The organism is Rhizobium lusitanum (assembly GCF_014189535.1).
GTDB classification, from domain to species: domain Bacteria; phylum Pseudomonadota; class Alphaproteobacteria; order Rhizobiales; family Rhizobiaceae; genus Rhizobium; species Rhizobium lusitanum_C.
This window is the reverse complement of the sequence record NZ_CP050308.1, coordinates 3,787,260-3,842,835: the sequence shown is the minus strand read 5'-3', so window position 1 is coordinate 3,842,835 and position 55,576 is coordinate 3,787,260. Positions and strand designations below refer to the sequence as shown.

Here is a 55,576-nt window from a genome sequence, read left to right as displayed (position 1 = left end):
CTCAAAGCGCGTTGCCGCGGCCGATCATCCATCTCGCCAGCGCGAGCACGCAGAAGGAAAGGACGAACAGCAGCAGGCCGAGCGCAATCAGGCTCGACAATTGCAGACCGTCGGCATCGCCGAAATTGTTCGCGATCTGGGCGGAAATGGTGGTGGACGGCGAGATGATCGACGATTGCAGACGGCTCACCGAGCCTATGACGAACGTGACGGCCATGGTTTCGCCAAGCGCGCGGCCGAGGCCGAGCATGATGCCGCCGACGAGGCCGCGACGTGTATAGGGGATCAAGATGTGGCGAGCCACTTCCCATGTGGTCATGCCCGTGCCGTAAGCGGATTCACGCAGCATCGGCGGCACGGTGCTGAACACGTCGCGGGAGATCGCGGTGATAAAAGGCAGGATCATGATGGCCAGCACGAGGCTTGCCGTCAACAGGCCGACACCAGGCGCCGGCGCTTGGAACAGCAGGCCGATCAACGGCACCTGGCCGATCGTCATCATAAGGAAGGGCAGGATATAGGTCTGCATCAGCGGCACGAGAATGAACAGGCCGACGATGCCGTAGATAATGGAGGGAATACCAGCCAGAAGCTCGATGGCCGTACTGATCGGACGTCGCAGGCTACCGGGGCAAAGTTCCGTGAGGAAAATGGCGATGCCGATGCCCAGGGGAACGGCGATCAGCATGGCGATGAACGAACTCACCAGCGTACCGACCACGGCAGGCACAGCGCCATAGATATCAGCAGGAGCGCTCCACTTCGTGCCCCAGAGGAACGAAAACCCAAAGGCCTGGAAGGTTGGCAAGGCATCGATGATAAGAACCACGATGATTGCCAGCAGCAGAAGCACGACAAGAGTAGCCGAGCCAAGCGTCATTAAATAGAAAATTCGATCCTGTATCCGGAATTTTCTGGTGACGGCGCTGGTATCCAGTGCCTGGAAGCCAGCCGTCTGAGTCGCATCAGCCATCGATTTCCCCTTGTCCTGTCACGAAAGGCGGACAGGGCCATGCCCTGTCCGCCGTAACTTCTCAGCTAGCACAAATTACTTCGCGCCAAAGTCCTTCGTCCAGGACTTCTCGACAACCGCAGCAACACTCTCCGGGATCGCAAGGTAAGACAGGGCGGTCGCGTCCTTCTGGCCATGCTCATAGGACCACTTGAAGAACTTCAGCGCCTCTTCGTTGAGAGCAGGATCGGCCGGCTTCTTGTAGAGCAGAACCCAGGTCGAAGCTGCAATCGGCCAGCTCTGATCGCCCGGCTGGTTGGTGATGATCAGGTTGAAGTTCTTGGCATTGGCCCAATCGGCGTTGGAGGCAGCAGCCTTGAATGTGTCGAGGCTCGGCTCGATAACCTTGCCGGCAGCATTCTTCATCTTCGCGAAACCGATGTGGTTGGCGATGACGTAGGAATATTCAACGTAGGAGATCGAACCAGCCGTCTGGTTGACCGTGGTGGAAACGCCTTCCGAACCCTTGGCGCCGAAGCCGACCGGCCATTCAACCGCCGTGTTCGAACCAACCTTTTCCTTCCACTCCGGCGAAACCTTCGCCAGGTAGTCGGTGAAGTTGAAGGTCGTGCCCGAGCTGTCGGCGCGATAAACGACGGAGATCGGCGTGGAAGGCAGCTTTACGTCGGGGTTGAGGGTCTTGATGGCCGCATCGTCCCACTTGGCAATCTTGCCGAGGAAGATGTCAGCCAGCGTCTTGCCGTCGAGAACGAGTTCGCCCGGCTTTACGCCTTCAACGTTATAGGAAACGACGATGCCGCCGGAGATCATCGGGAACTGGGCAATGCCGTTCTTCTCGAGGTCAGCGTCGCTCATTGGCTTGTCCGAAGCGCCGAATACGATGGTCTTGTCGAGGAGCTGCTTGATGCCGGCGCCCGAACCGACCGACTGGTAGTTGACGACATTGTTCGTCGCGGCCTTGTAGCCTTCAGCCCACTTCGACAGAACCGGAGCGATGAAGCTCGAGCCGGCGCCCGTGATGTCGGCAGCCGAGGCCGAAACGGACATAGCCGCGATGAAGCCTGCGGTCAGGCAAAGCGAACGAAATTTCTGGTTCAGCATATTAGACTCACTTCCTCAAGTGATGAAAGGATGGCGAGCAGGAGTCTGGCGCGGGGTGTCCCATCGGTTGGTAACCCCCACCTCTATCTCCTGGCGACAGTGATGCGTCTAAAGGCGCAGTGTTTCAGTTTGATGACAGTTTGGTGAAAGCCCGGTGACACAACCTCTGGCAATGGAAACGGCCATCGCGCGGACGGCACGACAAAGACCGGCGCGCATCGAAGCGGCAGCGGTCTTCATGTTTTGATTCAACTGGCTTTGCGACGGAATCCAAGGCGCCGTCAGAGGCGGATCACATAGTCCTTGCGAGTCGTTTCAATGACTTCCCAGGTCCCCTTGAAGCCAGGCCTTAGGATCATCCGGTCGCCGGCGCGCAGGTGAAAAGTCTCGCCATTCTCGGCAGTTACCACCGAATGACCGGAGAGGATGTGGAAATATTCCCACTCGTCATAGACGATCTTCCATTTGCCCGGCGTCGCCTCCCAGATGCCCGCATAGAGCCCGCCATCGGCTTCCTCGGCATTCCAGTTGCGGAATTCCGGTGTTCCGGAAATGAGGCGATCCTCGGCCGGGGCACCCGTTTCCGGCTCGATGCCGTCGGTGTCCAATCGTAAATATGTTGTCATAAACCCCTCATGACGATCTGGAAACACTCGATCGCAGTGCACCGCATTTTGGTCGGCTTCGCGACATTCAAGAACACCAGGACCTGAATATCCGGTTATCGCCCGCCTCTTGCAAGCCCGTGTTCAATCAGCCGGTCGACGAGCGCCGGATAGGAGATCCCGGTCGCCTCCATGGCCTTCGGATACATGCTGATATTGGTGAATCCCGGCATCGTGTTGACCTCGTTGACCACCATGCTCATGTCCGGCCTCACGAAGAAATCGACGCGCGCGAGACTTTCGCAGCCCAATGCACGAAACGCATCCAGCGAGAGCTCGCGCAGACGCTGGGTGAGATCGGCGGGCAATTGCGCCGGAACGCTGACTACTGCACCATCCTCATCGAGATATTTCGCTTCATAGCTATAGAAGCTGTGAGCCTGGCCGGTGACGATCTCGCCCGGCAGGGAAACGAACAGCGTCCCGTCGGTCTGCTCGAGGACAGCGCATTCAATTTCGCGTGCCTTAACAAACTCCTCGATCAGAACCTTGTCGTCATGCTTGAACGCCTCGATGAGTGCTGCGCGAAATTCCTCGGCGTTGGCCGCCTTGCTGACACCAACGGAAGAGCCCTGTCGCACCGGCTTGACGAAGACCGGCGCCCCCAAGGCGCTCGCCGCCTCTTCGAACGACAGAGTATCGCCAGATCTCACCGTGATCGAACGAGCGACCGGCAGGCCGGCGTCGCGCAGCAGACGCTTAGCGATGTCCTTGTCGATGGCGGTTGCCGACCCCAGGATGCCGCAGCCGACCAGAGGAACCCCGACCATTCGAGCGAGACCCTGGATGGAACCGTCCTCGCCATAGAGACCGTGCAGGACCGGAAACAGGATATCTATTGCCGGTAACTCGCCAGATCCAGCGGGATCGCCGACAACGAGAAGCCGGCCCTTGCCGCCCGGCAACAGGCAGACTTCCTGACCGGCATAAGGGACCGGGTCAGGCAGAGCCCCCTCCTCCAGATCGATCAACAACCACCGTCCGTCGCGGCTTATGACGATCGGCGCGATCTCATATTTTTCGATATCGATTGCTTTTATGACGTTGCGGGCGGACAGGAGGGAAACATCGTGTTCAGAGGACTGTCCGCCAAAGAGGACCGCTACGCGCAATCTTGAGATCATGGTTTTCTGGAGCTCACCGTTTCAATTCGTCGCTAAAGTTGTAGCGGACCAATTGTAACGAAATTGAGATTTCCACGAGCCGTAAACCGAGAAAGTAGTGCAGCCGTCAATGTGGTTCATCACATACATCCATAATCTGCACCTCGGAAATCATTGCATTTCTTGTTGATCAGAATCGGATACCTATTTCACATTCGTCGCATACGTATCGCTACCATAGACCTCCAGCGGCCCAGGAAGTTCTGATGGCTTCGAAAAAAGATCACCTCGGACTGAGTCTTGCAGATGACATAGTAGTATCCCTGCTACACGCGTATTTCGGAAAAGCGGCTTCAGACCGAATGATCGACGACGTCTTGTACGATGTCGTTCCCTCAGGCGCTTCAGAGCGCAACTACACTGTCAGGCTATTTCTAAAGCCTTCCGCTCTGACGCTTCCCGCGCTCATGCTGAAGGCGAAGGGCCCAGATTATCTTTCCGCACACTCAGTCAATAACATTGCTGAGATGCTGCGAAAATTCGTCTATCGCAGCTATCCGATAATCTGGCGTGAAACGAAAAAGGAAGACTTTGATGGACCACTGTTCGATCTGGTTTCGGCAGGTTGCAGATCGACACTCGTGAAGGCGTTGGAAAAATCCTCGATTTTCCGCCCCCGCATAGACTGTAACGCGTTTCCAATCACCCCCATTGTCGTAAAGGCGGATTTCGATTGCAGTGACTTTTCGTTGATTGATGTCAATTCCATCACCACCGGAAACGCTGACTGGATTCGCGAGAAATATCTCCGGGGTGAAGAAGTCGGCGGATGGTTGGTTGTGAAAGCCGAGTCTGTTGAAGTGGCCAAGAAGAACCGACGCTTGATTCTCGGCGCTCTGGCTCTATCCCTCGATCAACAGCATCGCCACGGCTTTACCCTCCGAAAGGTTGCCACAGGTTTTTTGCGGTTTCCAGGTCCCCGGACAATCAGCGTGTCCTCAAGCGGGGGCCACACACCGCCTATCGGCAGTCCTCTCACGATAATAGAGTCCGATCATCAGTGGCTGAACATGCTACCTGCTATCCTCTCCAGATCCTCATCGCTCACCAAACGTCATGGGAAAGCGCTCGAGTATTACTACAGGGCATGGTTCATGGATGAGTCTGACCGCTGCTTTCTCCTGTTCATGGCCCTCAACGCAATCTTCGGGCAAGGCAAAGGCGGTTTTGCCGTAGGCATGAAGACAGGGGTCAAGGAAACGCTGTCAGAAGACCTCCCGGAGAAACGCCTCGATGCCCTCCTTGGAATTCGCAACACAATGCTGCACGGCGGTGCTCCTGACCTATTCGCTTCGTCCAACTACTTAGAGTACGCCCAGAACTACTCGACCGATCCCTCCACCGACATCCAGCTTCTTGTCGCAAAATGTCTCCGAAAGCATATTTTTGGCGATCAGTTTCGCCCTCAAGATAACCCTGACGCTGAGATTATGCAGTTCGCTCAAGCGGAAGGTTTGCTCCCCCTCCGAGAAGGACGGCTGCTCAATCATGCAGGAGTGGCCGTAGGGCGAGACCTACCCGATTTCTTGCATCAAACCTTCGCCAGGGCTTGCTCCAGATCGGCAATGATGTCCTTCACATCCTCGATGCCGATCGATAGGCGCACGACATCGGAACCGGCGCCGGCGTCGGTCCTCTGCTCATCGGTGAGCTGCTTATGCGTCGTCGAAGCGGGGTGGATAACCAGCGAGCGCGTGTCGCCGATATTGGCGAGATGAGAGAACAGCTCGAGACCCTCTACCAAGCCCTTGCCCGCCTCATAACCGCCCTTCAGGCCGAAGGTGAAGACGGAGCCTGCCCCCTTCGGGGAATAGCGCTGTTGCAGCGCGTGGTTCGGGTGATCCTCGAGGCCGGCATAGTGCACCCAAGCCACCTTGTCCTGCCCCTTCAGCCACCGCGCGACCGCGATCGCATTGTCGGAATGTCGCTGCATGCGCAGTGGCAGCGTCTCAATGCCGGTCAGAATCAGGAAGGCGTTGAAGGGTGAAATGGCGGGGCCGAGATCGCGAAGGCCAAGGACGCGGCAGGCGATTGCGAAGGCGAAATTGCCGAAGGCCGCATGCAGCACGATACCGTTATATTCCGGCCGCGGCGTCGACAGCGTCGGATAGTTGCCCGAGGCCGACCAATCGAAGGTTCCGCCGTCGATGATGATGCCGCCCATGGAATTGCCATGGCCGCCGATGAATTTGGTCAGGGAATGCACGACGATGTCGGCGCCATGCTCCAGCGGCCGAATGAGATAGGGGCTGGCCAAAGTGTTGTCGACGATCAGCGGCAGGCCATGCTTGCGGGCGACGGCGGCGATCGCCGCGATATCGACAAAGGTGCCGCCGGGATTGGCGAGGCTTTCGATAAAGATGGCGCGGGTGCGTCCGTCGATCTGCGCCTCGAACGTGGCGGGATCATCGGAATCGGCCCAGCGCACATGCCAGTCGAAATTCTGGAAAGAGTTGCCAAACTGATTGATCGAGCCGCCATAAAGGCGCTTCGCCGCGACGAAATTATCGCCCGGCTTCAGGATGGTGTGGAAGATGAGCAACTGAGCGGCATGGCCGGAGGCAACCGCCAGGGCGGCCGTGCCGCCTTCGAGAGCCGCCACCCTCTCCTCCAGCACCGCCTGGGTCGGGTTCATGATACGGGTATAGATATTGCCAAACTGCTGCAGTCCGAAGAGTGCTGCGGCGTGATCCGCATCCTGAAAGACGAAGGAGGTCGTCTGGTAGATCGGCGTCGTGCGGGCACCCGTCGTCGGGTCCGGCTGCGCGCCCGCATGGATCGCCAGTGTGTCGAAACCCGGATTGTTCGTTGCCATACTTTTTCCTCCCGTCAACATTATTATCGTGATGACAGGATCATAGCGCCTTGGATCTGAAAGGTAACCGCGAAGATTTCCAAGCTCTTCCTCTTACAGGAAAAACTTGCTCTCTTTCAGCGATACTGCGCGACAAACGGCCGGCGCTCGCGGATGAGCGCTATGCCCGCGTCAGGCGACCAGTCGCGGATATTCGATGGCCGGGCAGCGGTCCATGATGACCTTGACGCCGGCCGCTTCCGCCCTCGCCGCAGCTGCGTCGTCACGCACGCCGAGCTGGCCCCAGATAACGGGCGGGCGCGGCTCGATCATGATCGTCTCCTCGACCACCGTTCGCAGATATTCCGGCGCGCGAAAGACATCGACCATGTCCACCGGCTCCGGGATATCGGACAGATGGCCAAAGACCCACTGGCCGAGGATCTCCTTGCCCGCCTGTCCGGGATTGACGGGAATGACGCGATAGCCCCGCGCCATCAGATAGGCCATGACGCCGTTGCTCGGGCGCTCGGGATTAGGCGATGCGCCGACGAGCGCAATGGTCCGTACGGATAGAAGAATATCGGCGATATAGGAATCGTCATAACGGTCGTGGTTCATCACGAAGCCTCCCAATTCGATCACACTTGTGTTTTGTCACAAATCCAGAAGCCAAAGCTTCGGTTTTGGATGTATATATAAGAATTATAACAGTTTCAGGGAGGGTTGCCTCGATGAAAAAAATCATCCTGCTGGGCCTGCTGATCGCCTCGGCCGCCACCCCGGCATTGGCGATATCGCGCTACAATGCAATGTCTTTCACTTGCGCCGAGGCCAGGGCAATCATCAGCCGCGAACGGGCCGTCATCATGCGCTATCCGTCCACGAGACAGCGCAACATGACGCTTTACGATCGCTACGTATCCGACAGCAACGCCTGCGATGTCGGCCACTATGCCGCTCAGGATTATCTGCCGACCAAGGACCGGGCCAATTGCCCCGTCTATACCTGCAAGCCGACAAGCGACCTCGACGACGACGATATTCTCTTTCGGCGCTGATAAGGTTTTCGTCGTCACCGGATTGGTCAAGGTCCGAGAAGCATCTGAGCGCTCCGGACCTTCTCTATTTCTGATTCTGCGCGCCGATTCTGAATCAGATCGGCCGCCATCGACGCGCCCTCAACTATCGCTATTGCAACGCAAAATAGTTTCTGGTGCATAGGATTTCGCGGATATCGCCAAAGCGCTTTCAATCACACCCTCCTCGACCGGCGGGTTGTGTTCTCATGAAATGCGATTTTTGTTCACTTTCTATTCAGAGGCTAATTAGCGAAGCCTTATAATAAGTTATCGAATAAGAACAGAATGTGAACGGAGATATATGCCAAAACATAGATTTATGTGAGAAAAGGATGCGGTTAAAAAACCCTTCATTCCACAATAAATATTACTTATTATTGTTTCATGCCGGAATGATAGTCGATTTCACCAGAAAAAGCCAGAGTCGCACGGATAGGTTATTGCTCCTGCAGTTTTCCGATATCCTGATCCATTTGTCGTCTTTTATGCCGACGCATACTCGCCGCGCCCGTTCAACCGACGATCGAACCGGCCGATTCTTCAAATTGGTTAACCCTATTTCTCTGAGAGAGATTCAAAGCGCTTTGGGAATTTATCGACAAGAGCCGTCATAATGCGTTCACTCCACATCCAATTTTTGTTCTTGCTTCATACCCACATGCATTAGAAACGTCTTATAGTTGCATATCGGAAATAGAACAAATGGGAAACAAGATGAGCGATGCTTTTCCTGAGAAGCAGGGACACGGTGGTACGCCATGCTGTTCCACAAACGCTTGGTCTGTTGCTTTTTGACGCATTGAGGATCAAATGGCGGCGAGATAACCACAAATTATCAAAATTTTTCCGGCCATCGCCTATTTTCCCGAGGTTTCCGTGTCTCTTGACGTCATCGCCCTTGTCCTTTTCGGGGCTCTGCTGCACGCGACCTGGAACGCGATCATCAAGGCCGGTACGGACAAGTCGCTGGATGCGGCTTTGGTTTCGGCAGGCGGCGCGGTCACCGCCCTGCCCTTTCTGGCATTTCTGCCGCTGCCAGCCTCGGCCGCGTGGCCCTTCATCGGCGCGTCGGCGATCCTGCAGTTCGCCTATTTCCAGTTGGTGGCCGCAGCCTATCGCGCCGGTGATATCGGCCTCGTCTACCCCCTGATGCGTGGTGTTGCACCGATGATCATCGCGGCGACCAGCGGCTTCATCCTCAAGGAGAGCCTGTCGGGCGGGGCTGTGCTTGGCATCATGACCATCTGCGCGGGCATCATGACGCTGGCCTTCGAAGCGCGGAAGGGCGGCCGGACAGCCATTAAGCTCGCGCTTTCCAATTCCGTGGTGATCGCTACCTATACCTATGTCGACGGCATCGGCGCGCGGCTATCGGGCAACTCCATATCCTATACGCTGTGGATGTCGCTGCTGCCACCGGTGCTGCTGTTCACCTGGGCGATCTCGCAGCGCGGCGTGAACGCCGTGGCCGCCCATGTCCACTACAACTGGTGGCGCGGCCTGATCGGCGGCGCCGGCTCCATCGCATCCTACGGCCTGGCGCTATGGGCCATGACAAAGGCGCCCGTCGCCACCGTCGCGGCATTGCGCGAAACCTCGATCCTGTTCGCGCTGGTGATTTCCGTGGTCATTCTAAAGGAACGCTCAAGCATCTGGCGCTATATTGCCGGCGCGATCATTGCCGCGGGCGTATTGATCCTAAAGCTGGTTTGAGGTCAGAAACTATGTGGTATATAGATACCACGCAATCAACATACTGATTCTACTCGTTAATTTTTATAGCCGTCAAAATCCGTCATATTGACCTTCCCGCACATTCCCTCTATAAGCCGCCCCAGATTACAGCCTTTCCGGGCTGTTTTCTTTTTGGCGTGCGTTTCGCTCGCCAAACCAAGCAACAAGAAACGCCCTGATGCCTTCGGGTTCCGGGGTCCTAAAAGAGAGTATACAACATGGCAACCTTCTCCCAGAAGCCTGCAGAGGTGGAGAAGAAGTGGATTCTCATCGACGCCGAAGGGCTTGTCGTTGGTCGTCTCGCTTCTATCATCGCTATGCGTCTGCGTGGCAAGCATAAGGCTACCTTTACGCCGCACGTCGACGACGGCGACAACGTCATCGTCATCAATGCCGACAAGATCGTTTTCACCGGCAAGAAGTACGAAGACAAGGTTTACTACTGGCACACCGGTTATGCCGGCGGCATCAAGGAGCGTACCGCTCGTCAGATCATCGAAGGCCGCTTCCCGGAGCGCGTCGTCGAGAAGGCTGTCGAACGCATGGTTCCCCGCGGCCCGCTCGGCCGTCGCCAGATGAAGAACCTGCGCGTCTACACCGGCTCGAACCATCCCCATGAAGCCCAGCAGCCCGTCGTTCTCGACGTCGCCAAGCTGAACAAGAAGAACGTAAGGAGCGCCTGATAATGGCTGATCTCTCTTCCCTGAAGGATCTCGGCACGGTATCGGAAGCAGCTGCTCCCGTTCACGTCCGCAAGGTTGACTCGCTTGGTCGCTCCTACGCGACCGGCAAGCGCAAGGACGCAGTTGCCCGCGTATGGCTCAAGGCCGGCTCTGGCAAAATCATCGTCAATGGCAAGGACTACACGGCTTATTTCGCCCGTCCGGTTCTGCAGATGATCCTGCGTCAGCCGATCTTCGCTGCTGCCCGTGATGGCCAGTTCGACATCATTGCCACCGTTGCCGGTGGCGGTCTCTCCGGCCAGGCCGGTGCCGTTCGTCACGGCCTGTCCAAGGCTCTGACCTACTTTGAGCCGGGCCTGCGCCCGGTCCTGAAGAAGGGCGGCTTCCTGACCCGCGACAGCCGCGTTGTCGAACGCAAGAAGTACGGCCGTGCGAAGGCACGTCGTTCGTTCCAGTTCTCCAAGCGTTAGTCGCTTATCCGAGATCGGATTTTGGAAAGGCCGGGTTTTCGCCCGGCCTTTTTGTTTTTCCTGTTCTTTTTGACGGATGCAATATCGCCATGCAGGCAAAGCGCGCATTTTATGGCAAACTCCCGCATCACTCATGGAGGAGCTTTAGGATGACACGGACGATAGCCGCATTGATCCTGCCATTTTTGCTTTTGATATCGGGCATCTCGCCTGCCTTTTCGGCAGACGCTCCGCAACCGGCGACGGAAGAGCAGGCACGGATGGAAAGCATGAAGGAATTCATACAGACCAATCCGGATTGCAAGGAGTTCACCGATCAATGCTCGATCTGCACACTTGCCGACGGAAAAGCCGAATGCTCCACGCCGCAAATCGCTTGTGTCAAGCAGGCATATCAATGCACGGCTCCAGCCAAAAAATAGCAAAGACGGGAAAACCCTCCATTTGAAGCCCTGCAGGCATGGACGCTTGTGTGCGTCGAGATAGACTGTGCTTTCAGCGTAACCGAAGGAAAAGTCAGTGCCGAGCACGTCGATCGATCATGCCTTTACAGCAACCAGCCTGACATCCGCGGCCAGCGACCCGACTTTTGCCGGCGCGCTCTCCTTCATGCGCCGCCGCTTCACCAAATCGCTGGAAGGCGTCGATGCCGTCGTCTGGGGCATCCCCTTTGACGCAGCGACATCCAACCGGCCGGGAACACGCTTCGGGCCGCAGGCGATCCGCCGCGCCTCGGCGATCTTCGACAACGACCCGCAATACCCCTTCAATCGCGACCTCTTTGCCGAGATGTCCGTCATCGACTATGGCGACTGCCTGCTCGATTACGGCAACCACCAGGAAACGCCGGCGGCGATCGAGCGCCAGGCGAACACCATTCTCGACACCGGCGCCTTCCTGCTGACGCTCGGCGGCGATCATTTCGTCACATGGCCGTTGCTCAAAGCGCATGCCGCCAAGCACGGGCCTTTGGCGCTGGTACAATTCGACGCGCATCAGGACACCTGGTTCGACGATGGCCGGCGCATCGACCATGGCTCCTTCGTCGCCCGTGCCGCCCGCGACGGCCTGATCGATCCCGACCGTTCCATCCAGATCGGCATCCGCACGCATGCGCCGGAGGATTACGGCATCCGGGTTCTTTATAGCCACGAGGTCGAGGATATGAGTGCAGCCGATATCGCCTCTACCATCATCACCCATACCAGGGGCGCGCCCACTTACCTGACCTTCGATATCGATTGCCTCGACCCAGCCTATGCGCCGGGCACGGGAACGCCGGTCGCGGGCGGTCCGTCGAGCGCGAAAATCCTCTCGACGCTGCAGCGCCTGCATCAACTCGATATCAAGGGCGCCGATGTCGTTGAGGTATCACCGGCCTATGACCATGCCGACATCACCGCCATTGCAGGGGCGACGGTGGCGATGTATATGCTCGGTCTCCACGCTGAAAGGCGTGCGGCTGGACGTTAGGGCATGATCCCGAAAAGTGCGAAGCGGTTTTCGGATAAGGTCATGACTGGACCAAAGCAGCTGTTATCATTTTGAATCAACTTCATGGCAAACTGAGTCCGGAAACATTCTGAACCTATTGAAAGAACAGGAATAAAGAACATGGCACCGAAGATCTTCATCGATGGCGAACACGGAACCACGGGCTTGCAGATCCGCACGCGCATGGCCGACCGCCGCGACGTCGAGCTTCTGTCCATTCCGGAAGCAGAACGGCGTAATGCCGCCATCCGCGAAGACATGCTGAACAGCGCCGATATCGCCATTCTCTGCCTGCCCGACGATGCGTCGAAGGAAGCAGTCAAGATGGTTTCGGCCAACAACAATGTCCGCGTCATCGACACGTCGACCGCATTCCGCGTACATCCGGACTGGGCCTATGGCTTTGCCGAAATGGACAAGGAACAGGGCGGCAAGATCACGAGCGCGCGTTTCGTCGCGAATCCGGGCTGCTATCCGACCGGCGCCATCGCTCTCATCCGCCCACTGCGTGTTGCCGGCATCCTGCCGGACGGCTATCCCGTGACCGTTAATGCCGTTTCCGGCTATACCGGCGGCGGCAAGCAGATGATCGCGCAGATGGAAAATGCCGAGCATCCGGATGCGATCACCTCCCCGCATTTCCTCTATGGCCTGCCGCTGACTCACAAGCACGTACCGGAAATGATGACGCATGGGCTGCTCGACCGCGCGCCGATCTTCTCCCCCTCGGTCGGCAAGTTCCCGCAGGGCATGATCGTGCAGGTGCCGTTGTATCTCGACGACCTTGCCGAAGGCGCGACGATGGAAAGCATCCATGCCGCGCTTGCCGCCCATTTTGCCGGCCAGGACATCGTACAGGTCGTCCCCCTCGCCGATAGCCGCGCCTTGCCGCGCGTCAATGCGGTCGAGCTAGCCGGACAAGACACGATGAAGCTGTTCGTGTTCGGCACGCCGGGCACCACGCAGGTCAATCTCGTCGCCTTGCTCGACAATCTCGGCAAGGGTGCCTCGGGCGCTGCGGTCCAGAATATGGACCTGATGCTCTCCGCCTGAGATTTTTCAGCGGCATTTCCAATCTTCGGCGCTCGGGATTTCATTCCGGCCGCCGAATGCATTTGACGAATGCTTTACCGACAAGGTGAGCCGACCGGCCCATACAGCGAATTCACCGCTCAACGAAAAATTGATTGCGTGTGATAATTACGCCACATTCACTCCCTACGGCCTGCATCAGCCGCTCCGGGACGTAGCGGCTATGGGCAATGCTCGTCAGGCAATTTTCAAGATCGCGCCAGCGTAAAGGAATTGGTTACCATAATTCGGCATGCTTTCCGATAACCGGCAAAGTGACGGCCGGACGCAGGTTTTGCGTCCCGGCATGGGCCCTTTGTGAGCCGGCGTGGTGCGTATTTAGTTTGGATAACGAGTATCATGGCGTTTGCGACCGAGACGTTCGGTAACTTCAATCCCCGTTCCGGGTCCGCTCTGCGCCGGAAAAAATCCTCCGGGATCAGTCCCGGCACAGTTATCACCGGCGTTTCCGTCGCGGCCTTCGCATGGGTGGCCGCGACCCTGATCACCACGCAATCGATGGTTCTGTCCTTGCCTGGCGCGAATATGTCGGCGATTGATTCGTTCACGCCGAGGGCATCCGCCTTTATCGTACCGCAGAGCCATCTGACGCGCCCTGCCCGCGTGGCGAGCCAGACCTTGCCGGTGAACCAGCAAAGTCACGCGAGCCGCGTGCCGGCCGACGCACCGATCGGCGGGGCCGGATATACGGCGACTAGGGACGTCGTCGTTCAGCCCAAGGCAACCGCTGCCGATGCGATGCGTGCACAGCTTGCAAGCGCTCTTGCGCAGCAAGCCTCCGAGTTTCGACAGGCGCAAGTTTCTGCATCAAGCATGAAAGGCGGCCGTCCGGTCATGGAGGCGTCGCCCGCCGCGATCGACCATCTGCGCAAGGTGATCGCCCTCAACTTCGCCAACACCGTTCTACCGCTGATGCAGGCCAGATATGCCGCCGCATCCTTGCCGACGGTAGCCTCAGTGAATGCCGCCCCGCAGCCGATTGAGATTGCCTCCGCTGCTCCCCTTGCCAGCGTGCCGGCAGTAATTGACGCTGTGCCGCTTCCTGCAAATGACGCCGACCTGCCCGTCGCGGAGACTTTGCCGGTCGCCGAAAACCTGCCGAGCGTAATACCGCTCGCCCGCCCGGAGCATGTCGTGGAAAGGGCGCCCGTTGTCGCCTCCGCTGCGCCAGCCAGGTCCCGCAGCGACGACACGGTTGTCGTGGCGCCGCCCGCGCGTTTGATGGCCTATGCCAAGACGGACGACGACGAAACCCGGCCGAAACCCTTCCTCAACCCCTTCGCGGCTATCAGCCCGCGCGGCGGCAACGGCACTGCCATCTACGATATCTCGGCCGGAACCGTCTATCTGCCGAGCGGCGAACGCCTCGAAGCGCATTCCGGTCTCGGCCACATGCGTGACAATCCCCGCTATGTCGACCGCAAAAATACCGGCCCGACGCCGCCTGAAACTTATAACCTGACATATAGGGAAAGTCTGTTCCATGGCGTGCAGGCGCTGCGTCTGACACCCGCGAACGGCGCCCGCGTCTATGGCCGTGACGGCTTGCTCACTCACTCGTACATGCTCAGAGGAGGCCGCGGCGAATCGAATGGCTGCGTGGTCTTTAAGGATTACGGCCGCTTCCTGGCTGCCTTCAAGCGCGGCGAATTCAAGCGTATACAGGTGGTGACGCGTCTATCGTCGGCGCCTAGCAATATTGCGTCGCGCTGAAGCTTTGCGAAACAAGAGAGCGAGGCGATCATCCGCCTCAGCCCCTCACCGCAATGACCGTCTGGCGCGGATATTCACCATAGAAACCGCGCCAGTTGGCAATGGCAAAGCCAAATACGATCAGCGCGCCGGCCTGATGGGCCAGCGCCAGATGCAGCGGCACCTGCAAGAGCAGCGTCGTGATGCCGAGGATAGCCTGGATCAGCACCAGCACGAATAACACCACTGAGCGGCGGGCATGCGTCGTCTGTGCCGCAGCACGCAACGAGATGATCATATTGATCGCGACGACGGCAAAAAGCGCATAGGCGCCAAGACGATGGACATATTGCACCATCTTCGGGTTCTCGAAGAAATTGATCCAGCCCGGCGACTGCACGAACAGCCCACCCGGCACCACCGCGCCATCCATCAGCGGCCAGGTATTGTAGGACATGCCCGCGTCAAGACCGGCAACCAACGCGCCGAGATAGATCTGGAATAGCGCCATGAAGGCGATGAGGCCGGCGAGTTTCGCCGAATAGCGCGTCGGCGCCGGTTCGTTCGAATGCGGCGACAGCGCGCGCATGAACCACATGCAGGCGGCAAAGATCAGACAGGCGGTGACAAGGTGGGTGGCCAGGCGATACTGGCTGACGTCGGTACGCGCTTGCAGACCGGACGACACCATCCACCAGCCGATCGCTCCTTGCAGCCCGCCGAGCAGGAAAATACCGCCAAGCGGCAGCCATAGCTTGCGCTCGACGCGGCCGGTCAGCACGAAGAACAGCAGCGGTACGCCGAAGATGACGCCCATGGCGCGGGCAAGGAAGCGATGCGCCCACTCCCACCAGAAGATGCCCTTGAACTCGTCGACCGTCATATCCTTGTTCAGTAGCTGGAACTGTGGAATGCGCTTGTAGAGATCGAACTCCTCCTGCCATTCCTGTGCATTGAGCGGCGGGACGACGCCATGGATCGGTTGCCACTCTGTGATCGACAGGCCGGATTCGGTGAGGCGCGTCGCGCCGCCCACCAGCACGAGGGCAAAAAGCGCCAGAAGCACACAACCGAGCCAGATGCGGATAGCACGGCGATTGTGGTCCTGACGGGCCACTTCGTTCAAAACAGCCTGTTCCGACGTCAAATTAGCGACAGCCATGGAGTCTCCCTTCAATCCGCCTGTTGATTTGCCTGATGGGGGCGTGCAAAACAAGTCCCGGGAGTTTGCGGCATGCCGTCGCGGTATGCCGTCGTAAGAGGAGAAACCAACCCGTGCCCCTTCGCCTGCGCAAATTTGTCGGCATGATCCTGCTCGTCCTATTGGTGGTGATCTATGCAATCGTGGCGATGATCGTGGCAGTGCGCACGCTGGCCGATCAACCCGGCTGGATGCATTTCCTCTATTTCTTCATCAGCGGCATCATCTGGGTGCTGCCGGCGATGGGGATCATCAAGTGGATGGCCGGACCCCGCGCCCGATAAACATCGGTTCAATCCATCGCGGATTAACGCGGGGATAACCGTGATAAGCGGGAAATCCGCCGTATGACCTCACCTTAAATCAAAAATAAGCTGCCTCAGCGAAGACTGTGCCCGAATGCCGTCCGATCGGAGACATCAGGTGCAGAGGCAGAAGCTCGATATCGCTGACATGCCCGCTACGAATGCGGTGCGCTGGGATATTGCGTCCGCTGCCGTGCCATCGGCAGCGAATGGTAGCATCAACATCGAAGTCTTCGACAATATGGCGCCGTTGGAAGCCGAATGGCGAGCGTTGGAGCAGGACGATCTCGCCTCGCTTCACCAGAGCTATGACTGGTGCGCGGCCTGGGTCGAAACCTCTGGGCATCGACTGGCAATCGTCAGCGGCTCTTTCAACGGGCGCACCGCATTCATCCTGCCGCTAGAGATCGTCCGCACCAAAGGCGTGCGCCGTGCCGAATTCATCGGCGCACGTCATAGCAATATTAATACCGGTTTGTTCTCCGCGGAATTTCTGGAGACCGCAGCCGATGGCATCACGGTCTCACTACAGGCCGAGATCGTGCAGGCGCTGCGCAGCAAGGCCGACCTGATGTTGCTGCGCAATGTGCCGCTCGCATGGCGCGGCCGCAAAAGCCCCCTCGCCTCGCTGCCAGCGGTCGAAAACCAGAACCACGCCTTTCAACTGCCTTTCCTCGGCTCCTTCGAAGCAACCCTGAAACAGGTGAATGCGAAGCGGCGGCGCAAGAAATTCAAACACCAAAGCCGCATCCTCGATGACAAGGGTGGCTATGAGCATGTGATCGCGGGGCCTGATCAACAGGATGCGCTACTCGACCTGTTCTTCCAGCAGAAGGCAGTTCGCTTCAAGGCGGCGGGCTTGCCGGACGTGTTCCGGGATGCATCGACACAATCCGCCCTGCACCGGCTGTTAGCGCACCGGGACGTGGCAGGATCCAATACCACGCTCGAGATGCATGCGCTGCGGCTGAAAGGTGAGCATGAGGGCCACATCCCGGCGGTTGCCGCGTTATCGCGCAAGGGCGATCACGTCATCTGCCAGTTCGCCTCGATCGACGAGACGCTGGTTCCTGAGGCGAGCCCCGGCGAACTGCTATTCTGGCTGATGATCGAGCGGCTGCATCGCGAGGGCGTCGCCCTTTTCGACTTCGGCATTGGCGATCAGGGGTACAAGCGCTCCTGGTGCCCGGTGGAGACCGTGCAGCACGATCTGATCCTGCCGACTTCAGCGGTCGGCCATGTCGCGGCTTTCGCACAGAGAGGCATGACCCGCGCCAAGACGGCCATCAAGGCCAGTCCGTGGCTCTATGGCCTGATTCAGCGACAGCGGGCACGGCAAGGTGGCGGTTCCGCTTCAACGGAAGAGATCGACAAGGACTGATCAGGCCGCGTGCTGGCGAGCGTCGGAGCCACGCTCGGCGCGCCAGCCGGACATCAGGATGATGTGCTCATAGCCCGCCTTCTGGAATTCCGTCATCGCCGTCATGAACTGGTCTTCGTCGGGCTCCGGCATGGAAAGCAGGATTTCCGTATCCTTGCTACGCGTCAGTTTGGCGACGCCGGAGACGTCGGCGGCACCGCATTCGACCAGAACGATGTCATAGGCCGAACCGAGCGCATCGAGGATGAGCGACAGACGGTCGGCGCCGCGCATCGCGCGACTGACGTCGCTGGTGCCCTGCGGCACGAGATGGGCGTCGGATAGCCGATCGGGGTGAATGGTATCGGCAAAGGCGGCCTCCCCGCAGAGAAGGTCCGTCACGCCTGAAAGATCGTCGGATTCGGCCATCAGCCGCGACGGGCAGCCGGTTCCCGTCATATCGACAAGCACGATGCGGCATCCGGCATCGGCAATGGTGCGCGCCAGCATCACGGTTGCCGTCGAGCCATTGTCACCGGTCGGCGATATGGCAATGGCGAGGCGGGAGCCACGGTCGATCAGATAGTCGGCGACCGACTGTATGGAGAAATCCTCCTCGTCTTCCATCTCTTCAGCTGCCTCGTGGGGCAAATGTCCGAAATCGATCTTCTCTTCCATCTCGCGCGCCAATGCCTGATCGGCAGCGACGGAGAGCATGCTTGCCGGCACAGCACCCTGTTGTGCATTGGCAGCGGTTATCGGACGAGCAGCGCTTTCTTTCTGAACCAAAGCCTCGCGCTCCGCCGGGCCAACGGGTCGCAGGGCGCGGCCGCTGAAGAGCTCGATCAGCATGATGACAATGCAGGTCAGGATGAAGGATGCGAGCGCGGCGACGACGACGATCGGCCCGACTTTGGGGAAATAGGGATCGACCGGCTCGACGGCCTGGGAGACGACGCGGGCATCCGCCGGGCTCGAATTCTTGTTGACGCGGGAAGCGGCCTCCCGATAGCGGGCGAGATAGGTTTCCAGCAACTGCCGTTGCGCGGTCGCTTCACGTACCAGCGCATTGAGGCCGACTTCATCCTGCCCTGCCCGCGCGCTGTCAGCCTTCAGCGTGTTCGATTGCCCCACAAGCTGCTGTTCACGCAACTGCGCGACCTTGGCTTCGCTCTCGATGCTGGCGAGAATCTTCTGCGTCTCGCGGTCGATCTGCTGTCGGATATCGGTCAGCTGGGCGCGCAGGCTCTTCAGCCGGGGATGTCCCTCCATCAGGCTCGTGGACAGATCTGAGATCTGCGATTCCAGACCGGATTGCGTTGCCTTCAGCCGCTGGATGGTTTGCGAGCCCGAGACGTCGGTGAGGGTATCGATGGAACGGCCGGAGGCAAGTGCGCCACGCACGGCCTGGGCGCGTGCTTCGGCATTGGCCCTTTCACCGCGCACCTGCGCCAGCTGACCGGAAATATCGGCAAGCTGCTGTGTCGCGAAGGTATTGGTGTCGCTGGTCTGCAGAAGGCCATTGGCGGAGCGGTAGTCGGCGACCTTCTTTTCGGCTTCGCTGACCTTCTCGCGCAGATTGGCGATCTCCGGCTCCAGCCAGCGTGTCGCCTCGCTATTGGAATCGAGCTTGGCGCCGCTCTGCATCGACAGATAGACCTGCGCCATGGCGTTCGGAACGCTGGCGGCTAAATCCGGGTCGCGGGACGTGAAGCTGACGCCGATGACGCGGGAACTGTTGATCTGATAGACCTGCAGCCGGTTGGTGAAGGCATCGAGCATCCGCTCTTCCGGCGCTTTATCGAGCGAGCTCTTCTTCAGGTGCAGCATGACCAGAATATCGGAAAAGGCGGAGTTTCTGGTCGCCGCGTCGAATTCCGGATGCTCATAAAGCTTCAGATTGGTAATCACCTGCTTGACGAGATCGGCCGATTGCAGGATCTGCACCTGGCTGGCGATATTGAGCTCGTCCAGCAAGGGAGCCGAGCCCGCATCGCTATTCTGCGTCGTCGTCGCAAATGCCGGCGCGCGCTGCTCGATCAGAATGCGGGTTTCGCTGCGATATTCCGGGGAGATGACCTTGGCGACGGCAAACGCCAGACAAGCGCCGACAAGCGTAATGGCGATGACCTGCAGCCGTCGCTGCCATACGGCGCGAAAGAGCAGCGCGAGATCAATATCAACATCCTGCTGGCTGTTGTTGATGCCGGGCATATACAAGAACTCCATAATATAAAGCCAAATTTAATCGTAAACGACTATAGTAACCCAAGCGTTAATAGTATTTTCGAGTATTGTTTTCGACATCGCTAATGAATGACATGGAATTTTGTTCGCTCTTTACCGACCGTTAACCCTAACGGATCGATAACGACGACAGTGATTTTCCTCACCCGTGAGCGCGAAATGCCCTTCGCAAAGCCAAAGATTGTCCTGGCACTCGGCATGGCTGCCGTAAGCGCCGCGCTCAGCGGCTGCAACACCTATCAGCCTGCGCCAAAAGCCTTCAGTGAAGCGACGATCCAGCCCTATATGCTGGATAGCGGCGATCGCCTACGCGTGACCGTCTTCGATCAGGAAGGCCTGACCAACACCTATACGGTCGACCAGGCCGGTTACATCTCCTTCCCGCTGATCGGCCAGGTCCCTGCCCGCGGCCGCACGCTGCAGCAGCTCTCCGGCCAGATCGCGCAGAAACTTCGCCAGGGTTACATCCGCGACCCCGATGTCACCATCGATATCGACCGCTACCGCTCGGTCTACATCATGGGCGAAGTCGGCCAACCTGGCCAATATTCCTACGTGCCCGGCATGACGATCCAGAACGCCATCGCGGTTGCCGGCGGCTTCAGCAGCCGCGCCAACCAGGCCAATGCCGACGTGACCCGCAAGATCAACGGTCATGTCATGACCGGTCGGGTCGGTATCTCGGATCCAGTGCTGGCGGGCGATACGATCTATGTCCGCGAACGGCTTTTCTGACCGTTCCCGATCATGACAAAACCGCTCCGCATCCTCCATTGCTTCAGATCACCGGTCGGCGGAGTCTTCCGCCACGTCCGCGATCTGGCGGAGGAACAGAGCAAGGCAGGACATCAGGTCGGCATTCTCTGCGACAGCTTGACCGGCGGGGAGCATGAGGACCGGCTGTTCGACGATGTCAGGCCCTTCCTTGCGCTCGGCGTGACGCGCATGCCGATCCGGCGTCATATCAGCCTGTCCGATATGACGACGCTCTGGAAAAGCTACAAGACAATCAAAAGTTTGCGGCCGGATGTGCTGCATGGGCATGGCGCCAAGGGCGGCCTGCTTGCACGCATCATCGGCTCAGTCCTGCGGGTGAAGAAGTATCGCGTAGCCCGCCTCTACACAGCGCATGGCGGCAGCCTGCATTTCTCACGTACCTCGCCGCAGGGCATTCTGGTCCATAGCCTCGAGCGGATACTGGAATTCCTGACCGACGGGCTGATCTTCATCTGCGATTTCGAACGGCGAAGTTACGAACGCAAGATCGGCAAGCCGCGCACGCGCACCGCTTTGATCTATAATGGCATCAGCGATAGCGACTTCAGGACCGCCCCCACACGATCGGACGCGGTCCATTTCGTCTATATCGGCATGCTGCGGGACCTCAAAGGTCCCGATCTGTTTGTCGAGGCCTTCGCCAAGACGGAGCGGCGGATTGGACGTCCCCTCTCCGCGCTGATGATCGGCGATGGACCGGACAGGGACAAATACCGGACGATGATGATCGAGCGTGGCCTCGGCCAGCGCATCGGCCTGTTGCCCGCCATGCGCGTGCATGACGCCTTCGCCATGTCGCAGACCGTCGTCGTCCCCTCACGCGCGGAAGCCATGCCCTATATCGTACTCGAGGCACTTGCGGCGGAAAAAGCAGTGATCGCCTCGCGCGTCGGGGGTATTCCGGAAGCGCTTGGCGAGAACAGTGCGGCGCTTGTGGTTCCCGACGATACAGACGATCTTTCGCGCGTGATGGCCGAGGCCATTACCGAGCCTGATTGGGCTCGTCGCGTCATGCCCGATATCGGGACAATCCGCTCGGCCTTTTCAGCTTCGATCATGGCAAGGGATACTGTCAACCTATATTACAATATACTTGAGCCAGGTGCCGAACGTTAGAATACAAACAACTCTTGTAAGCGTTTCTTAGCTCATACCTGCTAGGCGATATCCGGTAACGATCGGATGAATTGCCATGAACCCCATCGAGAAGTCCAAGCAGTTTGACTTGGACCATATTCGCAAGCAGGTTTCGGAAATCCGCGCCCGCGGCACAGAGGAACGAGGCGTAGATGACCGGTCAGGCGACATCAACGCCTATGCCCGCCAAATCGCCGAGCAGTTTCGCGAAGGCAACCAGACGCCGGCAATCATCATCGGCCAATACCGGCTCTTCGAATTCCTGTGGCTGCTCGTCGTCGGCCTTGCGGTTCTCTTCTTCCTGACAGCACCGGGCGATCATTCCTTCCTGGCGAGGGCAACGGTAACGATCTCGCTCAGCGCACTCACCATCATCTTTCTGCAGGTGGCCGACGCCTATCAAATCCCGATGCTGCGCATGCCGCACCGCTTCCTGCAGCGCATCCTGCTGCCATGGGTGGCGGCGTTCGCGGTGGTCGCCATTGCCCTCGTGCTGTTCCACATCGATGGCGTCTATTCTGCCCACCTTCTCACCACCTGGTTTGTCGCCGGTGCGGTTTTCCTTGTTGCCGCACGCCTGATATTCGCCTTTGGCATCCGTCATTGGGCCCGCAACGGCATCATGGAGCGCCGCGCTGTCATCGTCGGCGGCGGCGAGCCGGCCAAGGAACTGATCCGAGCGCTCGAGCATCAACCCGACAATGATATCCGCATCTGCGGGATCTTCGACGATCGCGGCGAGAAGCGCTCTCCGGTCATGATCGCAGGCTATCCGAAACTCGGTACCGTTCCGGAGCTGGTCGAATTCGCCCGGCTCACCCGGGTCGACATGCTGATCATCGCGCTGCCGATGAGCGCCGAAGACCGTATTCTGCAGCTTTTGAAGATGCTCTGGGTGCTGCCTGCCGATATCCGCCTCGCGGCGCATGCCAACAAGCTGCGCTTTCGCCCGCGCGCCTATTCGCATGTCGGCGCCGTGCCGATGCTCGACATTTTCAACAAGCCGATCCGCGATTGGGATGGCGTTGCCAAGCGCATCTTCGATGTCTTCTTCAGCCTGCTCGCGCTGTTCCTGCTCTGGCCGGTCATGCTTGCCGCCGCGATCGCGGTTAAGACGACCTCGAAGGGGCCGGTCTTCTTCATGCAGAAGCGTCACGGCTTCAACAACGAGATCATCAAGGTCCTCAAGTTCCGCTCGATGTACACGCATATGAGCGACCCGACGGCCCGCAACGCCGTCACCAAGAACGACCCCCGCGTCACGCCGGTCGGCCGCTTCATCCGCAAGACCTCGGTCGACGAGCTGCCACAGCTCTTCAACGTGCTGCTCGGCAACCTGTCGCTCGTCGGCCCACGCCCGCATGCCGTGCTGGCGGCGAGCCACAACCGCACCTATGCCGACGTGGTCGAGGGATATTTCGCCCGCCATCGCGTCAAGCCCGGTGTCACCGGCTGGGCGCAGATCAACGGCTGGCGTGGCGAGATCGACAGCGACGACAAGATCAAGTTCCGCACGGCCTATGACCTCTATTACATCGAGAACTGGTCGCTGCTTTTCGATCTGAAGATCCTGTTCCTGACGCCCTTCCGTCTTCTGAACACGGAAAACGCCTATTGACCGCGATCGACCTCCCATACCAGCGCGTCGACCGGCCGCAGCTTGCCACGTTCCGGCTGATCGGCACGGCTTGCGTCGCCTTCGGGGTGTTCCTGTCGGGCTTCGTCATTGCCGAGCCCGCACCCTATGAACTGTGGCTCGCTTTTCTCATCGGCGTCTGGTTCCTCCTCGGGCTGAAGATCTCGCGCAGCACCGCGCCGCTGCTGGCTCTGTTCCTCGCCTTCAATGTCGGTGGCATGCTGTCGCTGACCCAGATGCGCGATCTCGGTGCCAGCGATCATCTCGACGGGCCGGTCTATATCGCCGTTTCCACCTTCCTGGCGCTCAGTGCCGTCTTCTATGCCGCGATCATCGAGGACAGCGAAAAACGGCTGAAGCTGATCTTCAACACCTGGGTCGTGGCCGCGCTGATCACGGCAAGCCTCGGCATCCTCGGTTATTTCCACGCCGTTCCGGGTTTCGGGATTTTCACGCGCTACGACCGTGCCATGGGCGCCTTCCAGGACCCGAATGTCTTTGGTCCCTACCTGGTGACACCGACCATTTTCCTCATGCATGGCATATTGATCGGCGACCTCAAGAAGGCGCCGATCAAGGCACTGTGCCTCATCGTTCTGGCCTTCGGCATCTTTCTCTCCTTCTCGCGTGCCGCCTGGGCGCTGTTCGGCTTCGCTTCCATGATGCTGATCTTCTGCATGCTGCTGAAGCACCGCAGCAATGCCTTTCGGCTGCGCATCCTCGTGATGTCGCTGACGGCGATCGTTCTCATGGTCGCCGTGCTGATCGTCGCGCTGCAATTCCACCAGGTCAGCGATCTGTTCTCGACGCGCACCCAGCTCGTGCAGGATTACGACGGCGGGCATCTCGGCCGCTTCGAGCGCCATCGCCTCGGCTTCATGATGTCGATGGAAAGGCCGCTCGGCATCGGGCCGCTGGTGTTCTCCACCCTCTTTCGCGAGGACGAGCACAATATCTGGCTGAAGACACTGACCACCTATGGCTGGCTCGGCTTCTTCTGCTGGGTCAGCATGATCTGCTGGACGATCTATATCGGCTTCCGCAACCTTTTGAAGGAGCGGCCCTGGCAGCCTTACGTGATGATCGCCTGGATCGTCATTCTCGGCCATGTCGGCATCGGCAATGTCATCGATACCGACCATTGGCGCCATCTCTACATGCTGATCGGTATCGTCTGGGGCTGCGGGGCGCTCGAACACCATCATCAGCGTGGCTTGACCCGAAGGGAAGCGGCACCGTGAACATCAATGTCGCCATAAAGCGCCTGTCGCTGCTGCAAGTCCTCGAACCGAGCGGCGGTGGCTCCGGGCGACACTTCCTCGATCTCTGCCGCGCCATGCAGCGCCGGGGCCATTCCGTGACGGCGGTCTATTCCCCGCTGCGCGCCGAAGCGGCCTTCGTCGCGGAACTGGAGAGCATGGGCCTCGACAGCGTCATTCCGCTCGCCATGCGACGCGCGCCGGGGCCGTGGGATATCATCGCGTGGTGGAACATGCGCCGGATCGTCGCGCAACACGGACCATTCCATCTGATCCATGGCCACAGCTCCAAGGCGGGTGCGCTGACGCGCCTGCGGCTGCCGGGGCCGCATGTCCCGGTCATCTATACGCCGCACGCCTTCCGTACCATGGACCCGACATTGGGGTCCAAGGGCCGGACGATCTATGGCGGCATCGAGCGGCTGCTTGGCAGTCGGTTGTCCGACCGTCTGATCTGCGTGTCCCGCGATGAGTATAATCACGCGCGGTCGCTGGGCATTCCGGAGGACCGCCTGCGCATCGTCGTCAACGGCGTCAGCACGCCGCCAGCCGGACAACGCGCCGCCCTCCGTGCGCGCTACGACATACCGCAAGACGCCCTGCTCTTTGGCTTCGTCGGCCGGCTGACGCGACAGAAGGCACCGGAGCGGCTTGTCGAGGCGTTTGCCCGCATTGCCCGGGAGTTGCCGCGAGCGCATCTGCTGATGATCGGGGTCGGCGAACTGGCCGACACGGTCAAGGCCATGATCAAGGCCGCCGGCCTTGAGGGACGCGCCCATCTCGATAATGCGATCCCCGGTGCCGCCGCCATCGATGCCTTCGACGTCGTCGTCATGCCGAGCCGCTACGAGGCCATGTCCTATGTCATGCTGGAGGCTGCGGCCGGCGGCAAGCCGCTGCTTTTGACCGACGTCGGCGGCGCGCGCACGGTGATCGAGCCTGGCCGCAACGGCTATATCGTCGCCAACACGGACGATCCTTCGGAACTGGCGATGGCGATGCGACGCTTCGCCGACCCGAAATTGCTGCGGAACTTCACCACGGAGGCCCGGCAGCGTAAGGACGGTTATACGCTCACCGGCATGGCCGACGCGACGGAAGAAATCTATTTCGAACTGCTCGGCTATCGCGCACCCGCACAATTGAGAAAGCCGGAAAAACTCATGCTGCGCAGCGCCTCCTGAAGGAGGCACGAAAAACACCACCGGATTTCAGTTTCCAGGTGAATTCCATCCGAAATCAGTTCCGATTTTCGGGCTTTTGCGCTAAATTTCAACCATGATCACATCAGCGCAACTACGCGGCGCACGCGCCATGCTCGGCCTCACACCGGAGGCGCTTGCCGCCGAAAGCAAACTGCCCCTGGCGACGATCAAAACGCTGGAAACGGATGTCAGTTCGGCGGACGCCAAGGCGCTTATCGCCGTGCGCTCGGTTCTCGAAGCCCGTGGCGTCCTTTTCCTCGCCAATGGCAGCGATGGAAACGGCGGTGCCGGCATCCGCTTCAAGCACTGGGCGGACAATGGCGGCACTCGGCCGGAAAACCTGAATGCCACCAACGACGACTGACCCTTACGCCAGGCCCCAACTCTGAACGAGTTGCTCCGGCGCGGAGATGGCTGCGGACAGGATGAAACGCTCGGTATCGTTGGCCGGCTCCCTGCCCGCGACGATCGAGCGGATCGGCAGGCCGTGGCCAAAATCATTCAGAGTTACCAGGGACACCACCACGTCACCGTGATCGCCGCGCCATTCGCGCCGCTCGCCGCCTTCAAATAGGCGCAACCGGCCCTTCGTCTGCGGGCGCTCGTGCACAGCCAGCCACTGTGCCACCGACGCCTCGGCATTGGCATATGAGACGGTGGCGTCGTCTGATCCATGCCAGATGGAGACCGACGGAAAACGGACGGCATCCGGCGAGACTTCGCGGACGAGTTCGGCCCATTTGTCGGCCGGGCGCGCAGAGCCCCGTCTCATCACATCGAGCGCCGACATGGCATCGCGGGCCGCGCCAAATGGCAGGCCACCAATGATGGCGCCGGCGGCGAACAGTTCCGGATAGGTGGCGAGCAGTGCCGACGCCATGGCGCCACCGGCCGAGAGGCCCATGACGAAAATTCTCTTATCGTCGATTTTGTGCAGCCGACAGCTGAAATCGATCATCTCGCGAATCGAACCCAGTTCGCCACGGTCGCGCGTCACCGAGCTCGGGCGAAACCAGTTGAAACAGAGATTGGGATTGTTGAAGGACTTCTGCTCGGCATAAAGCACCGCGAAGCCATGCTTGCGCGCCAAGGCTGTCCAGCCGCTGGCACGATCGAAATCCTCGACATTCTGCTGACAGCCGTGCAGGACGATAACGAGCGGCATCGGCCCCTCGACACCCGGCGGCACATATTCCAGCATGCGCAGGTCACCCGGATTGCGCCCGAACCACAAGACCTCCGTCAGGCTCTGCGGCACGAGCTGCGTGGATACGCGCTGGCGCGCCGGCTGCGAGCGCGGCCGCGTTACGGGAAACTTGAGCTGTGGCAACTCGACGGAATCGACGAGCAAACGGCGGAGCCGGCTCGGAACCTTGAAATTCATCCTAGACCTTTCAATCATCCGCGCCCGTCGTTGTTGATCTTGTTTGGCGGGCAGCGACCGCACTTCGTCCCAGGCGGGCCGACATCGAGAAACTCGACTCTATTTGTGCGATGCAGCAACTATAGGGCGGAGTACAGGATTCGAACAGGCACAATGCATCATTGCTGCTATGTGAAATCAGCTTAAATCGATTAGATTATCATCGACAAAAATACCTGGATGTCAGAGATAAGCTCGTGCCAGCGCGATAAGCTTCGCGTCGTCCTTCACACCCTGACGATAGAGCTGGATGATCAGTGCCCCGAGACGCTCGGCTTCCGGGCCGCGATGATCGATACCGCGATCCTTGCAGACGGCATCCAGCACCTTTTCCAGACGATCCAGATCGTCCGAAAACAGGGGTAAATCCTGGGGATAAATGGAGGTTTCCAACATCGCGCTGCCTCGTCCGTCGAGCGGAAGCACGCCAACACGCTCGCCGGAGCCCGCTTTATAACCGACGATACCGAAAATAATTATGCGCCCTGCCCGGGGGCTTGGCAAGGAAGGTTTTGTAAATCAGACGTGCCGGTTACCGCCGATGCAACCCTTGCAATACTACAATTTTAAGCGACACAATCATCAAGTCTTGACGTGCATCTGACATAAGAAACCAAGAAAACGGAGGCCTCCTGATGAATAACCGCATGATCTCGGCGACGCTTTGCATGCTCTTGCTTGGCGCGGCTACGCCGGCCTCTTCACAATCTCTCTCGGCATTACCGCTCCGCAACCCGCGTCAGATTCCCGATGGCTATATTTCCGTGCAATCGGGGATATCGTTTTCCATCCCGATCACGGACGATAATGACGAGCGGCAACGTCAGGATACGATGAAATCCTTTTACCGCATTGCCGCCAGCAACTGCGCCATGCTGCTCGACACCATCGCCGACGAATGCCAGATCAGCAATCTTTCCAGCAACACCGACGTCACCAACATCGATGCCCGAGGGCCGAAGTTGGCGGTGCGCGGCCAGATCACCATGACGGTCAAGTTGAAGCCCGCTGCCCTCCCCGCAAAATGAAGAACGATCCGCGCACGACGAAAACGACCGGAAGCCAACGGATCGGTAAGAAATCGCGGCGATAATCCCCTCGCAATCGAGGGATGATTCCATGGCAAAAGCGAAACGGCGCACGCGGCGCAAGCCACAGTCCAAAGCGGGCAATTCGATGTGGCTATGGGGCATGGTGGGTCTCGCCGCCGTGGCCGGCATCTTCGCCTATGAGCACCGGCGGGAAATGCCGGCACTGCTGGCCGACGCCAGCGCTACCGGCGCCCGGCATGTATCGCAGGTGACAGAGGTGGTAGAGGCAGCGCCGACGCCGGCGGCAAGACCGAAGGTCAAGACGGCGGTCGTCGTTCCCGAGCGCCCGGATTCGGCAATGCCTGTCCCGCCCAATGCCATTCCCGTCTCCTTGCCAGTGGAGCGCTCCGCTCCGGTTCTGGCCACCGCCCCTGCTCGCGAAAGCGGCGGCCGATTCAGCCTCTGCGGCGGGACGACCGGGGTCAACTGCGTCATCGATGGCAGTACTTTCTGGCAGAATGGGGTTAGAATCCGCCTGGCGGACATTGATGTGCCTGACACCGCCCTCTCGCACTGCGCCGGCGAACAGCAAAAGGGCGCGGCTGCAAAGCTGCGACTGCAAGCCCTGCTCAATGACGGCACGTTCGCGCTCTCTGGCAGTGCCCGCGGCGAGGACCAACATGGCGGCAAATTCCGCATCGCCATGCGCGCGGGCCGCTCTATTGGCGACCAACTGGTGGCTGAGGGGCTTGCTCGCCGCTGGACAGGACAATCCGTGTCCTGGTGCAGCTAAATCAATGGAAATTTGATTGGGAGTTCAAGGAGATAATTGGTCGGGGCGACAGGATTTGAACCTGCGACCCCTTGACCCCCAGTCAAGTGCGCTACCGGGCTGCGCTACGCCCCGACCTGCCTAAAAAGGCTTGATTGCATTAGTCCGTCAGCCATGGCAGCGCAAGGGGTAAAATCGCAGCTCGGTAGAAAAATGGTGGCATGAGCGAGAAAATTCCGCGCGCTTCAGCTCACCTGCATTCCCGGCGCGGTCCGTGGTTGGGCTGGTAAGTGTTGTCCGACGCCCGGTAGGATTGGTAGCGGTTGGCGCAGGCGCGCGCGTGGCCGTTATAATAGCGTTCCGCATGCTGCCTGTAGAACAGAGTGCCGGTCACGAAGGACTTGAACAGCACGCCGCTATCCGAGTGATCGTCATAATAGCTGTCGGAGCCGTGGCGCTTGTGGCCGCCGCGCCAATGGTTGTGGCTATGCCAGTGGCCGTGCCCATGGTCGCGGACCTGGATAATGTCGGGCTGCTGCTCCGGCACAGAAAGCGCGGGCATGGTGATGGCGTTGGCGGGCAAGACCGCGCCGGCAGCCAGCAACAGGCCAAAACCTGCGACAGCCATCGACCTGGTGATCATTCGCATGGATAGCTCCTTCCAAGTCCGACAGCGGCGGATCCAAGCACATCTGCGTGAGGAACCTTGCCACTGATCGCTCCGACATTACCTTTATATAGTATGTTCGAACCAAGCTCACAGGTGCCTTTCCGTCTTTCTTCCCGACGGATCGTCATTGAGTAGGAAGTCATTGGAAAGTTACACCATGAAGCCCTTGATTGCCCTTCTGCTATGCGCGCCGCTGCTTGCCGCATGCACGACGACCGAACAATCCGTTCAACCGATCCCCGGCAGCATCACTTATCGCGGCCAGCCGGAGATGAAGCTGACAAAATCACCTCCGGGTACGCGTCTGCCGCATCGCTTCACCAATCAATGGGGTGAGGATGTCTATGAAACCTACATCATCCAGCCGGATCACAGTCTGAAGCTGGTTAGCCGCCAAGTGATGACGCGGCCGCTATAAGCTCTATGCAAACTTGCCAACAAAAAACTCCGCCGACGCAACGTCGGCGGAGTTTTTGTTTCTTCGGGTAAATCGGCGTCCGGCTTACCAGCAGCGATAGCAGCGGCGGTAATAGGGACGGCCATAGTAGCCGCGATGATGATTGTCGCTGACCGCAGCACCGACAAGAACACCGCCGATGACACCGGCGGCAATGCCTGCCGCAGCCTGATTTTCGGCCTGCTGCGCCTGCGAGCGATTGGCCTGATAGGTGGCGCCGACACAGCGGCTGTAGCGCTGCGTGCCCGGACGCAAGCCCTGGGATTGGCAGGTCATTTCAGCACTCGTGGCGGATTGCTCCGGCGTCTGGCAGCCCGTCAAAATAGTCGATATGGCAAAAAGACCGAGCGCCATGGTAGCTCGTATACGCATATTCCCCTCCAGCAATTTAAAGTGTTGTCCCTAAATATGGAAATACAGCCAAAGGTAAGTTAGCGCAAGCCGCACATTACCAATTAGTTAACAAGAAGGCACCGCGGGCTCAACCCGCCCTCCCGCGCCAATCGGGCACTCTTTTTCCCAAGAATGCCATCAAGGCGGCGCTAAAAAACAAAGGGTCCGGCACAACGGCCGGACCCTCTCTCTTTCCTCGAAAATCGGGCGGAACGGCTCAGAAATTCCGCTCGAAACGCAGAATGCCGGCAACTGTGTCATCATTGATGAAGTCATAGTGCATGTAGGTCAGTTCCGGCTCGATGAGCAGGTCCTTGACCGGGTTGAACTTCAGGTTCGTCGTCGCTTCGAAAATCTTCGATTGAGTATAGGCAAGCTGCAGGTTCCACTTCAGCTTGTCGTTGACCGGTACGCCAACACCACCCCAGACGGCCCAGTCACCCCAGCCGCATTTTGCCCCATGGACGACACCGTCGGAGGTCGTGCAGGCAGATTGGTCCTGATAGGAACCGGCATACTGGTTGAGCTTGTTGCCGTCCGTGTTCCAGCCGCCCATCAGGAAAGCTTCCACGCCGCCGAACTTGGCATCGACGCGGGCCTTGATGGCGCCTTCCTCGACGATGGAGTCATAACCACCGACGACCTTGAAGCCGAGCGTTCCGGTCGTGTAGCCCAGACCGGCAACGACGTTGGGCGCGTACTGATCGGCCTTCGAGGTAACCCAGGCGCCGCCATAGCTGTCCGAGTCCGACCCTGAGTTGCTATCTTCGAGCGAGATGACTCCGGAGAAACCGGTGCCGGTATCGTATTTGTACGTCAGCTGATTGAGTTCGTACGGGCCATCATAGATCGCATCATCGTTGATGACGTCGCCGGCATAACCGGCATAAAGGTTGTACTGCGAATCGAGCTTGCCGACGGTGAAGCCGGCGAGGCTGATATTCGCGAACAGCAGCTTGTCGGCTGTGGCGCCCCCGTCGTTCCATTCCCAACGCAGGATCATGTTGGTCTTCAGGGGACCGTATTCCGTGTCCGTCGCCGTATCGACATTGAGTTCAACGCGCTCGTGCCAGAGCGTGCCTACCTTGTTCGTCGGATTATAGGCATCGTACCATTCGCCCTCGGTGCGAACCTTGCCGCCAATCTTCAGGCAGGTCTCGGTGCCCGGAATGAAGAAATAGCCGGTGCCATAGGCATCGCAGATGCGGACATATTCCAGTGGTTCCGGTTCGGCCGCAACGATGGCATCGGCCGCGTGGGCGCCGCTCACCGTTGCCAATGCGGCGACGGAGCCGAGAAGAAGGCTCTTGATGTTCATGGTGTCTCCATTCGAAAATCCATCAGGGGATGGAGCTCCGCGGTAGACAAATTCATACCGCCCCATAGCCTGATTTGGCATCTCCCCATGACGGGGCGAAGCAATAACGCTTCGTTAACAAAACTGAACCTGGGACGGAGAGCTTGCAAGCCAATAAGTATAGCAAGCTAATTGTCACATTGGCGTGGCCTGCCGTTCGTGACAAAAATATCACTGCCTTTGATCCGGGCAAGACGGCGCTCACACAAATAGAGCATCCAAAAGATGCCAATCATCACCTCGCCCAAACGCGGTAGCTGTATTGAAGGGCGGCGATAAATTAATGCAATCGATTACCGGGATCAGGAGGCAGGCGCGATCAAACGCGATGCCCGCGAGGTCTATATACGGACGAAACGGATCCGAATCCCTGCTGTATGCTGCCGCGCGCGTGGCAGACGAGCTTTTGAAGGAGAAGGCTCGCCTATCGCACCTGGTCGAGCAACCGCTTGCATTCCAAAAGGTCGTAGAGCGTTTCCTGAAGCAGCGCCCTATCTTCCTTGCCGACGCTCGACTTGCCGAGGGAAACATCCGGCGTATCGTCTTCGCCGCTGACGAAGTTGAAAAATCGGCGGCTGATCGGCGCCTTGGCTCGGCCGACGATCTGGTCCTCGTCGGGATGCCCGGATCCAACACGCGGTTCGGCTGGGGCCGGTTCCTGTGCGGCGGCGGCAAGCGCCTCGACACTGGCCAGGTCGCCATGGCCGACGGCGATGACAAATTTGTTGCCATTGGTTTTGAGGAGCTTCTGGACGCCCTTGATCGTGTAGCCGTGATCGTAAAGCAGATGGCGGATGCCGTTCAGCAGATCGACGTCATCAGGTCGGTAGTAGCGTCGGCCACCGCCGCGCTTCATCGGCTTGATCTGCGGGAAACGGGTTTCCCAGAAGCGCAGGACATGCTGCGGCAGATCAAGGTCTTCCGCGACTTCGCTGATCGTGCGAAATGCATCCGGGCTCTTGTCCATCGTCATACTCCCACAGCATGTATCCAACGCCACGCGGGCCGAACCATGCAAAACCGGATATCCGCACCGCAGCTCGTCGCGATACGACTCACCATATTTCAACGGTTTGCCGGGAGAAATTCAAGTCATCTCTTCGGCTGTTTCACAAGCAAGCCGAAAAACAACCAAGAAAGGCCGGGAAAACGGCGCGACGGCGCAAGTGCCAGGCCACGCCGACAGCCGTTTCAAATGGATCAGGAAGCAGGATTTGCCGGCCGCGCCTTCGCCTTGCGGCTGGCATGCGCCTTCAGGATACGCGTTTTCAGGACATTGGACGCCTTGAAAGTCATGACGCGACGCGGAGAGATCGGCACCTCTTCGCCGGTCTTCGGATTCCGGCCGATGCGCTCATTCTTATCGCGCACCTGAAATGTCGCGAAAGAAGAGAGTTTGACAGTTTCGCCACGCACGATGGCGTTGCAAATCTCATCGATCACCGTCTCGACGAGTTCTGCCGATTCGGTTCGGGAGAGACCAACTTTACGGAATACCGACTCCGCCAAGTCTGCGCGCGTCACTGTCTTGCCCGTCATGGTTCCCCGCCCAAAATTGCTGCGTAATATTATCCAAGATGCAAGACTATTGCCCTTGCACCAAACGGTCAAGCTCTTGTTCGGAATCGGGTTTTAGAGACAGGGCCTACCAGCGCAGCAGGACCGCGCCCCAGGTGAAACCGCCGCCCATGGCCTCCAACATCACCAGATCGCCGCGCTTGATTCGGCCGTCACCGGCCGCGACCGCAAGCGCCAATGGGATCGATGCGGCCGAAGTATTGCCGTGCAAATCCACCGTCACCACAACCTTTTCGGGAGCGATGCCAAGCTTCTTGGCCGAGCCGTCGATAATGCGGCGATTGGCCTGGTGCGGCACCAGCCAGTCGAGATCGTCGGCCGTCACGTCGGCCGCCTTGAACGTCGCCTCGATGACATCGGTGATCATGCCGACGGCATGCTTGAACACCTCGCGGCCCGCCATATGCAGCACGCCGACCGTTCCCGTCGAGGACGGTCCGCCGTCGACATAGAGCTTGTCCTTGTGCGCGCCGTCGGAGCGCAGACTTGCCGTCAGCACACCGCGATCCGTGTTGGTGCCGGCGCCCTCGCCCGCTTCGAGGATCAGCGCGCCTGCGCCGTCGCCGAAGAGAACGCAGGTCGTGCGATCGGTCCAGTCGAGAATGCGAGAGAACGTTTCAGCACCGATGACGAGCACCCGCTTGGCGACGCCACCACGAATATAGGCATCGGCGGTGGTCACAGCGTAGACGAAGCCCGAGCAGACGGCCTGAACATCGAAGGCGAAGCCATGATGCATGCCGAGACGGTTCTGAATGTTCACCGCCGTCGCGGGAAAAGTATTGTCCGGCGTGGAGGTGGCGACGATGATCATGTCGAGATCGTCCGCCGTTAACCCGGCATTGGCAAGTGCTGCCCGTGCCGCCTGCTCGCCGAGTGAGGCCGTGGTTTCGCCTTCGCCGGCGATGTAGCGTTGACGAATACCGGTGCGCTGGACGATCCAGTCATCAGTGGTGTCTACGACTTGCTCCATATCGCGGTTGGTCATCACGCGCTTAGGAAGCGCCGACCCGAATCCGCGAACAACTGAACGAATCATTCCTGTCATACCCCGTCACTCATGCCGCTTCAGGTCCGATCGGCGGCTGCCGCCTGGCATGATATCTTTTCAGATCATTTTCTATTTTTTGTGTCAGGCCATTCTTGGCCATGTCGTAGCCGACATCGATGGCGGCCGCGAAGGCCTCTGCATTGGCGCCGCCATGGCTCTTGATGACGATGCCGTTGAGGCCGAGGAAGACGCCGCCATTGACCTTGCTGGGATCGAGTTTCTCGCGCAGCAGGTCGAAGGCGCCCTTGGCGAAGAGGTAGCCGATGCGGGCAAGCAGCGTGCGCGTCATCGCGGCGCGCAGATAAGCGCCGATCTGCTTTGCCGTACCCTCGGCGGCCTTCAGCGCGATATTGCCAGAAAAGCCTTCCGTCACCACCACGTCGACTGTGCCCTTGCCGATATCGTCACCCTCGACGAAACCGAAATATTCGAGCGATTCAAGGTTGGCTTCGCGGATCAGGCGTCCGGCTTCCTTGACGTCCTCCTGGCCTTTGATTTCCTCGACGCCGACATTCAGGAGACCGATTGTCGGGCGTTCGATCTCGAAGAGGGCGCGGGCCATCGCCCCGCCCATCAATGCGAAATCAAGCAACTGCTGGGAATCTGCGCCGATCGTCGCGCCGACGTCGAGCACGATGCTTTCCCCCTGAGGGTCGGCCAGATCGCGGCGATTGCCGGACGTTCGATGTTGGCCATGGTGCGCAGGCAGAACTTCGACATGGCCATCAGCGCGCCGGTATTGCCGGCAGAAACGACGACATCGGCCTCGCCGACCTTCACCGCCTCGATCGAGCGCCACATGCTGGAGACATAGCGCCCACGGCGCAACGCCTGGCTCGGCTTCTCATCCATGCTGATGGCGACATCGCAGTCGTGAAAGACTGATTTGTCGCGGAGCTTTGGATATTTACCCAGGATCGCTTCGCAGCGATCCTTCATACCGTACAGGAGAAAACTAATATCGGGATGCCTCTCCAGCGCCTTTGCCGCGCCAGGAATAACAACCTCAGGGCCAAAGTCGCCACCCATTAGGTCAAGAGAAATTCTGATCACGCGTCCCTAGTCCTTCTTGTCCGCCGGATCCGGCGAAATCGGCGTCAAAATACCGGTTTCTCCCCGCGTTACAACTGAATTGTGTTCAATTGCCGGGGGTGTCTATTCCTTTTTCCAGTCCTTCAGGACAGCGAATGGCGAGGGCTTCTTGTCATCTTCGCCTGTGTCTTCGATGTGGTCTTCAAACGCGATACCGGGCTTGCGCGGGTAAGGATCGATACCAAGCGCAGCAAATTCCGCGACGGCCGCACCGGCGTCGATCGTATCGCCGGTGAAGGTTTCCGGAAGATCCGCACCATCCGGATCAAGCACCATTTCTCCGGCATCCACAGATGGCATCCGCGCCAGCTTCGACCCCTCGGGGACGAAGATTTGCTCGAATTCCTCGTTGATTTCCGATTCGACCGGCTCCAGCGTGACAACGCAGGCCTGAACGATCTTTGCGCGCACATTGCCCTTGAGGCGAACCCCATCGCGCTTCCATCGGGCAATCTTCAGATCCGCCTCGAGTTTCGGCACGGAGAGCACATCCCAAAGCTTGGCGAGACCCTCAAGCTCCCGGTTATCGGCTTTGAGACGAACCTCCACCGGATTGGCGGAGATATGGCCGACTTTTACCGGATAGGAAAAGGGCGTTTCGTCGGAGTTCGGTTTCTTCATTTTTTTGTCTCCTAGGCTACGTCTTTGTCGATCCCGCCAGGCTGCGGAAGGATTGCCGAACCGGTGGCGATCTCACCTTCCGTCACGGCCGCCAGATGCGCCTCCGCCACCATCATCCAGTCTGCCAGGCCAAGCATCGAGGGAGCCTCTTCACCCGCCGTGGGGTAGATGTTGCGCTGAAGCGCTGTGGCCAGCGCATCGCGATCGTTACCGTCCATGGCGGCCGCGTAGCTTTCGAGCCGCCCATAAAACATGCCAGCCAGTTTCTTCATCCGCTTCGGCACGCTGTTGTCACCTATACCAAGTTCGCGGATGGAATAATCGATATCCTCGAAAAAGGCATCGATAATTTCCTGTGCAAGTTCCTGGCCGCTGGTCGCCGACGAGCGCGTACGGCGAAAAAACAGGATCATCACCGCCGACAGCAGTTCGAAACGGCCCATGACCGTGTCCGGCACGTCGTAGTCGGTATAGAAAACCGGCTGACGCGCCATCGCGGTCAGAACATCATATTGTCTGACGACGATGATCCGATTGTGATTTCTTTTGCGGAACAGCCCAAAAATCATGAAAATTCCCGGAATTGGCCATTCAGAGCGCCGCGCCGCGCTTGGCCTTGTTGCATCCACTTGAAAGCTGGTTTACCGAAGCAGGCGCGAATTGCAATGCCGTTTGTGCCCGCTTCAAGGCCCCGCCCCGACCCGTCGTCACACAGTGCATGATTGGTGATGAAGAGTGCCGAACAACATCACTGATGCCTTACCCAATCGCGGAAAGGCCACAATGATGTGCACAGCAAGATCTTAGTGGCCACCCGGCCATCGGTTTGATTCATTAGGGGAGATGGGATGTCGTTGACGAAACGGTATTTCAAGTCTGACAGAACTTTCATCAGCAGTGCCGCCATCGCCCTGGTGATCGGGACCGCGGGGCTTACGAGTTGCAAGACCACAGAGGTCATGAACAACGGCTACATCTTCGATCAGCAAGCGCTCAACCTCGTGCCTGTCGGCTCGAGCCGCGAGCAAGTGCTGCTTTCGCTCGGTACGCCATCAACGACGGCGACCTTCGACGGCGAAGTCTTCTATTACATATCCCAGAAGCGCACCCGCTCCGTGGCCTTCATGAAGCCGAAGCTGGTCGACCAGAACATTCTGGCGATCTACTTCGACAAGGATGGCGTCGTTAAGCAGGAAGCCAATTACTCGCTGAAGGACGGCAGGGTCTTCGACATGATCAGCCGTACGACACCGACTGGCGGCCGCGAAATCACCTTCCTGCAACAGATTCTGCAGGGCGGCGGCAACGGCATCAACGGTGCGAAGAACTTCCTCAACAATCTCAATCCGGGCCAATAAGCCGGATAGACCGCATCAAAAAACCCGCGAGGCGCAAGCTTCGCGGGTTTTTCATTGGTGACCTCTTCCGCCCTTATCCGGCGAGAACGGCAAGCAGCAACAGCGCGACGATATTGGTGATCTTGATCGCCGGGTTGACCGCGGGGCCAGCCGTATCCTTATAGGGATCGCCGACGGTATCGCCGGTGACGGACGCCTTGTGCGCCTCCGAGCCCTTCATGTGGCGAGTGCCATCCTTGTCGACAAAGCCGTCTTCGAAGCTCTTCTTGGCGTTGTCCCAGGCACCACCACCCGACGTCATGGAAATGGCGACGAACAGGCCGTTGATGATGACCCCCAGCAATGAGGCTCCCAGTGCCGCGAAGGCCGAAGCCTTGGAACCGGAGATCAGCAGCACGCCGAAATAGACGACGAGCGGCGCCAGCACCGGCAACAGCGATGGGACGATCATCTCGCGAATGGCGGCCTTGGTCAGAAGATCGACAGCACGGCCGTAATCTGGACGCTCCGTGCCCAGCATGATGCCCGGCTTCTCGCGGAACTGCCTGCGCACCTCCTCGACGATCGCGCTTGCGGCACGGCCGACGGCCGTCATGGCAATGCCGCCGAAGAGATAGGGGATAAGCCCACCGAACAGCAGACCGGCGACGACGTAAGGGTTGGAAAGATCGAAAGAGATCGTCCCTACATCGGCGAAATAAGGAAACTGATCGCCGTGCGATGCGAAATATTTCAAGTCGTTCGAATAGGCGGCGAACAGCACCAGCGCGCCGAGACCCGCTGAGCCAATGGCATAGCCCTTCGTCACCGCTTTGGTGGTGTTGCCGACCGCATCCAGCGCATCGGTCGATTTGCGCACTTCCGGCGGGAGATGCGACATTTCGGCGATGCCGCCGGCATTGTCGGTGACCGGGCCGAAGGCATCGAGCGCAACGATCATGCCGGCAAGGCCGAGCATGGCGGTGACGGCAATGCCCGTGCCGAACAGGCCGCCGAGCTGATAGGTGGCGAGAATGCCGCCGACGATGACGATCGCCGGCAGTGCCGTCGATTCAAGCGAGACGGCCAGGCCCTGGATGACGTTGGTGCCGTGACCGGTGACGGAGGCCTGGGCAATGGAGTTGACAGGCCGCTTGTTGGTCCCGGTGTAGTATTCGGTAATCACGACGATCAGCGCCGTGACGATCAGCCCGACGATACCGCAGAGGAAGAGGTTCGTTCCGGTGATATCGAAACCTGCGACAGCGCCAATCGAACCCCAGCCGACGGTCAGCTGCGTGGCAACGCCAAGGCCGATGATCGACAGGAGGCCCGTGGCGATCAGCCCCTTGTAGAGCGCTCCCATGATCGAACCATTGGCGCCGAGCTTGACGAAGAAGGTGCCGATAATCGAGGTGATGATGCAGGTGCCGCAGATCGCCAGGGGATAAACCATGGCGGAGGCAAGTACCGGCGTACCGGCGAAGAAGATCGCCGCGAGAACCATGGTCGCGACAACGGAAACCGCATAGGTTTCGAACAGGTCGGCGGCCATGCCGGCGCAATCGCCGACGTTATCGCCGACGTTATCGGCAATGGTGGCGGGATTGCGCGGATCGTCCTCGGGAATGCCTGCTTCCACCTTGCCGACGAGGTCGCCGCCGACGTCGGCACCCTTGGTGAAGATGCCGCCGCCAAGACGGGCGAAGATCGAAATCAGCGATGCACCGAAACCGAGCGACACCAGCGCATCGATGACATCGCGCGAGCCCGGCTCATGGCCGAGAATACCGGTCAGCACGTAGAAGTAGATGGAAACACCCAGCAGCGCCAGGCCGGCGACCAGCATGCCGGTGATGGCGCCCGACTTGAAGGCGATATCGAGACCAGCTGACAGGCTGTGCGATGCGGCCTGCGCGGTGCGGACGTTGGCGCGCACGGAGACGTGCATGCCGATGAAACCGGCGGCGCCCGACAGGACCGCGCCGATCAGGAAACCGAAAGCGGCTTCGGCCGAAAGTAAAAGCCATACCGCGATGAAAACGATGACGCCGACAATCGCGATGGTCCTATATTGACGCGCTAGATAGGCCTGCGCGCCCTCTCGAATATAACCCGCAATCTCCTGCATGCGTGCACTGCCCTGATCGGCGGCAAGCACCGACCGGGTTGTCCAGATGGCATAAACCAACGAGAGCAATCCGCACGCGATAACACCAAAAAGAATCGACATTTCGCTTTTTCCCTCCAAAAAAGCCGGCGGTTCACTCCTCCTCCGGCCGCCTGCGACAACGGTGACCCCCCTCCTCCAAGGCGGTCGACAGATGTGCATAACGGAGATTGCGTTTGGGAAAACGTCGCGTCAAGACCGCCCACGGGTAAAACACCCGATGGCGGTTCAAAAGAACATTCGTAGCTGAAATCAGGCGCGAACGAAGCAAACGAAAGTAGACGGCGCCATCAACGGCGCCGACATCGCTGCTTATTTCTTCGCTTCGCCGCGAACTTGCTTGGCGATTCGATCGAGCACGGCGTTGACGAGCTTAGGCTCATCATCATCAAAGAAGGCGTGGGCGATCTCGACATATTCGGTAACGATGACCGCGACCGGGACATCCTTGCGGTCGAGAATCTCGAACGTGCCGGCGCGCAGGATGGCGCGCACGGTGCTGTCGAGGCGCGACAGCGCCCAATCGTCCTGAAGCGCGGAACCGATCAAGGGATCCAGCCGGGTCTGCTCGCGCACGACGCCGGAGACGATGGAACGAAACCAGGATGCGTCGGCCTTCAGATAGGTATCGCCATCCAGCTCCTGCCCGAGACGGTGCGCCTCGTATTCGGCCACCACCTCCAGCACGCCGGTTCCACCAATATCCATCTGATACAGCGCCTGAACGGCGGCAAGGCGGGCTGCCCCCCGCTGGTTCGCGGTCTTTGCCGGTCGCTCGTTATCCTGATTACTCATGAGCTTATGCACCCAACTTTTGTTTCAGCGCGATCATCGTCAGCGCCGCGCGAGCGGCAAAGCCGCCCTTGTCCTTGTCCGAACGGCGCGCACGCGCCCAAGCCTGGTCGTCGTTCTCGACGGTGAGGATACCATTGCCGATTGCCAGGGATTCGCTCACAGCCAGATCCATCAGCGCGCGCGAGGATTCATTGGCGACGATATCGAAATGATAGGTCTCGCCGCGAATGACCATGCCGAGCGCGACATAACCATCATACTGCGTGCCGCCACTGTCGCCACCATCAAGCGCCATCGCGATGGCAGCCGGAATCTCCAGCGCGCCGGGCACGGTGACGATGTCATAGGTCGCTCCGGCCTCTTCAAGTGCGGCCTTGGCGCCATCGAGAAGAGCGTCAGCCATATCGTCGTAGAAGCGGGCTTCCACGATCAGAATGTGGGCATTGGTAGAGCTGGACATACGTTACCTGCGGAATGAGAGGGCGGGCAGCACCGATAACGGCGGGTCAAACCACGGCGAGCCGCGCTTGGCAAGTGTTTTTCAGCTATCTGCCCCGATTCCGATCGGGATTTGGGGAAGATCGGGCCTTGCTGGAAATTGTATCTTCCACCGCCCCACTCGCTTCGATAATAATTCACCACCGGCAAGGGAGAGCCTCATGACAAAGAAGACCAGACGCGCCGTCAATATTGGCGAGCTTCAGCTCGACCATTGGCAGCAGGGAGATTTTTTTGCCGGCAGCGACGCCTCTTTCGGCGCATTGCTCGGCCTCAGGGATCTCGGCATCAGCTACAACGAAGTGCCGCCTGGCAAATCAGGCTGTCCGTTTCACAATCATCATGTCGAAGAAGAGCTTTTCGTCATCATCGACGGCGAAGGCGAATATCGCTTCGGGAGCGAGCGCTTTGCCGTAGCAAAGGGCGATGTGCTGGGGGCTCCGGCCGGCGGCCACGAAACCGCTCACCAGCTTATCAACACCGGTCCGGGCGTGCTGATCTATCTTGCCATCTCGACCAAGGCACAAACGGAGATCGTCGAATATCCCGACTCCGGCAAATTCCTGGCGAAGACCAACCGGGCCAATGAGACACGGTTCCGCTTTATCGGCCGTGACGGGGCGCCTGTTGATTATTGGGATGGCGAACCGGGAGCATGAGACGATGAGCATGAGTTCTGCAATGCCCGAAAGGAAGGAAATCGCCCCCACCATGACCATCATTCCCACCTTGACGACAGAGCGCTTGATCCTGCGCGCCCACCGGCTGGAGGAGTTCGAGGATTATGCCGACTTCTGGAAACAGAACGACCTGATGCGCTTCGTCGGTGGTGAACCGCTGTCACGCGAGCAGACATGGGCGCGTTTCCTGCGCTATACCGGCATGTGGCATCATCTGGGCTTCGCTTTCTTCGCCATCGAGGAGCGCGGCAGTGGCCGCTTTGTCGGCGAGGCGGGCTTTCTGGACTCCCATCGCGACATGAATCCGACGACGGAGGGCACCCTGGAGACAGGCTGGGCCATCTCGCCGCCATTACAAGGCAAAGGCTACGCAACCGAGGCCATCCGAGCGGCAATCGCATGGGCCGACGGGACCTTCGCGGACCGGCGCATGACCTGCATCATCGACCCTGAAAACACCCCATCGCTGCGGGTCGCCGAAAAGGTCGGTTTCCGCCGGATCGGCGAGACTGTCTACAAGGGTGGAACGAACGTCATGCTCGAGCGATGGAAATAAAGCGGCCGCGACCGCCGAAGGGATCGATGCCCATGAGTTCACAGCATGACATCGGCATTCGGGAATATAGCCCCGCAGACGCTGGCGCGACCATCGACATTTTCCTGAGGGCAATTCGGGAGATCGCGTCGAAGGATTACAATCCCGCACAAATCGATGCCTGGGCGAAGGTCGACGACGCCGGGGTCTGGGCAGAATGGCGCGCCAGCAGACCGACATGGCTGGCGATCCATGACACCCAGCCCGTCGGTTTTGCCGATCTCAAAGCGGATGGCTGCCTGGACATGATGTTCGTCCACCCTGATCATCAAGGCAAGGGCGTCGCCAGCCTACTCTTGGAAGCCGTGGAAGCAGCCGCCAGGGGTCAAGGGCACCGGCGGATTTTCACCGAGGCCAGCCTCACCGCCCGCCCCTTCTTCGAACGAAAGGGGTTTATCGTCCTGGCCGCTCAAACAGTGGAAAAACGGGGGCAGACCCTTCCAAACTTTCGCATGGAAAAATCGTTCGTCTGACAAGCTCGAAAATCAGCCTTCCCGGACGACCGGGAATTCCGCCAGCCGCGCAGCATAGCGGGCCATGGTGTCGACTTCGAAATTGACGAAATCGCCGGCCCTGCGTTCACCCCAGGTCGTGACTTCCAGCGTGTGGCGGATCAGAAGCACATCGAAATCCGTGCCATCGACGGCGTTGACTGTCAGTGAGGTGCCGTCGAGCGCGATCGATCCCTTGGGAGCGACGAATTTGGCCAGATGCTCCGGCGCGCGCAGGCGGTAGCGAGTGGCATCACCCTCCTCCGTCACCGACAGGATTTCCGCCTTGCCGTCGACATGGCCGGAGACGATATGGCCGCCGAGCTCGTCGCCGATCTTCAGCGAGCGTTCGAGGTTGATGCTGCTGCCAGCCTGCCATTTGCCGATCGTGGTCAAGCGCAGGGCTTCTTCCCAGGCTTCCACTTCGAACCAGCGGCCATTGCTGCCTGCTTCCGGCAGGCCGGTCACCGTCAGGCAAATGCCGGAATGGGAGATCGAGGCGCCCATGTCGATCGTCGCCGGGTCGTAGCTGGTGGCAACGCGCAGCTTGATGCCTTCCTTCAGCGGAGAGACGGATTCAACCGTGCCGATATCGGTGACAATTCCGGTAAACATCAAAAACCTCTTTCAAATTCGTCGCAGCGATCGTCGCCAAACTGGCTCGCGCGGATATGCCTGAAACTGGGTGGGATATTGGTCTTCGTGACCGGCGATTCAATACCACCCTCACCGATCGCATCCGGCCCCTGGAAGAGAAGAATGCGGTCGACCAGATCCGCATCGAGGAAGCGCTGCGCCGCCCTTGCTCCGCCTTCGACCAGGAGGGTGGAGATGCCGCGTGTGCCGAGCGCTTCCAGCAGCTCGCCCGGTTCGCCGGAATTGGATTGCAGCACCTCGACTCCAGCGGCGTCCAAGGCGGCGCGACGGGCCATGAAGACCTTGTCAGTATTTTCATCGAAGGGCGGCGGATGGCCGGCGACAGCGATGACCGGATATTGCCGCGCCGTCTTGACGAGCTTGCCACCGAGCGGAAGCTGAAGCTGATCGTCTATGACGATGCGCAGCGGCGTTCGATCTTCCAAGCCCGGCAGGCGGCAGGTCAATTCCGGATCGTCGGCGATCGCCGTGCCGATGCCGACCAAAATGGCGTCGTTTTCGGCGCGCAGGACCTGCACCTGGGCGCGGGAGATGTCACCGGTGATGCGCACTTGCCCCGTGCCCGTCCTGCCGATCATCCCATCGGCGGAAACGGCAAGCTTGAGAGTCACATAGGGCCGGTTTCTCGTCTGGCGCATGAGATAGCCGGCAAGCTCGCGCCTGCCCTCTTCCTCGAGAATGCCGGTATCGACCTCGATCCCGGCGTCACGCAGCATGGCGATACCGCGTCCGGAAACACGCTGATCGGGATCGGTGACGCTGATGACGACCCGGGCGACGCCATAGGCGATCAGTGCCTCGGAGCAAGGCGGTGTCTTGCCGTAATGGGAACAGGGTTCGAGGGTGACATAGGCCGTGGCCCCCCTCGCCGCCTCGCCGGCGTCGGCGAGCGCCTGGGTCTCGGCATGCGGCCGACCTCCGACCGCAGTAACGCCACGACCGATGACGGCACCGTCCTTGACGATCACGCAGCCGACGGAAGGATTGGTGGAGGTAAGCCCCAGATGCCAGCGCGACAGACGGATCGCCGCGGCCATGAAACCTTCGTCGTCCGGCCGGGGCGTCATGGTCAGGGGTCCAGTGGATCGCGGGCGATCTTGGCGTTGATCTCGGTGATCACGTTCTCGAAATCCTCCGCATGCGAGAAATCGCGATAGACGGAAGCGTAGCGCACGAAGGCGACGTCATCGAGGCTCTTCAGCGCTTCCAGCACCTGCAGGCCGATCTGTTCCGAGCTGATTTCCGTCTCGCCGGAGCTTTCCAGGCGGCGGACGATGCCGGAGACGGCACGCTCGATGCGGTCCCGGTCGACCGGACGCTTGCGCAGCGCGATCTCGAAGGAGCGCACCAGCTTGTCGCGATCGAACAGCACCTTGCGGCCGGTCTTCTTGATGACCATCAGCTCGCGCAACTGCACACGCTCGAAGGTGGTGAAACGGCCGCCGCAATCCGGACAGATCCGCCGCCGGCGAATGGAGGTATTATCCTCCGCCGGCCGCGAATCCTTGACCTGGGTATCTTCCGAACCGCAATAGGGGCAGCGCATTCGCTCTCCTTAGCCCATATAGCCGTACATCGGGAAGCGATCGGTAAGCTTGATCACCTTCTCGCGCACGGCGGTCTCGACAGCAGCATTGCCTTCATCGGAATTGGCGACCTTCAGGCCATCCAGCACTTCGATGATGAGATTGCCGATCTCGCGGAATTCAGCTTCCTTGAAGCCGCGCGTCGTGCCGGCCGGGGTGCCGAGACGGACGCCGGAGGTGACGAAGGGCTTTTCCGGATCGAAGGGAATGCCGTTCTTGTTGCAGGTGACGTAGGCGCGGCCAAGAGCAGCCTCAGCGCGCTTGCCGGTGGCGTTCTTCTTGCGCAGGTCGACCAGCATCAGGTGGTTGTCGGTGCCGCCGGAGACGACGTCGACGCCGCCGGAGATCAGCGTTTCGGAGAGCGCCTTGGCGTTCTTGACGACCTGTGCGGCATAGTCCTGGAATTCCGGCTGCAGCGCTTCACCAAGGGCCACGGCCTTGGCGGCAATGACATGCATCAGCGGGCCGCCCTGGAGACCCGGGAAAACGGCCGAGTTGAACTTCTTCGCCAGACCCTCGTCATTGGTGAGGATCATGCCGCCGCGCGGGCCGCGCAGCGACTTGTGGGTCGTGGTCGTCGCGACATGGCAATGCGGGAACGGCGACGGATGCTGACCACCGGCGACGAGTCCGGCGATGTGCGCCATATCGACCATCAGGTAAGCGCCGACGCTATCGGCGATCTCGCGGAAGCGCTTCCAGTCCCAGATGCGGGAATAGGCAGTGCCGCCGGCGATGATCAGCTTCGGCTTGGTTTCCTCGGCCTTGCGCTGAACCGCTTCCATGTCGAGCAGGTTATCGCCTTCGCGCACGCCGTAGGAAACGACATTGAACCACTTGCCGGACATGTTGACCGGCGAACCATGCGTCAGGTGACCGCCAGAATTGAGGTCGAGCCCCATGAAGGTGTCGCCCGGCTGCAGCAGCGCCAGGAATACGGCCTGGTTCATCTGCGAACCGGAATTCGGCTGGACATTGGCGAAGTTGACGCCGAACAGCTTCTTGGCGCGCTCGATGGCAAGCTCTTCAGCGATATCGACGTATTGGCAGCCGCCATAATAGCGCTTGCCCGGATAGCCCTCGGCATATTTGTTCGTCATGATCGAGCCCTGCGCTTCCAGCACGGCGCGGGAAACGATGTTTTCCGAGGCGATCAATTCAATCTCGTGCCGCTGGCGACCCAGTTCCTTGCCGATTGCGCCAAAGATTTCCGGATCGGTATCGGCGAGCGAGCGATTGAAGAAAGGTTCGGTGGAAGCAGTGGTCATGGCGAGAGCTCCTGAGCGGGCTGAGACGGCAATGGAGACACGGTATTAGCGTCAGGGTTGCCCGAGGGCAATACGATCAGCGACATTTGCTGGGCATTCTACGATGAGCACCTCCCGCAAACGAAAAAGCCGCATCCAAAGACGCGGCTTTTCACAAATTTCCTCAAAGCAAGGCCGATTATTGAACCGGCTGCTCCATGCCCTGGGTCGTGTCGAGCGCGAGCTGGGCATTGCCGTCGAGCTGATAGATATCGTCGCGGAACTGGACGATGCCGTCGGCAGCGCTCCAGGCGGAGATATAGACGAAATAGACCGGCACTTCCGTCGCCAGCTTAATTGGCGTGTTGACGCGAGTAGATATGACCTGCTCGATGTGCTGGCGCGGCCAGCCCGGAGTGTCGGTCAACAGCCAAGTCGCCAGGTCGCGGACATTCTGAACGCGCACACAGCCCGAGCTATCGAAACGCATCAGCTTGTTGAACAGGCCCTGTTCAGGCGTGTCGTGCATATATTCGTTGTTGGGATTATAGAAGTTGATCTTCGTGGACGCCATGGCGTTGGTCTTGCCCGGATCCTGACGGAACATCAGGTTCGGCGCCTTGTCCGAATTCCAGTCGATCGTCTCAGGCGCAACTTCCTGACCCTTGCCGTCGAGAAGGCGGATGTTGTTCTTCGACAGGTAGGTCGGATCCTTCCGCATCAGCGGCATGATGTCCTTGATGATGATGGAGCGCGGCGCCGTCCAGTATGGGTTGAGGATGACCTCGTAGATCTTTGAATTGATAAGGTGCGTCGGGCGCGATTCCCGGCCGACGATCGCCTCGTGACGCAGCGCCACCTGGCCATCCTCTACGGCTTCGACGCGGGTCGCCGGGATGTTGACCATGACGTGACGGCGGCCCAGATCGGCGGGGAACGTCTGCAGGCGAACGAGGTTGGTGTTCAGCTGCTGCAGACGAACATTGGCGGGAATGTTCATCGCCTTCAGCGTGAAGTCGCCGATGACACCATCCGGCGGCAGGCCGTGGCGGGCCTGGAAACGCTTCACGGCGCCATCGACATAGGAGTCGAAGGCGGAGGAAATGCCGGCTTCCCTCGGCAGGTCGCCCGTCACCATCAGATGCTGGCGCAGCGCCTGAACGGCACCGTCGGTGACGCCGAGCTGCAATTTCTGATCGCCGGGGGTAATCTGCGGCCAGCCGCCGTTGGCGGCGATATTCTGATACTGGGCAATCGCCTGCTGGACGTTCGGGACGGAATCAGGCCCGAGGATCGGCGTGTTCGACTGGACGGCGGCGGCCGTGCGTGCCGCGGCCTTTGCATCGAACTGGTCATCCCAGTTGCCGCGGGCGCGATTGTTGATCAGCGCGTCGAGCGGCGTCTGATCCTGCTGCGCAAGAGCAGGAGCGGCCAAGGCGGCCACGCCAAAAGTTGCCGCAGACCGCAGGAAGGAGCGGCGCGAGAAAGGTTCAATTCCGTTTTTCTTCGACATATCCCTACCGTTCAACGCTGCGATCAGTTTCATCCGCAGCCAAGAGAGGAAGCAGCAAATACCCCGGCTCGCGCCAAGTCGTGCAGCTCAGTATCAATCCGTTGTCTTAAAGCACCACAAAAACTTCGTCACGGACCGTCACAATATTGCGAGCCCAAAGCGTTCAGGCATGAAAATCATGACTTGAAGCACCGCTTGCCATCTGTTTCCGCTGTCATAGCAATATGGCCGATTCGTGTCGCCCGGCATGAAACTTGCCTGCGCCTGCCGGATCGGACGAAATGCCATGTTGCACTTGCTAAAATATCACTAGATCAGCGCGGTTAATAGCGCCTGTTGATCCGGCGTCAATGGTGTAGAGGTCGCAAACAGCGGTCTTCCCGCAACCTCGCGACGGGACGTGGCAAAAAGCCCACAGAACGGGGGCCGCTCCTAGTCCATATGGGTACAAACCGAACACACGGGGAATTTGCTCAGGTTACCTTACTGAAAAGTCCTATGGGCCGAAAATATCCATGGGCACACCTCTAAGATGTAGTATTGATATAATACTGCTCTATTGCGCATTGAGAGGCATCCATGGACGTCAAATATCAGGTCTTCGTCAGCTCGACTTTTGTTGACCTGCGAGAGGAGCGGCGATCGGTAATCGAGTCAATCTTAAACCTTGGTCATATTCCTGTTGGTATGGAAGCCTTTCAAGCCAGCGACGACACGCAATGGGAGTATATTAAGCGACGGATAGACGAGAGCGATTACTACGTCGTCATTGTTGCCGAGCGGTATGGCTCCGAAGAGAAAGGAAAAAGCTATACGCAAATGGAATACGAGTATGCCGTGGAAATCGGCGTGCCTGTAGCAGCTTTTCTGCTTGATAATGTCGCCCGCAAGACTTGGCCCGCTGAAAATGTAGAGTTTGAGAAGAAGAAGAAAATTGAACAACTCAGGAAGCTCTGCCAGAAGAAACTCGTGAAATTCTGGAAAAATAGCGACGACTTGGGGGGCAAGGTAGCACTTGCTCTCAACGAGCTAACGCGGCAAAAACCGCGTACCGGCTGGGTACGAGCGGATAGTATTCCCTCTAAAGACGTGCTTGAAGAGCTTTCACGCCTCTCTGAAGAAAGACGACACCTCCAGAGCGAAGTCGAGAAGCTTTCGGCAAACAACGAGAAATTACACATTCCGGCAAGCGCACTATGGCTTATCAACGACCTGAAGCGGAAGTCCGTCGCGGACTTTTGCTTCGCTAGAGGCATTGAAATCCCTTATACAGCGAACCTTCTGGATTTTTTCTGGGAAATCTTGCCGAAGGTTACAAGTGGGCTCGGCACATTTATGGCCCAATATGAACTTGCGCCTATCATTCACGTAGATGACAAGAGTCCTTCCAATGAACTTTCTTATGCAGTGCACGACATCTTTAATGAATTTGTTCTTGCAAACTTAATTGAACGACGCATCCAACAAACGTATAGCTTTGAAAAACCCCGAACCGACGAGCTTTACTTCCTGACCGACTACGGCAAGCAATTCGTTATGTTTGCGAGAGAGGCCAGCCTTAGAGAAATTCAAGCCGCCGGAAAAGGCAATGCCTCCACAGACCCGGGATGAGATTCCAGCATCGTACATAGCTTAGTGTTCCCATTTATGGGCAGACATCATGCAAATTGCTCACGACAACGTTCGCGGAGACAAGGAAGCTCAATTTGAGCCTCCCGAAATGCCTTCACTCATAATGTAGACCCTCGGCATACATAGCGCGGCGATGCTTGAGAATTTCGACGTAGCCTTGTTGCAAAGGACTACGAAAACGTTGGACCTGTAACGAGAAGTGGCAAAAAGCCCACAGAATGGGGCAGATATCCCTCCCCTTGAACAAACACAGCCGGACGCGCAGGGAACGCATCCGGCTTGTTTTGACTGGAGAGTCTCGCGGTCAATCCGCTGACATTGCTTACATGCGATAAGCGATACTATCGTTCCAGAAGCGGTCGAGGCGCTGCAGGAGCTTGTTCATCTGGGTGAACTCGTCCGTGCCGATGCCGCCGACCTTGTCGATCGAGCCGATGTGGCGGTCGTAGAGCTTGGCGACGGTTTCGGCGATATCCTGACCGCTATCCGTCAGGCTGATGCGGACCGAGCGACGGTCGATGCGCGAACGCTGGTGATTGATGAAGCCGAGGTCGACCAGCTTCTTGACGTTGTAGGAAACGTTGGAGCCGAGGTAGAAGCCGCGCGAGCGCAGTTCGCCGGCGGTGAGCTCGGAATTGCCGATGTTGAAGAGGAGCAGTGCCTGGACGGCGTTGACGTCGTCGCGACCCTGGCGGTCGAACTCATCCTTGATCACATCGAGGAGACGGCGGTGAAGACGCTCCACCAGGTGGAGGGATTCCATGTACAGACCACGGATATCCTCGACCTGCTGGTCCCGAGCGGTTGCGACTGCCTGCGGCTTGATTTTCGTGTTCATCATGACTTGGCCTCACTGTTTGTTTGGCGGTGTCGTTTTCTTCCCGCCTTGAGTGAGACCCTATCGAATACACATAAAATTCTACTTAAACTGCAAGCTTAACAGCACCTTACCACGAGGCCTTAGTGTCTCAGGGTAAATCAACCATTACCTGCTGCTGGCGCCGGCGCTTTTCCAGCCATAGCAAAATGCGAAAAGCACAGTAGAGAACGGCCACGCAGGCATGCAGGATCACGATCAATAAATTGGAGCCGAAGATCTGCGGCCAGAGGCCGTACATCAGCGCCTGGCCGCCTGCGGCAAGCACCCAGATGACCGGCCCCCAGGAGACTGTCAGCCACAGGCCGAGAGCCGCAACGGGGAAGACGACGGCAAGACCGGCGCTTGCCACCTTCCAGGGCAGGTTGAGCAGATCGAACCGGGCCTGGCCCGCCAGCGAATAGCCGACCAGCATCGACCAATATTGCAGGCCCAGCCAGAAACAGGCAATGGCGATCAGCCGCAGGAACACGACGAACAGAATGTCCGTCAGCGTGTTCTTGGGTATGGCGGAAGAATCAGGTTCCATGCGCGAACAATACGTAGGAGGTTACGGGCTTGCCAGAGCTATAATGGCTGCGGCCTTTCGCCCGGTTTTTAATCCTGGGGACAGCGTGATAGGTACGCTGCCTATACATTAAGGCCATAGATAGACCAAAGAGGACGGCGGCACCATGCAGGACAAGACGCATCTTGTTGACGAGATAACCGGGCATCGGCGGATGCGGCGCAATCGCAAGGCCGACTGGACGCGTCGCCTGGTGCAGGAAAACCGCCTGACCGTCGACGACCTGATCTGGCCAATCTTCGTCATCCCCGGTAGCGGCATCGTCGAGCCGATCCCGGCCATGCCCGGCGTCAATCGCATGACCGTCGACAAGGCCGTGGAAGCGGCAAAGGAAGCCGCCGATCTCGGCATCCCAGCACTTGCCACCTTTCCGAATATCGAAATGCACCTGCGCGACGAAACCGGCTCGAATAGCCTGGAAAAGAACAACCTCATCAATCTCGCCACCGCCGCCATCAAGAAGGCGGTGCCGAATATCGGCGTCATCACCGACGTCGCACTCGACCCCTTCACCAGCCACGGCCATGACGGCATTCTGCGCGGCAACGACATCGTCAATGACGAAACGGTCGAACAGGTGATGCGCGCCGCTGTCTACCAGGCGGATGCCGGCGCCGATATCATCGCGCCGTCGGAAATGATGGACGGGCGCATCGGCGCCATCCGCCATGCACTCGATGCCGCCGGCCACCAGGGCGTCGGCATCATGAGCTACGCCACCAAATTCAGTTCGGCCTTCTACGGTCCCTATCGCGAGGCGATCTCGACCGGCGGCCTGCTGAAGGGCGACAAGAAGGCCTATTATATAGACCCGGCCAATGGCACCGAGGCGGTGCGCGACGCCGCTCTCGACGTCGAGGAAGGCGCCGACATGCTGATGGTCAAGCCTGGCCTGCCCTATATCGACATCTGCTGGCGCCTGAAGGAAGCTTTCGGCCTACCGACCTTCGCCTACCAGGTCTCCGGCGAGTATTCGATGATCAAGGCGGCGGCGGCCAATGGCTGGATCGACGGCGAGCGGGTGATGCTGGAAACGCTGCTCGCCTTCAAGCGCGCCGGCTGCGACGGCATCCTCACCTATTTCGCCATGGACGTGGCGAAGCTTCTGGCAAAGAGGTAACTGCTAACCACAGGCTTATTGCATTTGCCGAAGCTCACACCATATGTTCCGCGAATGTTTCTCTAAGGAAGAAGACAATGAGCTCTAATCCCAGCCCGCTTTATGCAGCACCGGACGACTGGCGCGCCTATAGTGGCGTGCTGAGCCGGCGCATCTTCGCGTTCATCATCGACTACGTCATCGTCGCCCTGCTCTGCATTCCGGCGGCCATCGTTCTGTTTTTCGTCTCGGTCCTGACGCTTGGGCTCGGTTTCTTCCTCTACCCTGCTCTCTTCATCATCGTGGCCGGCCTCTATTTCGGCTGGACGCTCGGCGGTCAGCACCACGCCTCGCTCGGCATGCGTGCCGTGGGGATCGCCATGGTGCGCGTCGACGGCCGTCGGATGGATTTCCTGACCGCCATCGTGCATCTGGCCCTGTTCTGGATTCTGAATTCCATCCTGACGCCGCTTATCCTGCTGGCGGGTCTTTTCATCGAACGCAGCCGCCTGATTCATGACCTGCTGCTCGGCACGGTCATCGTCAAAACGGCGTAAATCAAGACGATATTCACACTCAAATCTCCTTGCGGCCCGGTTACCCGGGCCGTTTATTGTGCATCGAAGGGCATTTTGCATCAAAACAGGGCAGGAAACTGTGACCTCACATGAAGGACATGGTTGACGTTTTCCAAACTTGGGCCATGCTTGTGCGATGTCGAATGCCGGATGAAAGGTCAACCAGCGGCAGATGAATACGCAGTCGACGCCATCTCCGCAGTTTTATCTGACGGCACCGGCAGCCTGCCCGTACCTGCCGCGTGAGATGGAGCGCAAGGTCTTCACCCATCTCGTCGGCCCACGCGCGGCGGAGATGAACGATATTCTGACCCAGGGCGGCTTCCGCCGTTCGCAGAACATCGCCTACCGTCCTGCCTGCGAAGCCTGCCGCGCCTGCATCTCCGTCCGCATTCTCGCCCAGGAATTCGAGCCCACCCGCTCGATGAAACGCGTGCAGTCGACAAACAGCGACATCATCGCCACCGAATTTCCGGCCCAGCCGTCCAGCGAGCAATATTCCCTCTTCCGCCGTTATCTCGATTATCGCCATCAACAGGGCGGCATGTCCGACATGACCGTACTCGACTATGCGATCATGGTCGAGGACACCCACGTCAACACCCGCATCATCGAATATCGCCGGCGCGAGGAAGGCTCGGGACTGGAGCAAAGGCCGAAAGGCGAGCTGCTGGCAGCAGCCCTCACCGACGTGATGAGCGACGGGCTATCGATGGTCTATTCCTATTTCAATCCCGATCAACAGGATCGCTCGCTCGGGACCTTCATGATCCTCGATCATATCAGGCGGACCAAGGCGCTCGGCCTGCCGCACGTCTATCTCGGCTATTGGGTCAAGGGCTCGCGCAAGATGGACTACAAGACGCGGTTCCAGCCGCAGGAGCATCTGACGGCCCGCGGCTGGGAGCGCTTCGATCCCGCGGATACCGGCGAAGATCACCCCCGCTGAATGGTCTCCCATCTCTCCGATCACAGGAAGGGCCTGCTGCTGAGCGCTATCGGGGGCCTCGCGCTGTCGGTGGATATTCCGTTGATCCGACTTTCGAGCGGCGACGCCTGGTCGGTGCTGTCGGCGCGTAGTGTTGCGACCGTCATCGTGTCGCTTCTCGCGCTTGTCGTCATCCGCCGCCTCACCGGCTCCCTGCGTAGCGTCCTGCCGGGCTGGGCCGGACTTCCCGTCGCCCTGCTCTACGGCCTGACGACGATCGCCTTTGTGCTTGCCGTCTATTACACCACGGCGGCCAATGTCGTCTTCATCATCGCCCTCAACCCGATGTTCGCCGCGCTCCTCTCCTGGATCTTCCTCAAGGAGCGCCCCGCCCTTTCCACGATTGTCACCATGATCGCCATGATCTTCGGCGTCGGGCTGATCGTGCGGGATGGCATGGAGAGCGGCCATGTCCTCGGCGACGCACTCGCGATTTTCGCGTCTTTCGCCATCGCCTGCGCCATTACCATCGGCCGCGCCTCCCGTCGGGACATGGGCTTTGCCTCGCTGCTCTCCGCCGTTATCCCAGCCGCGGTCGGCCTCTATCACATCATTCCCTCAGGCCTCAGCATCGATCATCCCGGCTGGATCCTGCTCGATGGCGGGATTCTGATGCCGCTGGCCTTCTGGTGCCTCGCGACCGGTACACGCTTCCTCTCGGCGCCGGAAGTGGCGATGTTCTATCTGCTGGAAACGATCCTCGCGCCGATCTGGGTCTGGCTGATCTTCGCCGAAGCGCCAAGCAACATGACGCTGGCGGGCGGACTGGTGTTGGTCGTGGCGCTAGCGGCGCATTCGCTGTGGCAGGCGCGGGTGAAGGCAAGAGCGGTGGCGGCGGGGTGAGGCGTTGCGCCGGCGGTTTCCTAGTGTTATAACTTTGTTATTACACTAGGAGTATCGGGCATGAACATCGTCATCCGCAAGATCGGCAATTCCGAAGGCGTGATCATTCCGAAGGAAGTTCTTCAAAGACTCGGCTTGAAAAGCGGTGATGCTCTGGAAATACGTGAAGTGAATGGCACCATCGAGCTGGTTCCAGAGCGCGCTGACCTTGCTGAACAATTGCGGGCGGCAAGGCTCGGGATGCAAAAATATCGCGCCGCGCTGCGCGAGCTCGCAAAATGAGCGGATACAAGTGGCTGACGCGCGAAGCCATCGAGATCATGCATCACGAACAGCTTGCGGAGCATGGCGGATTAGCGGGCCTCAAAGATGAAAACGCGCTGGAAGCTGCTATCGCACGTCCACTAAACAAAGCTGCATATGGCGAAAATGATCTATTCGCTCTTGCGGCGGCCTATCTGTATGGCCTCGTTCGGAACCATCCTTTTTCAGATGAAGATAAAAGAACGGGCTATCTGGCGGCCTTTACGTTTCTCTACATCAACGGCTATCTGATCGACACGGACGATGGAATGATTATCGCCTTCGTATTGGGCGTCGCAGCTGGAGAAATCGATGAGGCAGGCGCGACCCACTTTCTCAGAGATTTCTCCGTTCCGCTAAGCGACTAACGATTACCCCTGCCGCACACACCCGGCCCGCTTAGCTTGGGCTCAGGGCATTCGTCGCTTGAAACGCCCCAACGGGGCGTTTCATCAACTACGCCGACCATTCCTCACCCCGAAAACCTGCCGGTTCTGGGGAAGCCCTTCGGCACGGCGCGGCCTGCGGCAGAACGATCGCCCAGCCATTCGGCCAGCTCGTCCTTCGTCTTGGTGAACGTGCGGCCGGCGCTGTCTTCCCAGGT

59 protein-coding genes, 1 tRNA gene and 1 pseudogene (1 of these 61 running past the window's edge) are annotated in these 55,576 nt (G+C 59.2%); 30 read left to right on the top strand and 31 right to left on the bottom strand.

Going from position 1 to position 55,576, the window contains the following annotated elements; translation table 11 throughout:
* Position 1 precedes the first annotated feature (1 nt).
* The 6 genes from pstC to HB780_RS32330 form a co-directional block, all read right to left on the bottom strand.
* Entirely contained in the window at positions 2-973 is a 972-nt protein-coding gene (gene pstC / locus HB780_RS32355) for a phosphate ABC transporter permease subunit PstC (protein ID WP_183692547.1), read from the bottom strand.
* Between the two features lie 75 nt (positions 974-1,048).
* A complete protein-coding gene (pstS, locus tag HB780_RS32350) occupies positions 1,049-2,020 on the bottom strand; it encodes a phosphate ABC transporter substrate-binding protein PstS (RefSeq protein ID WP_286203205.1) in 972 nt (323 codons plus the stop codon).
* 335 nt (positions 2,021-2,355) lie between these two features.
* Positions 2,356-2,700, bottom strand: a complete 345-nt coding sequence (locus HB780_RS32345; RefSeq protein ID WP_183692543.1) for a cupin domain-containing protein — start codon at positions 2,698-2,700, stop codon at positions 2,356-2,358.
* A 95-nt stretch (positions 2,701-2,795) separates the two neighbouring features.
* On the bottom strand, positions 2,796-3,863 hold the full coding sequence (locus HB780_RS32340; RefSeq protein WP_183692541.1) for a D-alanine--D-alanine ligase family protein: 1,068 nt from the start codon (positions 3,861-3,863) through the stop codon (positions 2,796-2,798).
* Between the two features lie 1,570 nt (positions 3,864-5,433).
* Entirely contained in the window at positions 5,434-6,717 is a 1,284-nt protein-coding gene (locus HB780_RS32335) for an O-acetylhomoserine aminocarboxypropyltransferase (RefSeq protein ID WP_183692539.1), read from the bottom strand.
* Positions 6,718-6,888: 171 nt separating this feature from the next.
* Complete coding sequence (locus tag HB780_RS32330) at positions 6,889-7,317, bottom strand: CoA-binding protein (RefSeq protein WP_007692721.1); 429 nt, start codon at positions 7,315-7,317, stop codon at positions 6,889-6,891.
* Positions 7,318-7,430: 113 nt separating this feature from the next.
* On the opposite strand from HB780_RS32330, the gene HB780_RS32325 reads away from it, so the two are divergent.
* From HB780_RS32325 to HB780_RS32290, 8 genes are all read left to right on the top strand, one after another.
* On the top strand, positions 7,431-7,757 hold the full coding sequence (locus HB780_RS32325) for a hypothetical protein (RefSeq protein WP_183692537.1): 327 nt from the start codon (positions 7,431-7,433) through the stop codon (positions 7,755-7,757).
* An 897-nt stretch (positions 7,758-8,654) separates the two neighbouring features.
* On the top strand, positions 8,655-9,491 hold the full coding sequence (locus HB780_RS32320; protein ID WP_183692535.1) for an EamA family transporter: 837 nt from the start codon (positions 8,655-8,657) through the stop codon (positions 9,489-9,491).
* 239 nt (positions 9,492-9,730) lie between these two features.
* Positions 9,731-10,195 carry a 50S ribosomal protein L13 gene (gene rplM, locus HB780_RS32315; protein ID WP_034487063.1) on the top strand — a complete coding sequence of 155 codons (465 nt, stop codon included), beginning with the start codon at positions 9,731-9,733 and terminating at the stop codon, positions 10,193-10,195.
* Positions 10,196-10,197: 2 nt separating this feature from the next.
* Positions 10,198-10,665 (top strand): 30S ribosomal protein S9, encoded by a 468-nt coding sequence (gene rpsI, locus HB780_RS32310; RefSeq protein WP_037194169.1) that lies wholly within the window; start codon positions 10,198-10,200, stop codon positions 10,663-10,665.
* Between the two features lie 89 nt (positions 10,666-10,754).
* Positions 10,755-11,087: a hypothetical protein gene (locus HB780_RS32305; protein ID WP_286203101.1), complete on the top strand. Its 333-nt coding sequence runs from the start codon at positions 10,755-10,757 to the stop codon at positions 11,085-11,087.
* Between the two features lie 97 nt (positions 11,088-11,184).
* On the top strand, positions 11,185-12,138 hold the full coding sequence (gene speB / locus HB780_RS32300; protein WP_183692533.1) for an agmatinase: 954 nt from the start codon (positions 11,185-11,187) through the stop codon (positions 12,136-12,138).
* 141 nt (positions 12,139-12,279) lie between these two features.
* Entirely contained in the window at positions 12,280-13,212 is a 933-nt protein-coding gene (gene argC / locus HB780_RS32295) for an N-acetyl-gamma-glutamyl-phosphate reductase (protein ID WP_183692531.1), read from the top strand.
* Positions 13,213-13,590: 378 nt separating this feature from the next.
* On the top strand, positions 13,591-14,964 hold the full coding sequence (locus HB780_RS32290; protein WP_183692529.1) for a tlde1 domain-containing protein: 1,374 nt from the start codon (positions 13,591-13,593) through the stop codon (positions 14,962-14,964).
* 37 nt (positions 14,965-15,001) lie between these two features.
* Here HB780_RS32290 and HB780_RS32285 read toward each other — a convergent pair whose 3' ends face one another.
* Complete coding sequence (locus tag HB780_RS32285; protein WP_183692527.1) at positions 15,002-16,105, bottom strand: COX15/CtaA family protein; 1,104 nt, start codon at positions 16,103-16,105, stop codon at positions 15,002-15,004.
* A 113-nt stretch (positions 16,106-16,218) separates the two neighbouring features.
* Between HB780_RS32285 and HB780_RS32280 the strand changes: the two genes are divergently transcribed.
* Both HB780_RS32280 and HB780_RS32275 read left to right on the top strand, forming a co-directional pair.
* Positions 16,219-16,428 carry a DUF2842 domain-containing protein gene (locus HB780_RS32280; RefSeq protein WP_183692525.1) on the top strand — a complete coding sequence of 70 codons (210 nt, stop codon included), beginning with the start codon at positions 16,219-16,221 and terminating at the stop codon, positions 16,426-16,428.
* A 139-nt stretch (positions 16,429-16,567) separates the two neighbouring features.
* A complete protein-coding gene (locus HB780_RS32275; protein ID WP_183692523.1) occupies positions 16,568-17,830 on the top strand; it encodes a GNAT family N-acetyltransferase in 1,263 nt (420 codons plus the stop codon).
* On the opposite strand, the gene HB780_RS32270 is transcribed toward HB780_RS32275, so the two are convergent.
* Positions 17,831-20,023, bottom strand: a complete 2,193-nt coding sequence (locus HB780_RS32270) for a GumC family protein (RefSeq protein ID WP_183692521.1) — start codon at positions 20,021-20,023, stop codon at positions 17,831-17,833.
* Positions 20,024-20,215: 192 nt separating this feature from the next.
* Here HB780_RS32270 and HB780_RS32265 point away from each other — a divergent pair, with 192 nt between their 5' ends.
* The 6 genes from HB780_RS32265 to HB780_RS32240 all read left to right on the top strand — a co-directional run bounded on the left by HB780_RS32265 (position 20,216) and on the right by HB780_RS32240 (position 26,434).
* On the top strand, positions 20,216-20,791 hold the full coding sequence (locus HB780_RS32265) for a polysaccharide biosynthesis/export family protein (protein ID WP_183692519.1): 576 nt from the start codon (positions 20,216-20,218) through the stop codon (positions 20,789-20,791).
* Positions 20,792-20,803: 12 nt separating this feature from the next.
* Entirely contained in the window at positions 20,804-21,949 is a 1,146-nt protein-coding gene (locus HB780_RS32260) for a glycosyltransferase family 4 protein (RefSeq protein ID WP_183692517.1), read from the top strand.
* Positions 21,950-22,025: 76 nt separating this feature from the next.
* Entirely contained in the window at positions 22,026-23,588 is a 1,563-nt protein-coding gene (locus HB780_RS32255) for an undecaprenyl-phosphate glucose phosphotransferase (RefSeq protein WP_183692515.1), read from the top strand.
* Positions 23,585-24,847, top strand: a complete 1,263-nt coding sequence (locus HB780_RS32250) for an O-antigen ligase family protein (RefSeq protein WP_183692513.1) — start codon at positions 23,585-23,587, stop codon at positions 24,845-24,847. The genes HB780_RS32255 and HB780_RS32250 overlap by 4 nt, the downstream gene beginning before the upstream one ends.
* The gene (locus HB780_RS32245; RefSeq protein ID WP_183692511.1) at positions 24,844-26,049 is read left to right on the top strand and encodes a glycosyltransferase family 4 protein; all 1,206 of its coding nucleotides are present in this window, start codon (positions 24,844-24,846) and stop codon (positions 26,047-26,049) included. The genes HB780_RS32250 and HB780_RS32245 overlap by 4 nt, the downstream gene beginning before the upstream one ends.
* Before the next feature lie 94 nt (positions 26,050-26,143).
* The gene (locus HB780_RS32240) at positions 26,144-26,434 is read left to right on the top strand and encodes a helix-turn-helix domain-containing protein (protein ID WP_183692509.1); all 291 of its coding nucleotides are present in this window, start codon (positions 26,144-26,146) and stop codon (positions 26,432-26,434) included.
* Positions 26,435-26,437: 3 nt separating this feature from the next.
* Here HB780_RS32240 and HB780_RS32235 read toward each other — a convergent pair whose 3' ends face one another.
* Positions 26,438-27,454 carry an extracellular catalytic domain type 1 short-chain-length polyhydroxyalkanoate depolymerase gene (locus HB780_RS32235; protein ID WP_183692507.1) on the bottom strand — a complete coding sequence of 339 codons (1,017 nt, stop codon included), beginning with the start codon at positions 27,452-27,454 and terminating at the stop codon, positions 26,438-26,440.
* A gap of 222 nt (positions 27,455-27,676) precedes the next feature.
* On the bottom strand, positions 27,677-27,889 hold the full coding sequence (locus HB780_RS32230) for a hypothetical protein (protein WP_183692505.1): 213 nt from the start codon (positions 27,887-27,889) through the stop codon (positions 27,677-27,679).
* 239 nt (positions 27,890-28,128) lie between these two features.
* Between HB780_RS32230 and HB780_RS32225 the strand changes: the two genes are divergently transcribed.
* Together HB780_RS32225 and HB780_RS32220 are read left to right on the top strand one after the other, a co-directional pair.
* Entirely contained in the window at positions 28,129-28,521 is a 393-nt protein-coding gene (locus HB780_RS32225; RefSeq protein WP_183692503.1) for a hypothetical protein, read from the top strand.
* A gap of 91 nt (positions 28,522-28,612) precedes the next feature.
* Positions 28,613-29,317: a thermonuclease family protein gene (locus HB780_RS32220; protein WP_183692501.1), complete on the top strand. Its 705-nt coding sequence runs from the start codon at positions 28,613-28,615 to the stop codon at positions 29,315-29,317.
* Positions 29,318-29,354: 37 nt separating this feature from the next.
* Here HB780_RS32220 and HB780_RS32215 read toward each other — a convergent pair.
* Positions 29,355-29,431, bottom strand: a tRNA-Pro gene (locus HB780_RS32215).
* Positions 29,432-29,546: 115 nt separating this feature from the next.
* Positions 29,547-29,945: a BA14K family protein gene (locus tag HB780_RS32210; RefSeq protein WP_183692499.1), complete on the bottom strand. Its 399-nt coding sequence runs from the start codon at positions 29,943-29,945 to the stop codon at positions 29,547-29,549.
* A gap of 178 nt (positions 29,946-30,123) precedes the next feature.
* Here HB780_RS32210 and HB780_RS32205 point away from each other — a divergent pair, with 178 nt between their 5' ends.
* The gene (locus tag HB780_RS32205; RefSeq protein WP_183692497.1) at positions 30,124-30,384 is read left to right on the top strand and encodes a hypothetical protein; all 261 of its coding nucleotides are present in this window, start codon (positions 30,124-30,126) and stop codon (positions 30,382-30,384) included.
* A gap of 84 nt (positions 30,385-30,468) precedes the next feature.
* Here HB780_RS32205 and HB780_RS32200 read toward each other — a convergent pair whose 3' ends face one another.
* The 8 genes and pseudogenes from HB780_RS32200 to HB780_RS32165 form a co-directional block, all read right to left on the bottom strand.
* Positions 30,469-30,795 carry a hypothetical protein gene (locus HB780_RS32200; protein ID WP_174163019.1) on the bottom strand — a complete coding sequence of 109 codons (327 nt, stop codon included), beginning with the start codon at positions 30,793-30,795 and terminating at the stop codon, positions 30,469-30,471.
* 238 nt (positions 30,796-31,033) lie between these two features.
* Positions 31,034-32,134 (bottom strand): porin, encoded by a 1,101-nt coding sequence (locus HB780_RS32195; RefSeq protein WP_183692495.1) that lies wholly within the window; start codon positions 32,132-32,134, stop codon positions 31,034-31,036.
* Positions 32,135-32,597: 463 nt separating this feature from the next.
* Complete coding sequence (locus HB780_RS32190) at positions 32,598-33,146, bottom strand: MerR family transcriptional regulator (protein WP_183692493.1); 549 nt, start codon at positions 33,144-33,146, stop codon at positions 32,598-32,600.
* A gap of 227 nt (positions 33,147-33,373) precedes the next feature.
* Entirely contained in the window at positions 33,374-33,712 is a 339-nt protein-coding gene (locus HB780_RS32185) for an integration host factor subunit alpha (RefSeq protein ID WP_007692773.1), read from the bottom strand.
* 106 nt (positions 33,713-33,818) lie between these two features.
* Positions 33,819-34,790 carry a beta-ketoacyl-ACP synthase III gene (locus HB780_RS32180; protein WP_183692491.1) on the bottom strand — a complete coding sequence of 324 codons (972 nt, stop codon included), beginning with the start codon at positions 34,788-34,790 and terminating at the stop codon, positions 33,819-33,821.
* 19 nt (positions 34,791-34,809) lie between these two features.
* Positions 34,810-35,855 (bottom strand): annotated as a pseudogene (plsX, locus tag HB780_RS32175) (phosphate acyltransferase PlsX).
* Positions 35,856-35,957: 102 nt separating this feature from the next.
* On the bottom strand, positions 35,958-36,515 hold the full coding sequence (locus tag HB780_RS32170; protein ID WP_183692489.1) for a YceD family protein: 558 nt from the start codon (positions 36,513-36,515) through the stop codon (positions 35,958-35,960).
* Between the two features lie 11 nt (positions 36,516-36,526).
* Positions 36,527-37,084 (bottom strand): ubiquinol-cytochrome C chaperone family protein, encoded by a 558-nt coding sequence (locus HB780_RS32165; RefSeq protein ID WP_183692487.1) that lies wholly within the window; start codon positions 37,082-37,084, stop codon positions 36,527-36,529.
* Positions 37,085-37,363: 279 nt separating this feature from the next.
* Here HB780_RS32165 and HB780_RS32160 point away from each other — a divergent pair, with 279 nt between their 5' ends.
* Positions 37,364-37,873 carry an outer membrane protein assembly factor BamE gene (locus HB780_RS32160; protein ID WP_183692486.1) on the top strand — a complete coding sequence of 170 codons (510 nt, stop codon included), beginning with the start codon at positions 37,364-37,366 and terminating at the stop codon, positions 37,871-37,873.
* A gap of 73 nt (positions 37,874-37,946) precedes the next feature.
* On the opposite strand, the gene HB780_RS32155 is transcribed toward HB780_RS32160, so the two are convergent.
* From HB780_RS32155 to HB780_RS32145, 3 genes are all read right to left on the bottom strand, one after another.
* A complete protein-coding gene (locus HB780_RS32155; protein WP_183692484.1) occupies positions 37,947-40,085 on the bottom strand; it encodes a sodium-translocating pyrophosphatase in 2,139 nt (712 codons plus the stop codon).
* 249 nt (positions 40,086-40,334) lie between these two features.
* Positions 40,335-40,817: a transcription antitermination factor NusB gene (nusB, locus tag HB780_RS32150; RefSeq protein WP_007692786.1), complete on the bottom strand. Its 483-nt coding sequence runs from the start codon at positions 40,815-40,817 to the stop codon at positions 40,335-40,337.
* 4 nt (positions 40,818-40,821) lie between these two features.
* Positions 40,822-41,277 carry a 6,7-dimethyl-8-ribityllumazine synthase gene (locus HB780_RS32145; protein ID WP_183692482.1) on the bottom strand — a complete coding sequence of 152 codons (456 nt, stop codon included), beginning with the start codon at positions 41,275-41,277 and terminating at the stop codon, positions 40,822-40,824.
* Between the two features lie 199 nt (positions 41,278-41,476).
* Between HB780_RS32145 and HB780_RS32140 the strand changes: the two genes are divergently transcribed.
* Genes HB780_RS32140 through HB780_RS32130 form a run of 3 tightly spaced genes read left to right on the top strand, consistent with a single transcriptional unit; the run spans position 41,477 to position 43,063 of the window.
* Entirely contained in the window at positions 41,477-41,974 is a 498-nt protein-coding gene (locus HB780_RS32140) for a cupin domain-containing protein (protein WP_183692480.1), read from the top strand.
* A 52-nt stretch (positions 41,975-42,026) separates the two neighbouring features.
* The gene (locus HB780_RS32135) at positions 42,027-42,551 is read left to right on the top strand and encodes a GNAT family N-acetyltransferase (RefSeq protein WP_286203100.1); all 525 of its coding nucleotides are present in this window, start codon (positions 42,027-42,029) and stop codon (positions 42,549-42,551) included.
* Between the two features lie 32 nt (positions 42,552-42,583).
* Positions 42,584-43,063 carry a GNAT family N-acetyltransferase gene (locus HB780_RS32130; RefSeq protein ID WP_183692476.1) on the top strand — a complete coding sequence of 160 codons (480 nt, stop codon included), beginning with the start codon at positions 42,584-42,586 and terminating at the stop codon, positions 43,061-43,063.
* A 12-nt stretch (positions 43,064-43,075) separates the two neighbouring features.
* Here HB780_RS32130 and HB780_RS32125 read toward each other — a convergent pair whose 3' ends face one another.
* The 5 genes from HB780_RS32125 to HB780_RS32105 all read right to left on the bottom strand — a co-directional run bounded on the left by HB780_RS32125 (position 43,076) and on the right by HB780_RS32105 (position 48,084).
* Positions 43,076-43,696 carry a riboflavin synthase gene (locus HB780_RS32125; protein ID WP_183692474.1) on the bottom strand — a complete coding sequence of 207 codons (621 nt, stop codon included), beginning with the start codon at positions 43,694-43,696 and terminating at the stop codon, positions 43,076-43,078.
* Positions 43,696-44,805: a bifunctional diaminohydroxyphosphoribosylaminopyrimidine deaminase/5-amino-6-(5-phosphoribosylamino)uracil reductase RibD gene (gene ribD, locus HB780_RS32120; protein WP_183692472.1), complete on the bottom strand. Its 1,110-nt coding sequence runs from the start codon at positions 44,803-44,805 to the stop codon at positions 43,696-43,698. The genes HB780_RS32125 and ribD overlap by 1 nt, the downstream gene beginning before the upstream one ends.
* A 2-nt stretch (positions 44,806-44,807) precedes the next feature.
* Entirely contained in the window at positions 44,808-45,284 is a 477-nt protein-coding gene (nrdR, locus tag HB780_RS32115; RefSeq protein ID WP_007692797.1) for a transcriptional regulator NrdR, read from the bottom strand.
* A 9-nt stretch (positions 45,285-45,293) separates the two neighbouring features.
* A complete protein-coding gene (gene glyA / locus HB780_RS32110; RefSeq protein WP_183692470.1) occupies positions 45,294-46,592 on the bottom strand; it encodes a serine hydroxymethyltransferase in 1,299 nt (432 codons plus the stop codon).
* A 178-nt stretch (positions 46,593-46,770) separates the two neighbouring features.
* On the bottom strand, positions 46,771-48,084 hold the full coding sequence (locus HB780_RS32105; protein WP_183692468.1) for a L,D-transpeptidase family protein: 1,314 nt from the start codon (positions 48,082-48,084) through the stop codon (positions 46,771-46,773).
* Between the two features lie 579 nt (positions 48,085-48,663).
* Between HB780_RS32105 and HB780_RS32100 the strand changes: the two genes are divergently transcribed.
* Entirely contained in the window at positions 48,664-49,695 is a 1,032-nt protein-coding gene (locus tag HB780_RS32100) for a DUF4062 domain-containing protein (protein ID WP_183692466.1), read from the top strand.
* A 343-nt stretch (positions 49,696-50,038) separates the two neighbouring features.
* On the opposite strand, the gene ldtR is transcribed toward HB780_RS32100, so the two are convergent.
* A complete protein-coding gene (ldtR, locus tag HB780_RS32095) occupies positions 50,039-50,554 on the bottom strand; it encodes a transcriptional regulator LdtR (RefSeq protein WP_183697675.1) in 516 nt (171 codons plus the stop codon).
* 130 nt (positions 50,555-50,684) lie between these two features.
* The gene (locus HB780_RS32090; RefSeq protein ID WP_183692464.1) at positions 50,685-51,122 is read right to left on the bottom strand and encodes a DUF6163 family protein; all 438 of its coding nucleotides are present in this window, start codon (positions 51,120-51,122) and stop codon (positions 50,685-50,687) included.
* 145 nt (positions 51,123-51,267) lie between these two features.
* On the opposite strand from HB780_RS32090, the gene hemB reads away from it, so the two are divergent.
* The 6 genes from hemB to HB780_RS32060 all read left to right on the top strand — a co-directional run bounded on the left by hemB (position 51,268) and on the right by HB780_RS32060 (position 55,340).
* Positions 51,268-52,281 carry a porphobilinogen synthase gene (gene hemB, locus HB780_RS32085; protein WP_183692462.1) on the top strand — a complete coding sequence of 338 codons (1,014 nt, stop codon included), beginning with the start codon at positions 51,268-51,270 and terminating at the stop codon, positions 52,279-52,281.
* Between the two features lie 77 nt (positions 52,282-52,358).
* On the top strand, positions 52,359-52,817 hold the full coding sequence (locus HB780_RS32080; protein WP_183692460.1) for an RDD family protein: 459 nt from the start codon (positions 52,359-52,361) through the stop codon (positions 52,815-52,817).
* Between the two features lie 193 nt (positions 52,818-53,010).
* Positions 53,011-53,787, top strand: a complete 777-nt coding sequence (locus HB780_RS32075) for an arginyltransferase (RefSeq protein ID WP_183692458.1) — start codon at positions 53,011-53,013, stop codon at positions 53,785-53,787.
* Positions 53,788-54,669 carry a DMT family transporter gene (locus HB780_RS32070; protein ID WP_183692456.1) on the top strand — a complete coding sequence of 294 codons (882 nt, stop codon included), beginning with the start codon at positions 53,788-53,790 and terminating at the stop codon, positions 54,667-54,669.
* 60 nt (positions 54,670-54,729) lie between these two features.
* Positions 54,730-54,951: an AbrB/MazE/SpoVT family DNA-binding domain-containing protein gene (locus HB780_RS32065; RefSeq protein ID WP_007691500.1), complete on the top strand. Its 222-nt coding sequence runs from the start codon at positions 54,730-54,732 to the stop codon at positions 54,949-54,951.
* Positions 54,948-55,340: a type II toxin-antitoxin system death-on-curing family toxin gene (locus HB780_RS32060; RefSeq protein WP_183692454.1), complete on the top strand. Its 393-nt coding sequence runs from the start codon at positions 54,948-54,950 to the stop codon at positions 55,338-55,340. The genes HB780_RS32065 and HB780_RS32060 overlap by 4 nt, the downstream gene beginning before the upstream one ends.
* Positions 55,341-55,444: 104 nt before the next feature.
* Here the strand turns inward: HB780_RS32060 and parC are convergent, their stop codons facing one another.
* Positions 55,445-55,576, bottom strand: the 3' portion of a protein-coding gene (gene parC / locus HB780_RS32055; protein WP_183692452.1) for a DNA topoisomerase IV subunit A. It continues 2,127 nt past the right edge of the window; 132 of the gene's 2,259 nt are visible here — the last part of the coding sequence; its start codon lies off the right edge, out of view — the gene reads right to left on this strand; its stop codon occupies positions 55,445-55,447.

What these genes read in the sequence shown, in the direction of transcription:
- pstC (WP_183692547.1), bottom strand. Translation starts at nt 973, where the DNA reads ATGGCTGATGCGACTCAGACGGCTGGCTTCCAGGCACTGGATACCAGC.
- pstS (WP_286203205.1), bottom strand. Translation starts at nt 2,020, where the DNA reads ATGTCCGTTTCGGCCTCGGCTGCCGACATCACGGGCGCCGGCTCGAGC.
- HB780_RS32345 (WP_183692543.1), bottom strand. Translation starts at nt 2,700, where the DNA reads ATGACAACATATTTACGATTGGACACCGACGGCATCGAGCCGGAAACG.
- HB780_RS32340 (WP_183692541.1), bottom strand. Translation starts at nt 3,863, where the DNA reads ATGATCTCAAGATTGCGCGTAGCGGTCCTCTTTGGCGGACAGTCCTCT.
- HB780_RS32335 (WP_183692539.1), bottom strand. Translation starts at nt 6,717, where the DNA reads ATGGCAACGAACAATCCGGGTTTCGACACACTGGCGATCCATGCGGGC.
- HB780_RS32330 (WP_007692721.1), bottom strand. Translation starts at nt 7,317, where the DNA reads ATGAACCACGACCGTTATGACGATTCCTATATCGCCGATATTCTTCTA.
- HB780_RS32325 (WP_183692537.1), top strand. Translation starts at nt 7,431, where the DNA reads ATGAAAAAAATCATCCTGCTGGGCCTGCTGATCGCCTCGGCCGCCACC.
- rplM (WP_034487063.1), top strand. Translation starts at nt 9,731, where the DNA reads ATGGCAACCTTCTCCCAGAAGCCTGCAGAGGTGGAGAAGAAGTGGATT.
- rpsI (WP_037194169.1), top strand. Translation starts at nt 10,198, where the DNA reads ATGGCTGATCTCTCTTCCCTGAAGGATCTCGGCACGGTATCGGAAGCA.
- HB780_RS32305 (WP_286203101.1), top strand. Translation starts at nt 10,755, where the DNA reads ATGCAGGCAAAGCGCGCATTTTATGGCAAACTCCCGCATCACTCATGG.
- argC (WP_183692531.1), top strand. Translation starts at nt 12,280, where the DNA reads ATGGCACCGAAGATCTTCATCGATGGCGAACACGGAACCACGGGCTTG.
- HB780_RS32290 (WP_183692529.1), top strand. Translation starts at nt 13,591, where the DNA reads ATGGCGTTTGCGACCGAGACGTTCGGTAACTTCAATCCCCGTTCCGGG.
- HB780_RS32285 (WP_183692527.1), bottom strand. Translation starts at nt 16,105, where the DNA reads ATGGCTGTCGCTAATTTGACGTCGGAACAGGCTGTTTTGAACGAAGTG.
- HB780_RS32270 (WP_183692521.1), bottom strand. Translation starts at nt 20,023, where the DNA reads ATGCCCGGCATCAACAACAGCCAGCAGGATGTTGATATTGATCTCGCG.
- HB780_RS32265 (WP_183692519.1), top strand. Translation starts at nt 20,216, where the DNA reads ATGCCCTTCGCAAAGCCAAAGATTGTCCTGGCACTCGGCATGGCTGCC.
- HB780_RS32260 (WP_183692517.1), top strand. Translation starts at nt 20,804, where the DNA reads ATGACAAAACCGCTCCGCATCCTCCATTGCTTCAGATCACCGGTCGGC.
- HB780_RS32255 (WP_183692515.1), top strand. Translation starts at nt 22,026, where the DNA reads ATGAACCCCATCGAGAAGTCCAAGCAGTTTGACTTGGACCATATTCGC.
- HB780_RS32240 (WP_183692509.1), top strand. Translation starts at nt 26,144, where the DNA reads ATGATCACATCAGCGCAACTACGCGGCGCACGCGCCATGCTCGGCCTC.
- HB780_RS32235 (WP_183692507.1), bottom strand. Translation starts at nt 27,454, where the DNA reads ATGAATTTCAAGGTTCCGAGCCGGCTCCGCCGTTTGCTCGTCGATTCC.
- HB780_RS32230 (WP_183692505.1), bottom strand. Translation starts at nt 27,889, where the DNA reads ATGTTGGAAACCTCCATTTATCCCCAGGATTTACCCCTGTTTTCGGAC.
- HB780_RS32225 (WP_183692503.1), top strand. Translation starts at nt 28,129, where the DNA reads ATGAATAACCGCATGATCTCGGCGACGCTTTGCATGCTCTTGCTTGGC.
- HB780_RS32220 (WP_183692501.1), top strand. Translation starts at nt 28,613, where the DNA reads ATGGCAAAAGCGAAACGGCGCACGCGGCGCAAGCCACAGTCCAAAGCG.
- HB780_RS32210 (WP_183692499.1), bottom strand. Translation starts at nt 29,945, where the DNA reads ATGCGAATGATCACCAGGTCGATGGCTGTCGCAGGTTTTGGCCTGTTG.
- HB780_RS32205 (WP_183692497.1), top strand. Translation starts at nt 30,124, where the DNA reads ATGAAGCCCTTGATTGCCCTTCTGCTATGCGCGCCGCTGCTTGCCGCA.
- HB780_RS32200 (WP_174163019.1), bottom strand. Translation starts at nt 30,795, where the DNA reads ATGCGTATACGAGCTACCATGGCGCTCGGTCTTTTTGCCATATCGACT.
- HB780_RS32195 (WP_183692495.1), bottom strand. Translation starts at nt 32,134, where the DNA reads ATGAACATCAAGAGCCTTCTTCTCGGCTCCGTCGCCGCATTGGCAACG.
- HB780_RS32190 (WP_183692493.1), bottom strand. Translation starts at nt 33,146, where the DNA reads ATGACGATGGACAAGAGCCCGGATGCATTTCGCACGATCAGCGAAGTC.
- HB780_RS32185 (WP_007692773.1), bottom strand. Translation starts at nt 33,712, where the DNA reads ATGACGGGCAAGACAGTGACGCGCGCAGACTTGGCGGAGTCGGTATTC.
- HB780_RS32180 (WP_183692491.1), bottom strand. Translation starts at nt 34,790, where the DNA reads ATGATTCGTTCAGTTGTTCGCGGATTCGGGTCGGCGCTTCCTAAGCGC.
- HB780_RS32170 (WP_183692489.1), bottom strand. Translation starts at nt 36,515, where the DNA reads ATGAAGAAACCGAACTCCGACGAAACGCCCTTTTCCTATCCGGTAAAA.
- HB780_RS32165 (WP_183692487.1), bottom strand. Translation starts at nt 37,084, where the DNA reads ATGATTTTTGGGCTGTTCCGCAAAAGAAATCACAATCGGATCATCGTC.
- HB780_RS32160 (WP_183692486.1), top strand. Translation starts at nt 37,364, where the DNA reads ATGTCGTTGACGAAACGGTATTTCAAGTCTGACAGAACTTTCATCAGC.
- HB780_RS32155 (WP_183692484.1), bottom strand. Translation starts at nt 40,085, where the DNA reads ATGTCGATTCTTTTTGGTGTTATCGCGTGCGGATTGCTCTCGTTGGTT.
- nusB (WP_007692786.1), bottom strand. Translation starts at nt 40,817, where the DNA reads ATGAGTAATCAGGATAACGAGCGACCGGCAAAGACCGCGAACCAGCGG.
- HB780_RS32145 (WP_183692482.1), bottom strand. Translation starts at nt 41,277, where the DNA reads ATGTCCAGCTCTACCAATGCCCACATTCTGATCGTGGAAGCCCGCTTC.
- HB780_RS32140 (WP_183692480.1), top strand. Translation starts at nt 41,477, where the DNA reads ATGACAAAGAAGACCAGACGCGCCGTCAATATTGGCGAGCTTCAGCTC.
- HB780_RS32135 (WP_286203100.1), top strand. Translation starts at nt 42,027, where the DNA reads ATGACCATCATTCCCACCTTGACGACAGAGCGCTTGATCCTGCGCGCC.
- HB780_RS32130 (WP_183692476.1), top strand. Translation starts at nt 42,584, where the DNA reads ATGAGTTCACAGCATGACATCGGCATTCGGGAATATAGCCCCGCAGAC.
- HB780_RS32125 (WP_183692474.1), bottom strand. Translation starts at nt 43,696, where the DNA reads ATGTTTACCGGAATTGTCACCGATATCGGCACGGTTGAATCCGTCTCT.
- ribD (WP_183692472.1), bottom strand. Translation starts at nt 44,805, where the DNA reads ATGACGCCCCGGCCGGACGACGAAGGTTTCATGGCCGCGGCGATCCGT.
- nrdR (WP_007692797.1), bottom strand. Translation starts at nt 45,284, where the DNA reads ATGCGCTGCCCCTATTGCGGTTCGGAAGATACCCAGGTCAAGGATTCG.
- glyA (WP_183692470.1), bottom strand. Translation starts at nt 46,592, where the DNA reads ATGACCACTGCTTCCACCGAACCTTTCTTCAATCGCTCGCTCGCCGAT.
- HB780_RS32105 (WP_183692468.1), bottom strand. Translation starts at nt 48,084, where the DNA reads ATGTCGAAGAAAAACGGAATTGAACCTTTCTCGCGCCGCTCCTTCCTG.
- HB780_RS32100 (WP_183692466.1), top strand. Translation starts at nt 48,664, where the DNA reads ATGGACGTCAAATATCAGGTCTTCGTCAGCTCGACTTTTGTTGACCTG.
- ldtR (WP_183697675.1), bottom strand. Translation starts at nt 50,554, where the DNA reads ATGAACACGAAAATCAAGCCGCAGGCAGTCGCAACCGCTCGGGACCAG.
- HB780_RS32090 (WP_183692464.1), bottom strand. Translation starts at nt 51,122, where the DNA reads ATGGAACCTGATTCTTCCGCCATACCCAAGAACACGCTGACGGACATT.
- hemB (WP_183692462.1), top strand. Translation starts at nt 51,268, where the DNA reads ATGCAGGACAAGACGCATCTTGTTGACGAGATAACCGGGCATCGGCGG.
- HB780_RS32080 (WP_183692460.1), top strand. Translation starts at nt 52,359, where the DNA reads ATGAGCTCTAATCCCAGCCCGCTTTATGCAGCACCGGACGACTGGCGC.
- HB780_RS32075 (WP_183692458.1), top strand. Translation starts at nt 53,011, where the DNA reads ATGAATACGCAGTCGACGCCATCTCCGCAGTTTTATCTGACGGCACCG.
- HB780_RS32070 (WP_183692456.1), top strand. Translation starts at nt 53,788, where the DNA reads ATGGTCTCCCATCTCTCCGATCACAGGAAGGGCCTGCTGCTGAGCGCT.
- HB780_RS32065 (WP_007691500.1), top strand. Translation starts at nt 54,730, where the DNA reads ATGAACATCGTCATCCGCAAGATCGGCAATTCCGAAGGCGTGATCATT.
- HB780_RS32060 (WP_183692454.1), top strand. Translation starts at nt 54,948, where the DNA reads ATGAGCGGATACAAGTGGCTGACGCGCGAAGCCATCGAGATCATGCAT.